The sequence below is a fragment of the Salmonella sp. JXY0409-18 genome, assembly GCF_020268625.1.
Classification (GTDB): Bacteria; Pseudomonadota; Gammaproteobacteria; order Enterobacterales; family Enterobacteriaceae; genus Salmonella; species Salmonella enterica.
Genome location: NZ_CP084216.1, coordinates 1,728,980 through 1,786,650, shown reverse-complemented (window position 1 = coordinate 1,786,650; position 57,671 = coordinate 1,728,980). Strand labels below are relative to the sequence as shown.

Here is a 57,671-nt window from a genome sequence, read left to right as displayed (position 1 = left end):
ACCGAAGTGGGCGAAGCGCGCCAGGGCACTCAGCAGGGCGAAGTCATTATCGCCGTCGGCCCGGCATTTGGCCTGGCGCAAACCGTCAATATCGTGGGCTTACCGCATAAGAGCATTCTGCGCGAAGTCATTGCCGGTATTGAAGAAGAAGGCATCAAGGCGCGCGTGATTCGCTGCTTTAAATCTTCCGACGTGGCGTTCGTCGCCGTGGAAGGTAACCGCCTGAGTGGCTCCGGCATCTCCATCGGCATCCAGTCGAAAGGTACTACGGTTATCCACCAGCAGGGGCTACCGCCGCTCTCTAACCTGGAGCTGTTCCCGCAGGCGCCGCTGCTGACGCTGGAAACCTACCGTCAGATTGGTAAAAACGCCGCCCGCTATGCGAAACGCGAATCACCGCAGCCGGTCCCTACGCTCAATGACCAGATGGCACGCCCGAAGTACCAGGCAAAGTCGGCCATATTGCACATTAAAGAGACCAAGTACGTCGTGACGGGCAAAAACCCGCAGGAACTGCGCGTGGCGCTTTGATAAAGGATAACTCCATGAATACCGACGCAATTGAATCGATGGTCCGGGACGTATTGAGCCGCATGAACAGCCTGCAGGGCGATGCGCCAGCAGCGGCTCCTGCGGCAGGCGGCACGTCCCGCAGCGCAAAGGTTAGCGACTACCCGCTGGCGAACAAACACCCGGAATGGGTGAAAACCGCCACCAATAAAACGCTGGACGACTTTACGCTGGAAAACGTGCTGAGCAATAAAGTCACCGCTCAGGATATGCGTATTACCCCGGAAACCCTGCGCTTACAGGCGTCTATCGCCAAAGATGCGGGCCGCGACCGGCTGGCGATGAACTTCGAACGCGCCGCCGAACTGACCGCGGTACCGGACGATCGCATTCTGGAAATCTACAACGCCCTTCGTCCGTATCGTTCAACGAAAGAAGAGCTGCTCGCTATCGCCGACGATCTCGAAAACCGTTATCAGGCAAAGATTTGCGCAGCTTTCGTTCGTGAAGCGGCAGGACTGTACGTTGAGCGTAAAAAACTCAAAGGCGACGATTAGCTTTCTCTAAGTAATTCGAGATGCATTGAGGCGGCAAGTGAGTGACAAATTCGTCTGGAACGAATTTGAACAGCCATAGGCTGGCTTTAGTGAGGGACAGGGATGTCCCTCATAACCCCGATGAGCTTACTGTAGTAAGTGATTCGGGTGAAAGAACGCAGCCAACAAAAAGGCAGTTTGAAGTACGACGAGAAAAAGGATATACGATGCGATATATAGCTGGCATTGACATCGGTAACTCATCAACGGAAGTCGCGCTGGCGCGGCAAGATGAGACTGGCGCGCTGACAATCACACACAGCGCGCTGGCGGAAACCACCGGGATCAAAGGCACGTTGCGTAACGTGTTCGGCATTCAGGAAGCGCTCGCCCTCGTCGCAAAGCGCGCGGGGATCAATGTCAGCGATATTTCGCTCATCCGCATTAACGAAGCCACGCCGGTGATTGGCGATGTGGCGATGGAAACCATTACCGAAACCATCATCACCGAATCGACAATGATCGGCCATAACCCAAAAACGCCGGGCGGAGCAGGCCTTGGTGTGGGTATCACGATTACGCCGGAGGAGCTGTTAACCCGCCCGGCGGACTCGTCCTATATTCTGGTGGTATCGTCAGCCTTTGATTTTGCTGATATCGCCAATGTTATCAACGCCTCAATGCGCGCCGGATACCAGATTACCGGCGTCATTTTGCAGCGCGACGATGGCGTACTGGTCAGCAACCGGCTGGAAAAATCGCTACCGATTGTCGATGAAGTTCTGTACATCGACCGCATTCCGCTGGGGATGCTGGCGGCGATTGAAGTCGCCGTGCCGGGAAAGGTTATCGAAACCCTCTCCAACCCTTACGGCATCGCCACCGTATTTAATCTCAACGCCGATGAGACGAAAAACATCGTCCCGATGGCGCGCGCGCTGATTGGCAACCGTTCCGCCGTGGTGGTTAAAACGCCATCCGGCGACGTCAAAGCGCGCGCAATACCCGCCGGTAACCTGGAGCTGCAGGCTCAGGGTCGTACCGTGCGCGTGGATGTTGCCGCCGGTGCCGAAGCTATCATGAAAGCGGTGGACGGCTGCGGCAAGCTCGACAACGTCACCGGCGAGGCCGGGACCAATATCGGCGGCATGCTGGAGCACGTACGCCAGACCATGGCCGAGCTAACCAATAAGCCCAGCAGCGAGATTTTCATTCAGGATCTTCTGGCCGTTGACACCTCGGTTCCGGTGAGCGTCACCGGCGGTCTGGCCGGGGAGTTCTCGCTGGAGCAGGCCGTCGGCATCGCCTCGATGGTGAAATCAGACCGTCTGCAAATGGCGATGATTGCCCGTGAAATTGAGCAGAAGCTTAATATCGACGTGCAGATCGGCGGCGCTGAGGCTGAAGCCGCCATTCTGGGCGCGCTGACCACGCCGGGTACCACCCGACCGCTGGCGATCCTCGACCTCGGCGCGGGCTCCACCGATGCCTCCATCATCAACCCTAAAGGCGAAATCATCGCCACCCATCTCGCCGGGGCAGGCGATATGGTCACGATGATTATTGCCCGCGAACTGGGGCTGGAAGACCGCTATCTGGCGGAAGAGATCAAAAAATACCCGCTGGCTAAGGTCGAAAGCCTGTTCCACTTACGCCACGAGGACGGCAGCGTCCAGTTCTTCCCGACGCCGCTGCCTCCCGCCGTGTTCGCCCGCGTCTGCGTGGTGAAACCGGACGAACTGGTGCCGCTTCCCGGCGACTTAGTGCTGGAAAAAGTGCGCGCCATTCGCCGCAGCGCCAAAGAGCGCGTCTTTGTCACCAACGCCCTGCGCGCGCTGCGTCAGGTCAGTCCAACCGGCAACATTCGCGATATTCCGTTCGTGGTGCTGGTCGGCGGCTCGTCGCTGGATTTCGAAGTTCCGCAGCTGGTCACCGATGCGCTGGCGCACTACCGCCTGGTCGCCGGGCGAGGAAATATTCGCGGCAGCGAAGGCCCAAGAAACGCGGTAGCCACCGGCCTGATTCTCTCCTGGCATAAGGAGTTTGCACATGGACAGTAATCACAGCGCCCCGGCCATCGTCATTACCGTTATCAGCGACTGCGCCAGCCTTTGGCACGAAGTGCTGCTGGGCATTGAAGAGGAAGGCATCCCTTTCCTGCTTCAGCATCATCCGGCAGGAGAGGTCGTTGACAGCGCCTGGCAGGCGGCGCGCAGCTCGCCGCTGCTGGTTGGCATTGCCTGCGATCGACACTCGCTGGTCGTGCATTACAAGAATTTACCCGCATCGGCGCCGCTTTTTACGCTGATGCATCATCAGGACAGTCAGGCCCAACGCAACACCGGTAATAACGCGGCACGGCTGGTCAAAGGGATCCCTTTCCGGGATCTGAATAGCTAAGCAACAGGAGAACTGCAGTATGAATAACGCACTGGGACTGGTTGAAACAAAAGGGCTGGTCGGCGCCATTGAAGCCGCCGATGCAATGGTTAAATCCGCCAACGTACAGCTGGTGGGCTACGAAAAAATTGGTTCTGGCCTGGTTACCGTCATGGTTCGCGGCGATGTCGGCGCGGTTAAAGCAGCCGTAGATGCAGGCAGCGCGGCGGCAAGCGTCGTGGGTGAAGTGAAATCCTGCCACGTTATCCCGCGTCCGCACAGCGATGTTGAGGCCATTTTACCGAAATCAGCCTAATCGATGGCAAATAAGGAGCACCGCGTGAAGCAATCACTGGGATTACTTGAAGTTTGTGGTCTGGCACTGGCTATCAGCTGCGCCGATATCATGGCGAAATCCGCTTCTATCACGCTGCTCGCCCTCGAAAAGACCAATGGTTCAGGCTGGATGGTGATTAAAATTACCGGTGATGTGGCCTCCGTTCAGGCGGCTATCACCACCGGTGCGCATTTCGCCGAACAGCGGAATGGCCTGGTGGCCCACAAGGTTATCGCCAGGCCCGGAGAAGGGATCCTGCTCGCAGAGCCCCCCCCACCCTCCGTCATTGAACCTGAGCCTGAAGCGTCAGAGATAGCTGATGTCGTTTCTGAAGCGACAGCAGAAGAGGCCCCGCAGGAATCAGAACTGGTCAGTTGCAACCTGTGTCTGGATCCAAAATGTCCTCGCCAGAAGGGCGAACCTCGTACGCTTTGCATTCATCCCGGTAAGCGAGGTGAAGCGTAATGGATAAAGAGCTTCTGCAATCAACGGTCAGTAAAGTTCTTGATGAGATGCGCCTGCGGCCTATCCCGCTGGGCGTCTCAAACCGTCATATCCACCTGTCCGCACAGGATTATGAGCGGCTGTTTCCCGGCCATCCCATCAGCGAGAAAAAAGCGCTGCTGCAGCCGGGACAATACGCCGCGGAGCAAACCGTCACCCTGGTGGGACCGAAAGGGCAGCTCAAAAATGTGCGCCTGCTCGGTCCGCTGCGCTCGGTAAGCCAGGTGGAAATTTCGCGTACCGATGCGAGAACGCTGGGGATTGCCGCGCCGCTGAGAATGTCCGGCAACCTGAAGGGGACGCCGGGCATCCGCCTGGTCAGCCCCTTTGCCGAACTGGAGCTACCTTCCGGGGTTATCGTCGCGCAGCGGCATATCCATATGTCGCCGCTTGATGCGCTGATCCTGCGGGTTTCCCACGGCGATAGGGTTTCAGTGGCGATTGAAGGCGACGAGCGCGGGCTGATTTTCAACAACGTGGCGATTCGCGTTTCACCGGACATGCGCCTCGAAATGCACATTGATACCGATGAAGCCAACGCCGCTGGTGCCGATAACCCGCAGGCCTTTGCCCGGCTGGTAGGCCCGCGATGAACGGCGAAACCCTGCAGCGCATTGTCGAGGAGATTGTCTCCCGGCTGCATCGCCGTGCCCAGAGCACGGCGACGCTGAGCGTTACGCAACTTCGCGATGCCGACTGTCCAGCACTGTTCTGTCAGCACGCGTCGCTGCGCATCCTGCTCGTCGACCTGCCGCTGCTGAGTCAGCTTGCGGATGCAGAAACCGACGATGCCGCCGCCCGGAAAATTCACGACGCGCTGGCGTTTGGCATCCGCGTACAGCTCAGCCTGCACAGCCAGCTGCTGCCGGTTATCCCGGTAAAAAAACTGGCTCGTCTGCCGCTGGTATTCACCGATGAGCACGGACTGCCGCTGGTTCTGCATGCGGGTTCGGTGCTGAGCTATCGCGATGTCGCGCTGCTAAGCCGGGGGCGTGTGGTTGTCCACCGCAAATGCATCGTGACCGCCATGGCGCGTGACGCGGCCAATGCGCGGAATATTCAATTAATTAAGCAGGAGTAAATCATGCATCTGGCACGAGTCACGGGCGCGGTTGTCTCCACGCAAAAATCACCTTCTTTGATTGGGAAAAAGCTGCTGCTGGTGCGTCGGGTCAGCGCCGATGGCGAACTCCCCGCCTCGCCCACCTCCGGCGATGAAGTGGCCGTGGACTCCGTCGGCGCAGGCGTCGGCGAACTGGTTTTGCTCAGCGGCGGCTCCAGCGCCAGGCACGTTTTTTCCGGGCCAAATGAGGCCATCGACCTCGCCGTTGTCGGCATTGTAGATACGCTTTCGCGTTAAGGGGCGGTTATGGCGATTTATACCCGAACAGGTGACGCTGGCACCACATCACTGTTTACCGGCCAGCGGGTGAGCAAAACCCACCCGCGGGTTGAAGCCTACGGCACGCTGGATGAGCTGAACGCCGCGCTGAGCCTGTGCGCCTGCGCCGCTGCGGATGAAAATCACCGCACCTTACTCGAGGCCATCCAGCAGCAACTTTTTTGGTTTAGCGCAGAGCTGGCCAGCGACAGCGAGCAGCCGTCACCCAAACAGCGCTACATCAGCAGCGAAGAGATTTCGGCTCTGGAAGCCGCTATCGATCGGGCAATGGCCCGCGTCGAACCGCTGCACAGCTTTATTTTACCCGGACGCTGCGAAGCCGCGAGCCGCTTACATTTTGCCCGCACGCTGGCGCGCCGCGCCGAACGCCGTCTGGTTGAACTGGCAACTGAAGTCAACGTACGCCAGGTGCTGATGCGCTACATCAACCGCTTATCGGACTGCCTGTACGCCCTGGCCCGCGCGGAAGATAGCGATGCGCACCAGGCCAACATCATCCGTGAAGTTAGCAAGCGCTATCTGGCTGCCAGCCAGCCGACCCGCAGCAAGGAGACAACGCCCGTGGCCCTCTCATTCCACGATCTGCACCAGCTCACCCGCGCCGCCGTTGAACGCGCGCAGCAACTGCAGGTTCCGGTAGTCATCAGCATCGTTGACGCGCACGGCACGGAAACTGTGACCTGGCGGATGCCGGACGCCCTGCTGGTCAGCAGCGAACTGGCGCCAAAAAAGGCATGGACCGCAGTGGCTATGAAAACGGCGACCCATGAGCTGAGCGATGCCGTTCAGCCGGGCGCCGCGCTTTACGGTCTGGAAAGTCATTTACAGGGAAAAGTAGTCACCTTTGGCGGCGGTTACGCCCTGTGGCGCGACGGCATATTAATTGGGGGTCTTGGCATCAGCGGCGGCAGCGTTGAGCAGGACATGGACATAGCACAGACCGCCATCGCGGCTATTAACGTGGGAACTCATCAATGAATACTTCTGAACTCGAAACCCTGATTCGCACCATTCTTAGCGAGCAATTAACCACGCCGGCGCAAACGCCGGCTCAGCCTCAGGGCAAAGGGATTTTCCAGTCCGTGAGCGAGGCCATCGATGCCGCGCACCAGGCGTTCTTACGTTATCAGCAGTGCCCGCTAAAAACCCGCAGCGCCATTATCAGCGCGATGCGTCAGGAGCTGACGCCGCTGCTGGCTGCTCTGGCAGAGGAGAGCGCCAATGAAACGGGAATGGGCAACAAAGAAGATAAATTCCTCAAAAACAAGGCTGCGCTGGACAACACGCCGGGCGTAGAAGATCTCACCACCACCGCGCTGACCGGCGACGGCGGCATGGTGCTGTTTGAATACTCACCGTTTGGCGTTATCGGTTCGGTCGCCCCAAGCACCAACCCGACGGAAACCATCATCAATAACAGCATCAGCATGTTGGCGGCGGGCAACAGTATCTACTTTAGCCCGCATCCGGGGGCGAAAAAGGTCTCTCTGAAGCTGATTAGCCTGATTGAAGAGATTGCCTTCCGCTGCTGCGGCATCCGCAATCTGGTGGTGACTGTAGCTGAACCCACCTTCGAAGCGACCCAGCAGATGATGGCCCACCCGCGAATCGCGGTACTGGCTATTACCGGCGGCCCCGGCATTGTGGCAATGGGCATGAAGAGCGGTAAGAAGGTGATTGGCGCTGGCGCGGGTAACCCGCCCTGCATCGTTGATGAAACGGCGGACCTGGTGAAAGCGGCGGAAGATATCATCAACGGCGCGTCATTCGATTACAACCTGCCCTGCATTGCCGAGAAGAGCCTGATCGTAGTGGAGAGCGTCGCCGAACGTCTGGTGCAGCAAATGCAAACCTTCGGCGCGCTGCTGCTAAGCCCGGCCGATACCGACAAACTCCGCGCCGTCTGCCTGCCTGAAGGTCAGGCCAATAAAAAACTGGTCGGCAAGAGCCCATCGGCCATGCTGGAAGCCGCCGGGATCGCTGTCCCTGCAAAAGCGCCGCGTCTGCTGATTGCCGTTGTCAACGCTGACGATCCGTGGGTCACCAGCGAACAGCTGATGCCGATGCTGCCGGTGGTAAAAGTCAGCGATTTCGATAGCGCGCTGGCGCTGGCCCTGAAGGTTGAAGAGGGGCTGCATCATACCGCCATTATGCACTCGCAGAACGTGTCGCGCCTGAACCTCGCGGCCCGCACCCTGCAAACCTCGATATTCGTCAAAAACGGCCCCTCTTATGCCGGGATCGGCGTCGGCGGCGAAGGCTTTACCACCTTTACTATTGCCACGCCAACCGGTGAAGGGACCACGTCAGCGCGTACTTTTGCCCGCTCCCGGCGCTGCGTACTGACCAACGGCTTTTCTATTCGCTAACCGAGGTCGCGATGAATACCTTCTCACTACAAACGCGGTTGTACAGCGGTCAGGGCAGCCTGGCGGTGCTCAAGCGCTTTACCAATAAGCACATCTGGATAATCTGCGATGGCTTTCTGGCTCGCTCTCCGCTGCTGGATACCCTGCGTAACGCGCTGCCCGCAGATAACCGCATCAGCGTCTTTAGCGAGATAACGCCGGACCCCACCATCCATACCGTGGTTCAGGGCATTGCGCAAATGCAGGCTCTGCAACCGCAGGTGGTGATCGGTTTTGGCGGCGGCTCGGCAATGGACGCGGCGAAAGCGATTGTCTGGTTTAGCCAGCAGAGCGGGATCAACATCGAAACCTGCGTGGCGATCCCGACCACCAGCGGCACCGGTTCGGAAGTGACCAGCGCCTGCGTAATTAGCGACCCGGATAAAGGCATCAAGTACCCGCTGTTCAACAATGCGCTGTATCCGGATATGGCGATCCTTGACCCGGAATTGGTGGTCAGCGTACCGCCGCAGATTACCGCCAACACCGGTATGGACGTGCTGACCCACGCCCTGGAGGCCTGGGTGTCACCGCACGCCAGCGACTTTACCGACGCGCTGGCGGAAAAAGCCGCCAAACTGGTGTTCCAGTATCTGCCCACGGCGGTGGAAAAAGGCGACTGCGTAGCGACGCGCGGGAAAATGCACAATGCCTCAACGCTCGCCGGGATGGCCTTCAGCCAGGCGGGACTGGGTCTTAACCACGCGATAGCTCACCAGCTCGGCGGACAGTTCCATCTGCCGCACGGGCTGGCCAATGCGCTGCTGCTCACGACGGTGATCCGCTTTAACGCGGGTGACCCGCGCGCCGCCAAACGCTACGCGCGGCTGGCCAAAGCCTGCGGCTTTTGCCCGGCAGAAGCCAATGACGTTGCGGCGATCAATGCGCTGATTCAGCAAATCGAACTGCTTAAGCAACGCTGTGCCCTTCCCTCACTGGCCGTTGCGCTTAAAGAAGGAAGATCCGACTTTTCCGCACGCATTCCGGCGATGGTGCAGGCTGCGCTGGCTGACGTTACGCTGCGCACTAACCCGCGCCCGGCCAATGCCGAAGCCATTCGGGAACTGCTGGAGGAACTGCTATGAGTACCACCGTCAACGTCGTTGAAATGTCTTATAGCGCTGATGAAATTCGCGAGCGCGTTCGCGCAGCGGGCGTTGTCGGCGCGGGCGGCGCAGGTTTTCCCGCTCACGTCAAACTACAGGCGCAGGTAGAGATTTTTCTGGTGAACGCCGCCGAGTGTGAACCGATGCTCAAAGTTGACCAGCAACTGATGTGGCAGCAGGCCGCACGTCTTGTTCGCGGCGTGCAGTACGCGATGACGGCAACCGGCGCGCGCGAAGGGGTGATAGCCCTGAAAGAAAAATACCGCCGGGCCATCGACGCGCTCACCCCACAGCTGCCAGCCGGTATCCGCCTGCATATCCTGCCGGATGTTTATCCTGCGGGCGATGAGGTGCTGACTATCTGGATGGCAACCGGCCGCCGGGTCGCCCCGGCTGCGCTACCGGCCAGCGTCGGCGTGGTCGTCAATAACGTGCAAACGTTGCTGAATATTGCCCGGGCGGTCGAGCAGCAGTTTCCGGTCACTCGTCGCACGTTGACCGTGAACGGCGCGGTCGCCAGACCGTTGACCGTTACCGTTCCTATCGGCATGTCACTGCATGAAGTGCTGGTGCTGGCGGGCGGCGCAACGGTCGACGACCCTGGTTTTATTAACGGCGGCCCGATGATGGGTGGCCTGATTACCTCTCTTGATAACCCGGTGACGAAAACTACCGGCGGCCTGCTGGTGCTCCCCAAAAACCATCCGCTTATCCAGCGGAGAATACAGGACGAGCGCACGGTGCTTTCCGTCGCGCGCACCGTCTGCGAACAGTGCCGACTGTGTACCGATCTCTGTCCGCGACACCTGATCGGCCACGAACTCTCCCCGCACCTGCTGGTGCGGGCGGTGAACTTTCACCAGGCCGCCACGCCGCAGTTGCTGCTGAGCGCCCTTACCTGCTCGGAATGCAACGTTTGCGAAAGCGTGGCCTGCCCGGTGGGGATCTCGCCGATGCGCATCAACCGCATGTTAAAACGCGAGCTGCGGGCGCAAAACCAGCGCTACGAAGGGCCGCTGAACCCGGCCGACGAGATGGCGAAATATCGCCTGGTGCCGGTGAAGCGGCTGATCGCCAAACTGGGACTAAGCCCCTGGTACCAGGAAGCTCCGCTGGTTGAAGAAGAGCCGTCAGTAAAAAAAGTCACTTTGCAGCTGCGCCAGCATATTGGTGCCAACGCAGTACCGACTGTTGCCGTCGGCGAGCGCGTGACGCGCGGACAGTGCGTTGCCGATGTCCCGCCTGGCGCGCTCGGCACCCCCATTCACGCCAGCATCGACGGCATTGTTTCGGCCATCAGCGAACAGGCCATCACGGTTGTAAGAGGTTAACCATGTCTCAGGCTATAGGAATTTTAGAACTCACCAGCATCGCCAAAGGCATGGAGCTTGGTGATGCCATGCTGAAAAGCGCCAACGTCGATCTGCTGGTCAGCAAGACCATCTGTCCGGGGAAGTTTTTACTGATGCTCGGCGGGGATATCGGCGCTGTCCAGCAGGCTATTGAAACCGGTACGTCGCAGGCCGGCGAGATGCTCGTCGACAGCCTGGTGCTGGCAAATATTCATCCCAGCGTACTTCCGGCCATCAGCGGCCTGAACAGCGTCGATAAGCGCCAGGCGGTAGGTATCGTCGAAACCTGGAGCGTGGCGGCCTGCATCAGCGCCGCAGACCGGGCGGTGAAAGGCTCAAACGTCACCCTGGTGCGGGTGCATATGGCCTTCGGCATCGGCGGTAAATGCTACATGGTGGTGGCAGGCGATGTTTCTGACGTCAACAACGCCGTGACGGTCGCCAGCGAAAGCGCGGGCGAGAAAGGGTTGCTGGTTTACCGCTCGGTGATCCCGCGCCCGCATGAAGCCATGTGGCGACAGATGGTGGAGGGATAATGGAAAGACAGCCAACAACGGATCGCATGATTCAGGAGTACGTTCCCGGGAAACAGGTCACCCTCGCGCACCTGATTGCCAATCCGGGGAAAGATCTCTTTAAGAAGCTGGGCCTGCCGGATGCAGTGTCCGCCATAGGCATCCTTACCATCACGCCGAGCGAAGCATCGATTATCGCCTGCGATATCGCCACTAAATCCGGCGCGGTGGAAATTGGTTTTCTCGATCGCTTTACCGGTGCCGTGGTGCTGACCGGCGATGTTTCCGCTGTGGAATATGCCCTCAAGCAGGTAACGCGCACGCTGGGCGAGATGATGCATTTCACCACCTGCTCGATCACCCGGACGTAACGTCATGAAGCGTTTGATGTTTATCGGCCCCAGCCAGTGCGGAAAAACCTCGCTGACCCAAAGCCTGCGCGGCGAAGCGCTCCATTATAAGAAAACCCAGGCCATTGAATGGTCGCCGATGGCCATCGATACGCCGGGCGAATATCTGGAGAACCGCTGCCTGTATAGCGCCCTGCTAACCAACGCCTGCGAGGCCGACGTTATCGCCCTGGTGTTAAATGCCGACGCCCAGTGGTCGCCCTTTTCTCCGGGGTTTACCGCCCCGATGAACCGCCCGACGATTGGCCTGGTCACCAAGGCCGATCTCGCCGAGCCGCAGCGTATTTCGCTTATCGCACAATGGCTTACGCAGGCTGGCGCACAGCAGATATTTATTACCAGCGCGTTGAATAATTCGGGTCTCGACGCCGTGCTGGATTTTCTGAATTCGAAGGAACCTTTATGTCTTACAAAATAATGGCCATTAACGCCGGCAGCTCATCGTTAAAATTCCAGCTGCTGGAGATGCCGCAGGGCGACATGCTCTGTCAGGGGCTGATTGAACGTATCGGTATGGCGGATGCGCAAGTGACAATTAAGACGCACAGCCAAAAATGGCAGGAAACCGTCCCCGTTGCCGATCATCGCGATGCGGTAACGCTGCTTCTGGAAAAGCTGCTGGGTTATCAAATCATTAACAGTCTGCGGGACATTGACGGGGTGGGCCATCGTGTGGCGCACGGCGGTGAGTTTTTTAAAGACTCGACGCTGGTCACGGATGAAACGTTAGCGCAAATCGAACGTCTTGCTGAACTGGCCCCGCTTCACAACCCGGTAAACGCGTTGGGTATTCACGTTTTTCGTCAACTGTTGCCTGATGCCCCTTCCGTAGCCGTGTTTGATACGGCATTTCACCAGACGCTGGATGAACCCGCCTATATTTACCCGCTTCCCTGGCATTATTATGCTGAACTGGGGATTCGCCGTTATGGCTTTCATGGCACCAGCCATAAGTATGTCAGCGGCGTTCTGGCGGAAAAGCTGGGCGTACCACTCAGCGCATTACGGGTGATTTGTTGTCATCTTGGAAACGGTAGCAGCATCTGCGCCATCAAGAACGGGCGTTCGGTCAATACGTCGATGGGCTTTACGCCGCAGTCAGGCGTGATGATGGGCACCCGTAGCGGAGATATTGATCCCTCTATTCTGCCGTGGATAGCCCAGCGCGAAAACAAAACGCCGCAACAGTTGAATCAGTTATTAAATAATGAGTCAGGCTTGCTGGGCGTTTCTGGCGTGTCGTCTGATTACCGCGATGTCGAACAGGCAGCCAATACCGGTAACCGGCAGGCTAAACTCGCTCTCACTCTGTTTGCCGAACGCATTCGCGCCACCATCGGCAGCTATATTATGCAAATGGGAGGACTGGATGCGCTGGTATTCACTGGGGGCATTGGCGAGAACTCAGCGCGCGCCAGATCGGCGGTGTGCCATAATTTGCAATTTTTGGGCTTAGCCGTTGATGAAGAGAAAAATCAGCGTAATGCGACATTTATCCAGACGGAGAACGCCTTGGTGAAAGTCGCCGTCATCAACACCAACGAAGAGTTAATGATCGCACAAGACGTTATGCGCGTTGCGCTACCTGCCACGGAAGGGCTTTGTGTACCAGCCTGAGAGGGTTATACGACGCATTGCGGCAAGTCATGGTAATAACGCTTTTACCATGACACTATGCGCGCACACTATTTGTACCTGAAAGGTGATAACGTGGCTGTTGCGCAATGCCCCGCCTCATGCGGGGAACTTATCCAGGGATGGATTCTGGGCAGTGAGAAACTGGTCTCCTGCCCTGTTGACTGGTACAGCACCGTAGCAGTCACGGCTGCGCCGCCGCTGGTAAACGAGCGTCCATTGTCGCGGGCGATGGTGGAGCGCGTTCTGGCGCACTGGCAGTATCCTGCGCACTGGAGTAACGAGATTCGCGTCGATGTGCGTTCGTCAATTCCCGTTGCCAAAGGCATGGCCAGCAGCACCGCAGATATCGCCGCTACGGCGGTGGCAACGGCGCATCATCTTGGCCATTCGCTGGATGAAACCACCCTTGCACAGCTTTGCGTCTCAATCGAACCCACTGATAGCACCGTTTTTCATCAGTTAACGCTGTTTGATCATAATAATGCGGCCACGCAAATCGCCTGCGAGCCACCGCCGCCAATCGATTTGCTGGTACTGGAAAGCCCGGTCACACTGCGCACGCAAGATTACCACCGTCTCCCTCGCCAGCAGAAATTAATAGCAAGTTCAGCAACCTTGCAGCAGGCCTGGAATCTGGTGCAGGAAGCCTGTATAACGCAAAATCCGCTCCGACTGGGTGAGGCGGCTACGCTTAGCGCTATCGCCAGCCAGACGCTGTTACCTAAGCCGGGCTTTACCGCCCTGCTGTCGCTAGTCGAAGAGTGTGATTTATACGGATTGAACGTGGCGCATAGCGGTAGCGTGGTGGGTCTGATGCTGGACCGGAAACGTCATGATATTGCGCGTCTGAAAGGTAAGCTGGCAGAGAAAAAACTTACCCGACACTGGCCAAAACAACATTTACTCAAGATGGTCACAGGCGGGGTCAAACTGCAGTGAGAGCCTGATATACGCTCCCACTGCCGTAGCGCATTATTCGGCTTTTACATCGGCGTGTTTCATTTCGCCCATCGCTTTCAGCTTTTTGGAAATGTCGCGACGCTCTTTGGAGATTTCGGCATTTTTAATGATGTAGTCATCAACACGATCTTCATAGTCGCTTTTCATACTGGCGATGATACCCTGAATCGCCTCAACGCTCATACCTGGCTTGATGTAGTCGCTCAGGTTGTCCAGCAGCAGCACACGCTTCTGGTTGTCACGGATCTTCTTCTCAATGTCCTGAATTTCACGTTGCAGTTTATTTTTGCGACGGAACAGACGAACAAACTCCAGCACGTCCTGGAAAGAAGGCTTGGTTGTTTCCATTTTTACACCCCTGATAATGTGAGATTCGGATTCGTTAAGCAACTGCTAGTGGATAAACATTACGTTTATCCCCGTCATACTTCAAGCCGCCAGAGGAAACACCGTTACGTCGCCGTCTGGGGAAACCTGAAGGTTCGGAGATAAAATCGTTGTCAGTAGCACTCATTTTATCCTTATATTAGTATCATACTCTTAATCTTTGCTGAATCGAAGCAGCAACAAATTCATTCACCCCATCTGCTTTTTATTTGCGCAAAGCCCGGCAGATCAAATGCGAAAGCAGTTCCAACTGTCGGGCCGTTTCCATACTTAGCCAAACATAGCCGTGGATGGGGGTTTCAGCCACCGCGTCGCCCTGCTGCTCGTTCATTAGCTGCCGCAACTCGGCAGCAATATCATTCAGTTTACCGGTGTTTGCCAGTACCGGCTGCGGGTTGCCTTCAAACAACGCGTGGGCGATCGTTAACAAGGTTTGCTGCGTCATCTGCTGGGTTTCACGCAATGTGTGCGCGTTAAGCATCACAAAATGGCTGGCGCGCGTCGCCCAGTGGGCGTTGATTTGTAATTCAAGCATACAAACCAGATTGCGGTTGATGGTCTGAATGGCCTCGAAAATAGATTTTTGTATCCGGGTTTCTTTACTGGCGGGCGTTATCAGCCCGCGCATTTTGACGACATCGTTCAGCAACCGTTGCAAATGTTTATCCAACCGGGGGCGCTCCAGCAAATTCGGCGACAGCGCTGCCTGATACACCCGATTATACGCCGTGACGCAATGCGCCAGTCGGATGCGCCAGTGCAAAAAGGCGCGCTGGGGCCAGATGCCGGTAAACAACATTGCCAGTAGCGACCCCAAAATCACATCCCCGCCACGCCATAATGCCGTATTCATATCACCAGCGGGAGCGCCGACAACAACGGCGAGCGTTATGCCTATCAGTAGCGCCTGATACGGTTTTTTCCCTAATGCCAGCCAGCCGCACAAAAACATCGCTATCGCACACCACACCAGCATCAGCGGTAAGGAAAAGAGCTCCAGGCGTAGCGCCACCAGCCCTAACGCCGCGCCCAGGATCGTACCGCCTATGCGCTCAAAAGCACGAGGCACTACATTTCCCCAGAATGAGATGGGCCCCATAATCACCACTAACGTGATTAGCGGCCATGTGCCCTCGGGAATAGAAAACAGACGAACCAGCAGAAAGGTAAGAATGAACGCCAGGGCGATACGTATGCCATGCACGATGCGATAATGACGGTACAACCGTATTTCAAAAGGGCTTAATGACTTATCGGCACGCACGCTTGCGCTCCTTACGGGAATGGCAAAAAATGCATTGTACCTGCTTTATAGCAAAAATAGCGCACTGGCGGACGGAACACATTATCCGTCCGCTCTTTTCAGCCAGGAAACCAGTCGATCACTTCCGCTGTACCGGAATATACATTTCAATATCCCAGTATCCATCTTCCATACCGTTATTCAGATAGGTTTCAAAACAGGGCGCAGAGGCTATCTGATAAGCGCTATCCTGCTCCAGAACGTCAAAAAACCGTTCCCACGGCTTCGCAAAGTCACGGTCTTCCACTCGCGCGACAGCAGTGGCATATTCGCCGCCTTCAATGGCGGTCACGATTACGCCTTCACTATTGTCCGGCAGGATGAAATTCTCTGCCACGGACACCACGGTATCGCAGCGGAGTTTTTCTGCAGGTACGACATCTGGATTGTCGTAATAGACGGCAATCCATTCAACTGGCACGATCCGCTGTCGATCCACCCACGTCATCAGTTGTTCAAAACCCTGCTTCACGGTGTGTTCCCATGGACCGACCATGTGGAAACCGGCTATCTTGCGTTTTTGTTCCTGCCTGATTTCGTAATCCATGCTGCCTCCGTCACTTTATTATACTGTATGAATGTACAGTATAATTACAGCCTTTTACGGTCACAAGGACTGCGTGATCATTTTGTGAGCAACCTCGCAATCCCGCCCTTTTGACACCTCAGATGACGGTGAACGGTATGTGACAACGGCTTACGCTTTATGCTGAAAATAGTCGCTCAGACGAGAGAACATACCGCCTTTACCCACCGATTCCAGAGTGACCAGCGGCCACTGAGCGATCAGTTTATCCCGATCGTAGAGCTCTATTTCACCTACCTGTTGATGAGCGGCGATTGGCGCCTCCAGCTCTTTTCTATCCAGCACATATTTTGCTTTGATATGCGGAATTTCCGCTTTAGGCAGCGCCATCCAGAAATCCTGTTCCGTACCCAGCGCAATCTTTTCTTTGTCTCCATACCAGATTCGCTCGCTGCCCACTTTTTTACCGCTGTGCAAAATCTGCACCGTCGCAAAGTTTTGCAGGCCCCACTGCAACAGTTTTCGCGCCTGTTCTTCACGGCCTTTCGAACTTTTCGCTCCCATCACAACAGCGATAAGTCGACGCTGCCCGTCCACCGCCGATGCGATAAGATTAAATCCCGCCCCCGATGTGTGTCCGGTTTTAAGCCCATCAATATGCATGGTCTTATCCCATAACAAGCCGTTGCGGTTCTGCTGCGTGATGCCGTTCCAGGTCAGGCTTTTCTCGCTGTACATGTGATAAAATTCAGGTTCGCCGTGAATAATCGCCCGGGAGAGTACAGCCAGGTCATACGCGGAGCTATGTTGTCCCGGCGCATCCAGACCGTGGACGGTTTCAAAATGGGTATCCTGTAAATTGAGTTTTTTCACATAGCTGTTCATCATCGCCACAAACTGCGGCTGCCCGCCCGCGATATAATCCGCCAGCGCCACACAGGCATCGTTACCGGAATCCACAATTAAGCCACGGCTTAAATCGCGTACCGACACGCGATCCCCTTCTTTTAAAAACATCAACGAGGAGCCGACAAACACCGGATTATCCTTCGCCCAGGCGTCGCGCCCAACGGTGACGATATCGTCAGGGCTGATACGATGACTATCGATGGCGCGATCGACGACGTAGCCCGTCATTAGCTTGGTAAGGCTGGCGGGATTACGTTGCTGGTGTTCATTACCGGCGGTAAGAACCTGTCCCGTAGTGTAATCCATCAACACCCAGGCGCCTGCATCAATGGCTGGCGGTTGGGGAGCAAAACTTACGGCATCGGCCGCAAGCGCAGGAGAAAGGTGCATTGCGAATAAAGAAGCGGCAATAAACAAACGGCGTTTCAACAGCATGTCCTCAGGATGGTCTCTATTTGCCGTTCTTTTTACGGAAGTTCAGTTAAACAAACATGGATAAATTGCAAGAAAATGTGACACAAGGCACATTTTCTTGCTGACTTTATTTTATGGATACGCTCAGACGGCGGACTTATCCCCGCGCGGCGCGGTACGATGACGATGATAGCCGTCAACCATGCTACGGAAAATTTGTCCCGGCGTGTCGCCAAGAGTACACAGATAGAGATGCGCGCAAATAAACAGTAAGCCGATGATAGCAAGCGCCATATGCAGCACCAGCATCACAGGGCCCAGACCCGCAACCTGCGGATAGAGACACAGCAAACCGGTGATGATTAACAGCGGTACCAGCGCGTACATAATTGCCAGATATGCCAGTTGTTGCAGTGGATTGAACTTACTCTGCTCTGTTGCCGCGAACGGATGCGCTTCCCCTTTCATGATGCCAAAAAGGTAAAAACGCGTCTGGCGTATGCAGCGCGTCACCAGTCCGGAAAAATTTACCCGATAGTGACGCCCGTTACCTGTGGTGAGGTTGATCAGCACAAACCCGACCCAGAAAGCCAGTAAGGCAAAACCACACCAGGTATGCACTTGTACCATTAGCGCTACAGGGCCGAGAGAAAAATGACCAAATAAACCGCTTAACAGTAATAAAACAAACAGTAACGCATTTCCCCAATGCCAACGGCGAATCGCCAGCGAGTAGAGATAGTCACGATGCTCTTCGCCGCCCGCCGTTTTTGGCGCCAGCATCCGGCGCAATAACGCATGGATAACCAGCCCAACAAGCATGAGCAGCACCACGACGCCTGCGTAAATTAACCACAGCGGCCAATAATCTGGCGCATAATGTAGTTCCGCTCCCCAGATAGTATTCATGCTTTACCCTCCTGATGGACTTCTTTACGACGGTACAGACTGACCGCGCCGCTACGCGCCTCCTGCTGGCGATAGACCTCTTTCTGACCGACCCAGCGCTGGATCTCGCTCTCATCCAGTCTGCCGAATTTCAGCGCGTCCGTTGGGCAAACGGATACGCACGCCGGAGACTGGCCAGCCGCCAACCGCGTGTCGGCACAGAAGTTACACTTGTCGGCGACGCCGGTTTGCGGATTCAAATAGCGCACATGGAAAGGACACGCGGCAACACAATAATCGCAGCCAATACAGCGCGATTTATCCACCTGCACGATCCCGTTTTCATCACGATATGACGCTCCGGTAGGACAAACGCTGACACATGGCGCATTTTCACAGTGCTGACAGGAGACGCGGACAAATTGAAAATGGGTTAGTGCGTTGGATGCCTGTTCAGGGGCGCGAATTTGTACCTGTACGCGGCTAAATCCCTCCGGTACGTCATTAAGCACTTTGCAGGCAACGGTACACGCCTGGCAGCCGATACAACGTTTTTCATCATGCAGCATGACGTACTGATTCGTTAAATGATTCATGGTTCCCTCCTCCCTCATGCCCGGCTCAGCGTCACGCCTGCGGTATGCACTACCGTACCGGATACCGGACTCGTCACGTGCGGCAGTAAATTTCCGCAGTGGATACCGTGTGTCGTCGCCGCCGTTTTGGCCCCAGCTTTAGCGCCAAATCCCATATAGACAAAAAGCGTGTCCGGGCGGATTCCGGGCGTCACCAGCGCCTTACCTTTCTCTTTACCCGTAGCATTTTCCAGCCAGATCTCATCGCCGGTCTTAATGCCTTTTTCTTGCGCCGTTTGCGGATGGACCCAGACCGCGTTATCCCACATTAGCTCGCTGAGTAAAGGTACGTACTGCGTCGCGCCATTGGTATGCACGGCCACTTTGCCCTGAATGAAGTAAAGCTCATTCTCTTTTTTAAGCGCAAAGTCACGAACGCGCGGAACGCCGTAGCCTGGGAGCAATTCCTCCAGGGTTGCGGAATAAAGTTCGATTTTGCCGGAGGGCGATTTGAAGCGAAGCTGTTCGCCATAGGTGTTGTCGCTGTCCGTCGCGATAGCGCCGGGGTAACGCGCCGTAAACTGGCGAACGGATTCTGGTTCGCGTAATAGCAGCGGAACGCCCCATTCGAGATACCCTTTCTGTCGCAGTTCCTTCGCTAAGGCATGGTCGCCGTTCAACTGATAGAGTTGGCGCGTCTGCATATCCTGCCACGGATAGTACTGCCCTAATCCCAACTGCTCGCCAAGTTCTTTCCAGATTTGCCAACTCGGACGCGCCTCGCCAATCGGCTCTACGACCTGTTGGCGCAGAGCGTAAGCCGGGTGCAGTCCCGACATATCCGATACCTCTTCGTCCCGTTCGAGATAAGTGCATTCCGGCAGCAGATAGTCGGCATACGCCGCGCTCTCGCTCAAATAGACATCGCAGCTAACCACCAGATCCAGTTGCTCAACGGTTTTTACCAGGTCCGAACGACAGGTGACGGTCTGGAAAGGATTATGCCGCGACATAATCCACGCCTTTACCGGGTAAGGCTTCTGGGTTAACACCGCGTCAATAATGCTTTGCACCACGCCGCCGCCAGCGGCGATATATTTAAACTGCGGTGCGACCAAATCGATTCGTTGCGCCGTCGGTTTCGGCATATTTTTAATGTTGAGTTTCGCCAGCGTTGGCGCGACCTTTTCTCCGGCCAGTTTGTTGTAAACCGACGCGTTTTTTTTCTGATATAGCCCGCCTTCACGCTCAATATTACCGAGCAGTACATTAAGCGTAAAAATCATACGCCGCATATCGATCTCTTCCTGCGAGAACGTCGCGCGATGACCAGGACTGACAATAGCGTGAGGCGCGCAGGCGGCCAGTTCGCGTGTCACCCGGACAATAACGTCGGCCGGGACATCGGCCTGCGCGGCGGCCCATTCCGGCGTCGTCTCTTTTACCGCCTGTGCTAACTGTTCAAATCCGCTGGTATAACGCTCAACAAAAGACGCATCGTAGAGTTGTTCATCAATCATGACGTGGCACATCGCCAGCAGAACCGCTAAATCCCCCCCGGGACGAATAGCGTGCCACTCATCCGCCTTGCTGGAAAATATCGACAAACGCGGATCGAAGCTCACCATTTTGGCCCCCTTCTCCTGCGCGGTCATTAACTCATGGGTATCGGCAACTTCAATCCCTTCATACAAATTGTGGCCAAACGAAACCAGATAGCGCGTGTTAGCGATATCCATCGCCAGATCGCCGCCCATCATCACTTTTGCCGCAATGGCTTTCCCGGCAGGGCATGTTGAGGCGTGAGTAAAGGTATTAGGCGAACCAAAGGCCGTAGCCAGATGGAAAAGATGGCTGGAGAGCGAGCCCGATTTGGAAGAGAAAGCCACGGTCTCGGGGCCATGCTGCGCTTTGATGGCATTCATTTTCGCCGCGATTTCCTGGTAAGCCTGTTGCCAGCTAATCACCTGCCATTCACCGTCGCCGCGTGGCCCGGTGCGTTTCATAGGTTTTACAATCCGTTGCGGGTCATTGACCAGGCTGACGCCGCTCCCGCCCCTGGCGCATATGCGCGTCCCCTGCTGCGGCGCAGAAGGATTGCCCTGGATAAAAACGGTCTTGTTATTGACTACCTGCGCCTGAATAGGGCAACGAAAGGAACACATTTCGCACAAGCTTGGCGTTAGCGTGGTTTTACCGTTAATGCCGGCAATCGGGTTGCGCGCCAGCGCCCCGGGCGGAAAAGCGCCCAGCGCGCAGGCAGAGCAGCCGATGCCTACCCCCTGCAAAAAAGAACGACGACTAATGCTCATATAACCTCCTGTTATTAGATATAGCTGAAGATTATATTTAATTTGTATTATGAAATGTCGGCTTCAATCACAATTTGAAATAGTTGTTAAAATGAACACGCCGACACGATAAAACCTTTTGTTTTGTAAAAATTTTATATTTTCTGAACACGCACATGGACTGTCATTGAATAATCAGCAGAATTATCAAACAACCCACTGTTAATTATAAAAATGATACAACTCCAATAACACGTAATAATATTTTAAAAAAAACGATTAGTTCCTGAAAAGCGATTTCGCGCGGCTTTTCGCAGTTCTTTCTCATACGCGCCGGACCGTCCGCCGACGATATCCCGAATGCCGGCGAAAAAACGCTGATTGAGCATCAAAGCGGGTTTACTTTTGCGCACTTATAGGCTTCGTTACCCGACCCGCTCTCTTATGCATGGATTTTTCCGCAGATACGTCAGCATCCCACAATACGGTGACATGATGGCAGGATGGACACTTTCTGAAAGAAACCTGCCAGATAACATGGTGAATTGTGATCTCCATCGCCATACCGACATATGAAACTTACTTCTAAGGCGTTAAAAATCCAGACCGTTTTTCCATAATGATGTTGATAAGGAATTCTAATGAAAATATCATCAGGCACAATTAATTTTTCTACTATTCCTAACCAGGTTAAAAAATTAATTACCTCTATTCGTGAACATACGAAAAACGGGCTCGCCTCAAAAATAACCAGTGTTAAAAACACGCATACATCTTTAAATGAAAAATTTAAAACAGGAAAGGACTCACCGATTGAGTTCACGTTACCACAAAAAATAAAAGACTTCTTTCAGCCGAAAGATAAAAACACCTTAAACAAAACATTGATTACTGTTAAAAATATTAAAGATACAAATAATACAGGTAAGAAAAATATTTCAGAAGAAGATGCCTCAAAAATGACTGCAGCATTCATGCGTAAGCATATAGCAAATCAATCACGTGATTATAATTACAGAGTGACAGGTGCGGCCCCGCTCCCCGGTGGAGTCTCTGTATCAGCCAATAACAGGCCAACGGTTTCTGAAGGTAGAACACCACCAGTATCCCCCTCCCTCTCACTTCAGGCTACGTCTTCCCCGTCATCACCTGCCGACTGGGCTAAGAAACTCACGGATGCAGTTTTACGACAGCAAGCCGGAGAACCCCTTACGACCGCAGATCGCGATTTTTCAAACGCAGATTTCCGTAATATTAAATTCAGCAAAATATTGCCCCCCAACTTCATGAAGCGAGACGGCGATATTATCAAGGGGTTCAACTTTTCAAATTCAAAATTTACTTATTCTGATATATCTCATTTACATTTTGACGAATGCCGATTCACTTATTCGACACTGAATGATGTAGTCTGCAGTAATACGAAATTTAGTAATTCAGACATGAATGAAGTGTCTTTACTGTATTCAATTACTACACAACAACAGCCCTCTTTTATTAATACAACCTTAAAAAATACGCTTATACCTCACAAAGCCAACCTCTCCGACGTTATTTTAAATGAACCGGATAATTCATCACCTCCGTCAGTGTCAGGGGGCGGAAATTTTATTCGTCTAGGTGATATCTGGCTGCAAATGCCACTCCTTTGGACTGAGAACGCTGTGGATGGATTTTTAAATCATGAACATAATAATGGTAAAAGTATTCTGATGACCATTAACAACCTGCCCGATAAATACAGACAGGAAAAAGTCCGGGCAATGGAAGATCTGGTAAAGTCATTTCGGAGTGGCCGCTTAACAGAGGCACGTATCCGGCCAGTTGAAAGCTCGCTGGTGAGCGTACTGGCCCACCCCCCCTATACGCAAAGTGCGCTTATCAGCGAGTGGATCAGGCCTGTTCAGGAACGTTTTTTTGCCCACCAGTGCCAGACCTATAATGACGTTCCCCTGCCGGCTCCTGACACATATTATCAGCAGCGCATACTGCCTGTGTTGCTGGATTCGTTTGACAGGAACAGCGCCGCCATGACCACTCACAGCGGACTCTTTAATCAGGTGATTTTACACTGTATGACAGGCGTGGACTGCACTGATGGCATCCGCCAGAAAGCTGCAGCGCTTTATGAACAGTATCTTGCTCACCCGGCGGTGTCTCCCCACATCCATAATGGGCTCTTCGGCAATTATGACGGCAGCCCGGACTGGACAACCCGCGCTGCAGATAATTTCCTGCTGCTTTCCTCCCAGGATTCAGACACGGCGATGATGCTCTCCACTGACACGCTGTTAACAATGCTAAACCCTACTCCTGACACTGCATGGGACAACTTTTACCTGCTGCGAGCCGGAGAGAACGTTTCCACCGCGCAAATCTCTCCGGTAGAGTTATTCCGTCATGACTTTCCGGTGTTTCTCGCCGCATTTAATCAGCAGGCCGTGCAGCGACGCTTTGGGGAACTGATTGATATCATCCTCAGCACTGAAGAGCACGGGGAGCTGAACCAGCAGTTTATTGCCGCCACGAACCAGAAACATTCCACCGTGAAGTTGATTGATGATGCCTCAGTGTCGCGTCTGAACACCATTTTTGACCCCCTGCTTCCTGAAGGCAAACTCAGCCCGGCACACTACCAGCACATCCTCAGTGCTTATCACCTGACTGACGCCACCCCACAGAAGCAGGCGGAAACCCTGTTCTGTCTCAGTACCGCATTCGCACGCTATTCCTCCAGCGCCATTTTCGGCACTGAGCATGACTCTCCGCCGGCCCTGAGAGGCTATGCGGAGGCGCTGATGCAGAAAGCCTGGGAGCTGTCTCCGGCGATCTTCCCGTCCAGCGAACAGTTTACCGACTGGTCCGACCGTTTTCACGGCCTCCATGGCGCCTTTACCTGTACCAGCGTTGTGGCGGATAGTATGCAACGTCATGCCAGAAAATATTTCCCGAGTGTTCTGTCATCCATCCTGCCACTGGCCTGGGCGTAGTCCAGCCTTAACCCGTATGGAATTAAGGGACACAGCGTTGTGTCCCTCTGTAAATAGACCCGTTTTAGTCCATGCATTTTTTGAGATCCCGGCCAGATTGACCCTGGCCTAAATTCCATACAGTACTAAATCGGAATCAGTAATTTCAGATGAACCGGAATATGGTTTACCATAGAGGGAGCGTAGCTTAGTGTCGCTGATGGTCATTTTAGTATTTTGTACTCACCATCGCATGTACGAACATTAGCAACAATATCAATTGGTGTACAAATACAATCAATCAACGACAAAATAAAAGAATAAAATATTTCATATACATATAACATCAGGCGTGTACATCAAGTGACAGTTAAAAACGACAGCATACAGAGCACATTCCTCTTCCACGATTACGAAACCTTCGGTACGCATCCGGCCCTCGACAGACCTGCGCAATTCGCCGCGCTCCGTACGGATAACGACTTCAACGTTATTGGCGAGCCGGAGGTGTTTTATTGCAAACCCGCCGATGATTATCTACCGCAGCCCGGCGCAGTGCTGATTACCGGCATCACGCCGCAGGAAGCGCGTGAGAAAGGAGAAAACGAAGCCGCTTTCGCCAGACGCATTCATGCGCTGTTTACCGTTCCTAAAACCTGCGTTGTGGGTTACAACAATGTGCGTTTTGATGATGAAGTCACGCGCAATATTTTTTATCGCAACTTTTACGATCCCTATGCCTGGAGCTGGCAGCATGATAATTCACGTTGGGATCTATTGGATGTCATGCGCGCCTGTTATGCGCTGCGCCCGGAGGGAATTAACTGGCCGGAAAACGACGACGGCCTGCCCAGCTTTCGTCTGGAACATTTAACCCAGGCGAACGGGATCGAACACAGCAACGCGCATGATGCGATGGCGGATGTCTACGCCACTATTGCGATGGCGCAACTGGTGAAAACACGCCAGCCGCGGCTGTTTGATTATCTTTATAGCCACCGCAGTAAACATAAACTGGCGGCGCTGATTGACGTTCCGCAAATGAAGCCGCTGGTGCATGTCTCCGGCATGTTTGGCGCGTGGCGCGGTAATACAAGCTGGGTCGCGCCGCTGGCGTGGCATCCTGAAAACCGTAACGCGGTGATCATGGTCGATTTAGCAGGCGATATTTCTCCTCTTCTTGAGCTGGACAGCGACACCCTTCGCGAGCGGCTTTATACGGCCAAAGCCGATCTTGGCGATCACGTCGCAGTGCCGGTAAAGCTGGTGCATATCAATAAATGTCCGGTACTGGCGCAGGCGAATACCTTGCGCCCGGAGGATGCCGACCGGCTGGGAATTAACCGCCAGCACTGCCTGGATAACCTGAAAGTGTTGCGTGAAAACCCGCAGGTCCGCGACAAAGTGGTGGCGATTTTTGCCGAAGCCGAACCTTTTGCCGCCTCGGATAACGTTGATGCCCAGCTCTATGATGGTTTTTTCAGCGATGCCGATCGCGCAGCCATGAAAATCGTACTCGAAACCGAGCCGCGTAACCTGCCCGCGCTGGATATTACCTTTGTCGATAAGCGCATTGAGAAGCTGCTGTTTAATTACCGCGCACGCAATTTTCCCGGTACGCTGGATGACGCAGAGCAGCAGCGCTGGCTGGAGCATCGCCGTCAGGTGCTGACGCCGGAGTTTTTACAACAGTATGCCAACGAATTGCAGATGCTTTCTCAGCAGTATGCGGAAGATAAAACGAAGCTGGGGTTGCTGAAATCACTGTGGCAGTACGCAACTGAGATTGTGTAATTGACCAATGCCTGACGGGCATTGTTAATTCAGAGCGGATAAAGAGTGACGCCGCCATCCGGTAAACATGCTGGATGACAAACAAAAAACCGGAGGCACTGCCTCCGGTTTTACTATTACCAATAATACGCGCGATTACGCGACGTCTTCGTACTGTGGAACCGGGTTGCGGAAGCTTTTAGTTACGCACGCCAGATAAATCAGCCCGATACCCGCCCAGATCAGGCCCAGTACCATTGAGCTCTCTTCCAGGTTAACCCACAACGCACCAACCGTGAGCGCACCGCACATAGGCAGGAACAGATACTGGAAGTGATCTTTCAACGTTTTATTACGCTTCTCACGGATCCAGAACTGCGAAATCACCGACAGGTTAACGAAGGTAAACGCGACCAGCGCACCAAAGTTAATCAGCGCCGTCGCCATCACCAGGTCAAAATTAATCGCCAGCAGCGCGATCGCCCCGACCAGGATGATGTTCATCGCTGGCGTACGCCATTTCGGATGAACGTAACCGAAGAAGCTTTTCGGGAATACGCCGTCACGCCCCATTACGTACATCAGGCGCGCTACGCCTGCATGCGCCGCCATACCGGAAGCCAGCACGGTGATAGTAGAGAAGATCAGCGCACCAACCTGGAAGGTTTTACCCGCCACGTACAGCATGATTTCCGGCTGAGACGCATCCGGATCTTTAAAGCGAGAGATATCCGGGAAGTACAATTGCAGGAAATAGGTTGCAAAGATGAAGATCAGGCCGCCAATCAGCGCGGTCAGGAAAATCGCACGCGGGATCACGCGTTCAGCATCTTTGGTCTCTTCCGACAGGTTACTGATGCCGTCAAAGCCGGTAAAGGAGAAGCACAGGATCGTCGCTCCCGTAATCATCGGGATAACGTGCGCATCGCCGGACCAGAACGGACGGGTGCTCGCCAGCGTACCGGCGCCTTCGCCTTCAAATACGCCATAAACCACCATGCCCAGAATGACCGCAATCAGCACTACCTGTAGCACCACAATCACGGTGTTGAAGTTAGCGACTGATTTGAGGCTGCGCAGGTTAAAGGCCGTCATAAAGGCCACCAGCGCCACGACAAACACCCATGATGGAATGGAGGGCACCAGCGCTTCAAAATAAATTTTCGCCAACAGAATGTTGATCATCGGCGCGAACAGATAATCGAGCAGAGAAGACCAACCCACCATAAAGCCAACGGTCGGGCTGATGGATTTCTGGGCATAGGTGTACGCCGAACCCGCGGAAGGATAGCGACGCACCAGTTTCCCGTAGCTCAACGCCGTAAACAGAATCGCGATTAACGCGAATGCATACGCCGTCGGTACGTGACCGTCAGTGAGGCCTGAAACGATACCAAATGTATCGAACAGCGTCATCGGCTGCATATAGGCAAGACCCATCATTACAACCGGAACTAACGTAAGCGTTTTACGTAATTCCACGCGAGAGGTGTTTGGAGTAACGTTATGCGACATGGTCATTCTCCTTTACGGCGAATGCCGTCGCGTAAGCAAAAAATTGCCCCATTTTCTGGATTCCTCAGCGACAACAACTGTCGATTTTTAAGTAAGTATCTATCCGGTACGAAGCCCGGCCTCTTGGTATTGAATGATGTGTTTGAAGCAAAAAAATAACCGACGCGTATTAAAACGTCGGTTAGTGTCATTTTTTGCAAGCGGCGTATTCTGCCCTAAATTGAAGTGAAATGACAAGAGAATGCGAGCGCGTTCAAAAAATTATTTTTCATAAACGATTGATTTTTAAACCGGCGATTTTGCATACACCCCAGCAATAGCATTATTTGCTAAAATTTCATCCCGCCACCAGCCGCTGGCCAGCCCGGCGGTCTGTTCATTCCAGCCAACCCACACCGGTTCATAGACGGTTTGCGCCACCACTTTCTTCTCTATAAGCGCGCCGCTTTCCAAAAATCGCTGCGCCAGATAACGCGGTAAATAGCCGCATCCCAGGCCGCTAATTTGCAGCTCCAGCTTGGTTTTAAAATCAAACACGGTAATCGCTTCCTGAGCGTCGAGCAGTTCAGACCCTATTGATCGCGAGGAATGGACGCTATCGCCAACCACAATCGCGCGAAAACGTTTGATCGTCTGGCGGCTAAGCGGTTCCTCTTCATGAACCAGCGGATGATGCGGAGCGACAGCAAACACCAGTTCAAGATCGCCCAGTCTTGCAAAGCCAAAGCCGGTGTCAGGCGGCGGCGCGCGCATGGCGCCAACGATGATATCCGCCCTTCCCTGCGTCAGCGTCTCCCATGAACCGCCGAGAACGCCATTAACAAATTTAAGGCGCGTCACGCTGTGGCGTTGATAAAAAGCGTCGATAAGCGGGGCCAGAAGAGAAAAGGGAAAGGTATCATCCACACCGATGACCAGTTCGTTCTCCCAGCCTTCATGCAGTTTAATCGCCTGCTTTTCCAGCTCGCGAACGGTGTGCAGCACTTCACGGCCTTTTTCCAGTAGCATCTTACCGGTTCGCGTAAATCGCGCGCGATGCCCGCTACGGTCGAGCAGTTGGATATTAAGATCGTTTTCCAGCTTATGAACGGTATAACTGAGGGCGGACGGCGTTTTAAATAATTTTGCCGACGCCGCCGCGAAGCTGCCTTCTTTTTCTAACGCATCAAGAATAACCAGAACGTCCAGCAGTGGTTTCATACTCGTCCCCTTGCGCTATATGGCGACCACCTGCTGGACAGCGACTCACTCCATCGGCATCACCAGCGGATCGGGATATTGATATTCAAATCCCAGCTCATTACAAATCCGGCTACCGTCGATAATCTTCCCTTTGCCGTTGTCCGGTGCGTCACGAAAATGCGGCGGCGCCATTCCCAGCAAGCGCGTCATTTGCGGATAAAACACGTTGCGGGCTGGATGCGCCGGCGCACATATATTATAGATGTGCCCTCCTTTTGGCGCCTGTAGCAAGAGGGTAATTGCGCCAACCACGTCTTCAAGATGCACCAGATTGACCCCGTGTTGACCATCCGGCGCGGTTTTTCCAGCAAAGAAACGTCCGGGGTGGCGTCCAGGCCCGACCAACCCCGCCAGCCGCAGAATATCCACTGACGTGCCCGGCAGATTATGCAGCCAATCTTCCAGTTCCTTCAGGGTACGCCCGCTGGCCGTGACCGGATTACGCGGCGTATTCTCTTTCACCACGCCTTGCGCATCGCCGTAAACAGACGTCGAACTGGTAAAAATAATACGCGGGATACGATAAGCCAGCGCGCTGTCGACCAGTTCCTGCATCGCCTGCAGATAAAAATCCTCTCCCGGACCGCTACGGCGCGCGGGCAGTGTTATCACCAGCGCATCGACATCCAGCAGAGCGTCAAGATCGTCCGCCTCACAGACCAGCTCCGGCTCCAGACGCAGCGGATAGCTTTCAATTCCACTCATACGGGCCGCTTCCACCCCGTCAAGGGTGGTTTTGCTGCCGGTAACCTGCCAGCCTCTCGCTGCCAGCGACATTGCCAGCGGCATGCCTAACCAACCTAAACCGACAATTGCGACCTTTTTCATCCATTTTCTCCTGACTTTAACGCCTTATACATAAGGCTACGCCAGCCCGCCGTGACTGACAATTCATACTATAAATGCGAAATGAAAAAAGCGCTTGCTTTAAGGCGTAAAAGTGGTTTAGGTTAAAAGGTATCAAATGAATAAGCATTCATCGGAATTTTTATGACACGCGTTCAATTTAAACACCACCATCATCACCATCATCCTGACTAGTCTTTCAGGCGATGTGTGCTGGAAGACATTCAGATCTTCCAGTGGTGCATGAACGCATGAGAAAGCCCCCGGAAGATCATCTTCCGGGGGCTTTTTTTTGGCGCGCGATACAGACCGGTTCAGACAGGATAAAGAGGAACGCAGAATGTTAGACAACACCCGCTTACGCATAGCTATTCAGAAATCAGGCCGTTTAAGCGATGATTCACGAGAATTGCTGGCCCGCTGCGGCATAAAAATTAATTTACACACTCAGCGCCTGATTGCGATGGCGGAAAACATGCCGATTGATATCCTGCGCGTGCGTGATGATGACATTCCGGGTCTGGTGATGGATGGCGTGGTCGATCTCGGCATTATCGGCGAGAACGTGCTGGAAGAAGAGCTACTCAACCGCCGCGCGCAGGGCGAAGATCCGCGCTATTTTACCCTGCGCCGTCTTGACTTCGGCGGCTGCCGTTTATCGCTGGCAACGCCGGTTGACGAAGCCTGGGACGGCCCGGCCGCGCTGGACGGTAAACGTATCGCTACCTCTTATCCGCACCTCCTCAAACGCTACCTCGACCAGAAAGGCGTCTCTTTTAAATCGTGTCTGTTAAATGGTTCTGTCGAAGTCGCGCCGCGCGCGGGGCTGGCCGACGCTATCTGCGATTTGGTCTCTACTGGCGCGACGCTTGAAGCTAACGGCCTGCGTGAAGTCGAAGTTATCTACCGCTCTAAAGCCTGTCTGATTCAGCGCGACGGTGAGATGGCACAGGGCAAGCAAGAGCTGATCGATAAATTGCTGACCCGTATTCAGGGCGTGATTCAGGCGCGCGAATCGAAATACATCATGATGCACGCGCCAAGTGAACGCCTGGAAGAGGTTATCGCCCTGCTGCCAGGCGCTGAAAGGCCGACAATTCTGCCGCTGGCGGGCGAGCAACAGCGCGTGGCGATGCACATGGTCAGCAGCGAAACGTTGTTCTGGGAAACCATGGAGAAACTGAAAGCGCTTGGCGCCAGCTCGATTCTGGTACTGCCGATCGAGAAGATGATGGAGTGATCTGACGCCTGATAGCGCTGCGCTTATCAGGCCTACGTAATGCGTTGATATTTTGGGTTCAGTAGGCCGGATAAGGCGGAACCCTGTGATGGAGTAAAGACCATGAGCTTCAATACCCTGATTGACTGGAACAGCTGTAGCCCTGAACAGCAGCGTGCGCTGCTGACGCGTCCGGCGATTTCCGCCTCTGACAGTATTACCCGGACGGTCAGCGATATTCTGGATAATGTAAAAACGCGCGGTGACGATGCCCTGCGTGAATACAGCGCTAAATTTGATAAAACAGAAGTGACAGCGCTACGCGTCACCCCTGAAGAGATCGCCGCCGCCGGCGCGCGTCTGAGCGACGAATTAAAACAGGCGATGGCCGCGGCCGTCAAAAATATTGAAACGTTCCATTCCGCGCAGACGCTACCGCCTGTAGATGTGGAAACCCAGCCAGGCGTGCGTTGCCAGCAGGTTACGCGTCCCGTCGCGTCTGTCGGTCTGTATATTCCCGGCGGCTCGGCTCCGCTCTTCTCAACGGTGCTGATGCTGGCGACGCCGGCGCGCATTGCGGGATGCCAGAACGTGGTTCTGTGCTCGCCGCCGCCCATCGCTGATGAAATCCTCTATGCGGCACAACTGTGTGGCGTGCAGGAAATCTTTAACGTCGGCGGCGCGCAGGCGATTGCCGCTCTGGCCTTCGGCAGCGAGTCCGTACCGAAAGTGGATAAAATTTTTGGCCCCGGCAACGCCTTTGTAACCGAAGCCAAGCGTCAGGTCAGCCAACGCCTCGACGGCGCGGCTATCGATATGCCAGCCGGGCCGTCTGAAGTACTGGTGATCGCCGACAGCGGCGCAACACCGGATTTCGTCGCTTCTGACCTGCTCTCCCAGGCTGAGCACGGTCCGGATTCGCAGGTGATCCTGCTGACGCCTGATGCTGACATTGCCCGCAAGGTGGCGGAGGCGGTAGAACGTCAACTTGCAGAACTGCCGCGCGCGGACACCGCCCGGCAGGCCCTGAGCGCCAGTCGTCTGATTGTGACCAAAGATTTAGCGCAGTGCGTCGCCATCTCTAATCAGTATGGGCCGGAACACTTAATCATCCAGACGCGCAATGCGCGCGATTTGGTGGATGTGATTACCAGCGCAGGCTCGGTATTTCTCGGCGACTGGTCGCCGGAATCCGCCGGTGATTACGCTTCCGGAACCAACCATGTCTTACCGACCTATGGCTATACTGCTACCTGTTCCAGCCTTGGGTTAGCGGATTTCCAGAAACGGATGACCGTTCAGGAACTGTCGAAAGCGGGCTTTTCCGCTCTGGCATCAACCATTGAAACATTGGCGGCGGCAGAACGTCTGACCGCCCATAAAAATGCCGTGACCCTGCGCGTAAACGCCCTCAAGGAGCAAGCATGAGCACTGAAAACACTCTCAGCGTCGCTGACTTAGCCCGTGAAAATGTCCGCAACCTGGTACCGTATCAGTCCGCCCGCCGTCTGGGCGGTAACGGCGATGTCTGGCTGAACGCGAATGAATTCCCGACAGCGGTGGAGTTTCAGCTCACCCAACAAACGCTTAACCGCTACCCGGAATGCCAGCCAAAGGCCGTGATTGAAAACTACGCGCAATATGCTGGCGTAAAGCCGGAGCAGGTGCTGGTCAGCCGCGGCGCGGATGAAGGGATCGAGCTGGTGATCCGCGCCTTCTGTGAACCGGGGAAAGACGCCATTCTCTACTGTCCGCCCACTTACGGTATGTACAGCGTCAGCGCCGAAACCATTGGTGTAGAGCGCCGGACGGTTCCCGCGCTTGAAAACTGGCAGCTGGATCTACAGGGGATTTCCGACAACCTTGACGGCGCAAAAGTGGTGTTCGTTTGTAGCCCCAATAATCCTACCGGGCAACTTATCAACCCGCAGGATCTGCGCACGCTGCTGGAGTTGACACGCGGTAAAGCGATAGTCGTCGCCGACGAAGCTTATATTGAGTTTTGCCCACAGGCCACGCTGACAGGCTGGCTGGTTGAATATCCTCATCTGGTTATCCTGCGCACATTGTCGAAAGCTTTTGCGCTGGCGGGTCTGCGCTGCGGCTTTACTCTGGCTAATGAAGAGGTGATCAACCTGCTGTTAAAAGTGATCGCCCCTTATCCGCTTTCTACGCCAGTGGCGGATATCGCCGCCCAGGCGCTGAGTCCGCAGGGAATAAACGCAATGCGCGATCGCGTGGCGCAGACAGTGCAGGAACGTCAGTATCTGGTGAATGCCCTGCAACAGACCGCCTGCGTAGAACACGTCTTTGACTCTGAAACCAACTATATTCTGGCGCGATTTACTGCCTCCAGCAGCGTGTTTAAATCCTTATGGGATCAGGGCATTATCTTACGCGATCAGAACAAACAACCTTCTTTAAGCGGCTGCCTGCGGATTACGGTCGGCACCCGCCAGGAAAACCAGCGCGTCATTGACGCCTTACGTGCGGAGCCAGTATGAGTCAGAAGTATCTTTTCATCGACCGGGACGGAACCTTGATTTCCGAACCGCCGAGCGATTTTCAGGTAGACCGCTTTGATAAACTGGCCTTTGAGCCAGAGGTGATTCCCGTATTGCTGAAACTGCAAAAAGCCGGTTTTAAGCTGGTGATGATCACTAACCAGGATGGACTTGGCACGCAAAGCTTCCCGCAGGCGGACTTCGACGGACCGCACAACCTGATGATGCAGATTTTCACCTCTCAGGGCGTACGCTTTGATGAGGTGCTGATCTGCCCTCATCTGCCCGTAGACGATTGCGACTGCCGCAAGCCCAAAGTGAAGCTGGTGGAGCGTTATCTTGCGGAACAAGCGATGGATAGCGCCAACAGCTATGTGATTGGCGATCGTGCGACCGATATCCAGCTCGCTGATAACATGGGCATTACTGGTTTACGCTATCACCGTGAAACGCTGAACTGGACGATGATTGGCGAACAGCTAACGAAACGCGATCGCTATGCGCATGTGGTCCGCAACACCAAAGAGACACAGATTGATGTCAGCGTCTGGCTGGATCGCGAAGGCAACAGCAAGATTAATACCGGCGTCGGCTTCTTTGACCATATGCTCGATCAAATCGCCACCCACGGCGGCTTTCGCATGGAGATTACCGTTAAGGGCGATCTCTATATCGACGATCACCACACGGTAGAAGATACCGGACTGGCGCTCGGTGAGGCATTAAAACTGGCACTCGGCGACAAGCGCGGTATCTGCCGTTTTGGCTTTGTACTGCCGATGGATGAATGTCTGGCGCGCTGCGCGCTGGATATTTCCGGTCGTCCGCATCTGGAATATAAAGCTGAATTTACCTACCAGCGTGTGGGCGATTTGAGCACAGAGATGATTGAACACTTTTTCCGCTCACTCTCTTACACGATGGGCGTCACTCTGCATCTCAAGACTAAGGGTAAGAACGATCACCACCGTGTCGAAAGTTTGTTTAAAGCCTTTGGTCGGACGCTACGCCAGGCTATTCGCGTGGAGGGCGATACATTACCGTCCTCGAAAGGAGTGCTGTGATGAACGTCGTCATCCTTGACACCGGCTGCGCCAATTTAAGCTCGGTAAAATCCGCCGTGGCGCGCCACGGTTACACCCCGGTGGTTAGCCGCGAAGCGGAAATCGTATTACGCGCTGACAAACTCTTTCTACCCGGCGTCGGCACGGCGCAGGCCGCTATGGATCAACTGCGCGAACGTGAACTGATCGACTTAATTAAAGCGTGTACTCAGCCGGTACTGGGTATCTGCTTAGGGATGCAACTGCTGGGTCGTCGCAGCGAAGAGACGCGCGGCGTGGATCTGCTGAACATTATCGAACAAGACGTGCCGAAAATGACCGACTTTGGTCTGCCGCTGCCGCACATGGGCTGGAATCGTGTGTATCCGCAGGCGGGCAATCGGCTGTTTCAGGGCATTGAAGATGGCGCCTATTTTTACTTTGTTCACAGCTACGCGATGCCGGTCAACCCGTGGACTATCGCCCAGTGCAATTACGGCGAGCCGTTTACCGCGGCGGTACAGAAAGATAATTTCTTCGGCGTACAGTTCCATCCGGAACGTTCGGGCGCGGCGGGCGCACAGTTGCTGAAAAACTTCCTGGAGATGTAATGATTATTCCGGCATTAGATTTAATTGACGGCACCGTGGTGCGTCTCCATCAGGGCGACTACGCCCGCCAGCGGGATTACGGTAACGATCCCCTACCCCGTTTGCAGGATTACGCCGCCCAGGGCGCCGGGGTGCTGCATCTGGTAGATCTGACCGGCGCTAAAGATCCGGCGAAGCGACAGATACCGCTGATTAAAACCCTGGTCGCGGGCGTGAACGTGCCTGTTCAGGTCGGCGGCGGCGTGCGTACCGAAGAAGACGTTGCGGCATTACTGAAAGCTGGCGTTGCCCGTGTGGTCATCGGTTCAACGGCGGTGAAATCCCCTGACGTGGTGAAAGGCTGGTTTGAACGTTTTGGCGCGCAGGCGCTGGTGCTGGCGCTGGACGTTCGCATAGACGAACACGGCAATAAGCAGGTGGCGGTTAGCGGCTGGCAGGAAAATTCCGGCGTCTCGCTGGAACAACTGGTGGAGACCTATCTCCCCGTCGGCCTGAAACATGTACTGTGTACCGATATTTCCCGCGACGGCACGCTGGCGGGCTCTAACGTTTCTCTGTACGAAGAGGTATGCACCAGATATCCGCAAATCGCCTTTCAGTCCTCCGGCGGTATTGGCGATATCGATGATATTGCCGCCCTGCGCGGCACCGGCGTGCGCGGCGTGATTGTCGGGCGCGCGCTGTTAGAAGGGAAATTTACCGTTAAGGAGGCCATCCAATGCTGGCAAAACGTATAATTCCGTGTCTGGACGTTCGTGATGGTCAGGTGGTGAAAGGCGTACAGTTTCGCAACCATGAGATCATTGGCGATATCGTTCCGCTGGCCAAACGCTATGCCGACGAAGGCGCGGACGAACTGGTGTTCTATGACATTACCGCCTCCAGCGATGGTCGCGTAGTCGATAAAAGCTGGGTGGCGCGCGTTGCCGAGGTGATCGACATTCCGTTTTGCGTAGCGGGCGGTATCCGGTCAATTGACGACGCCGCCAAAATTCTTTCTTTCGGGGCGGATAAGATCTCTATCAACTCCCCGGCGCTGGCTGACCCAACGCTGATTACCCGTCTGGCTGACCGTTTTGGCGTACAGTGCATTGTCGTCGGGATTGATACCTGGTTTGACGACGCCACGGGGAAATATCATGTTAACCAGTATACCGGCGATGAAAACCGTACCCGCGTGACGCAGTGGGAGACGCTGGATTGGGTGCAAGTGGTACAACAGCGCGGCGCGGGGGAAATCGTCCTGAATATGATGAACCAGGACGGCGTGCGTAACGGTTATGATCTGACGCAGTTGAAAAAAGTCCGTGACGTTTGCCGCGTGCCGCTGATCGCCTCCGGCGGCGCGGGCACGATGGAACACTTTCTTGAGGCATTCCGTGATGCCGATGTCGACGGCGCGCTTGCCGCCTCCGTTTTTCACAAGCAAATCATCAATATTGGCGAATTAAAAGCGTACCTGGCAGGCCAGGGCGTGGAGATCAGGATATGTTAACAGAGCAACAACGCCGCGAGCTGGACTGGGAAAAAACCGATGGCCTGATGCCAGCCATCGTGCAACATGCAGTATCCGGCGAAGTATTGATGCTGGGCTATATGAACCCACAAGCGCTGGACAAAACCATTGAATCCGGCCATGTTACGTTCTTCTCACGCACGAAACAGCGTTTATGGACCAAAGGCGAAACCTCAGGCCATGTGCTGAATGTCGTCAGCATTGCGCCAGATTGCGACAACGATACACTGCTGGTGCTGGCAAACCCTGTCGGGCCGACCTGCCACAAAGGTACCAGTAGCTGCTTTGGCGACGCCGGCCATCAGTGGTTATTCCTGTATCAACTGGAGCAGCTACTGGCAGAGCGCAAAACCGCCGATCCGGCCAGCTCTTACACGGCGAAACTGTACGCCAGCGGTACCAAACGTATTGCGCAAAAAGTTGGCGAAGAAGGTGTGGAAACCGCGCTGGCGGCCACCGTTAACGATCGTGTTGAGCTGACCAATGAAGCGTCTGATTTGATGTACCACCTGCTGGTGCTGTTGCAGGATCAGGATCTCAACCTCACCACCGTGATCGACAATCTTCGTAAGCGTCATCAATAAGCGTAAAAAAACCGGGCAACGCCCGGTTTTTTAGTGAGAAATTTTACCTGTCGTAGCCGAATAAGGCACTTGTACCACCATCCGGCAAAGAAGCTTACAAGGCTTTTGGCTTATAGCTACGTAGCGCATTGCGTCCCAGCACAATCCCGGCGCCGATCATCCCGCCCAGCAACACTGCCAGCACGAGAGTAATGGCTGTTTTCGGGCTATCGCGACGGACCGGCAACGTCGGCTTCATCACATAACGATAGACGTGCACCGTATCGGCAGTCACTTTCAGATTTTTAATGTCCAGCAGTGTCTGCTTCGTCTGGTAATAGGCCGGAGAAAAGACCAGTGGACGCGTCGCTTCGTTCTGTATCATCGATTTCAGCGCATCGCTGCCCAGCAGGAACATCGTGTCCTGGGTAACATCCTGGGTTTGCTGAATCTGCGGCTGCGTGATTTTGGCCTCATCCGCATAACGCAACGCTTCTTCGATTTGCTTAATACGCAGATCTTTTTGTTCCTGCGCCACAACTTCCTGCGTCTCAAGAGACTCCTGCAACGTTTTGGTTTGCAGCGTGATGTTATCTTTCAGGTCAACTTCCAGTTCCTTAGCGACCTCTTCATCCACCTGTTGGATATATTCCGCCAGCCGACGCTGCGCCCCTTCAGCGGTAGTACTCACATAAGAAACCGAGAGTGGCAGCGCCTGCCCCTTTACCGACTGTTCAATGGTGAGCTTTTCCCGCTCTTTCTGATTATCCAGCGCTTCCGATAATGCGGAAAACGCAGAGCTAAAGCGGCTTATAAAATTCGCCTGCACTTCAGAGATTTTGGGAGCATTCCCGCCATACAAGACGTTGAGCGCGTTGGTATAGGTGGCAACCTGCGCGGCATCAGGTTGGGTAATAATCGCCGTGGATGTCCATTTTTCTTTGGCTATCATCAGGTAGCCTACGGCCAGCAAAATGGCGATAACAACGGCTACAATAATGGTCATCTTCCCACGCCATAACTGTAGCAATAACTCAATCAAATCAATCTGTTCCGGATCGTTCCCACGCCCGGAAGACGTATTACTATCCACTGTCATAGATACCCTAACTAAAAAAAGGATGAAGCTGGAGACAGTGTAGTCATAAAGCAAATATATGCCATAGGATTAATGATAAAAATCAGACATTATTTCCATTTGGTCAATAAATCATCGGGACTCATCAGCCCCGATTGCCTTATTAATCACTACCGAAAAGATCGCGGGTATACACTTTTTCAGCGACATCCAAAAGCTCTGCCGCCATCCTGTTGGAAATAATGACATCCGCCTGCTGTTTAAAGCAGTGCAAATCACGCTCAAGGCGAGAGTTGAAGAAAGTATCTTCTTCCATTACCGGCTCATAGATAATGACCTCTACGCCTTTCGCTTTAATGCGCTTCATAATCCCCTGAATCGATGAGGCGCGGAAGTTATCGGAGCCACTCTTCATAATCAGGCGATAAATGCCCACCACTTTAGGCTTTCTGGCGAGGATAGCGTCGGCAATAAAATCTTTACGCGTACGGTTTGCTTCAACGATAGCGGAGATAATATTATTAGGCACCGACTGATAATTAGCCAGCAACTGTTTGGTATCTTTTGGCAAACAATATCCGCCATAACCAAAAGAGGGATTATTATAATGATTGCCAATACGCGGATCGAGGCACACCCCTTCAATAATTTGTCGGGTATTTAATCCTAACGTTTCAGCATAGCTGTCTAATTCATTAAAATAAGCGACTCGCATAGCGAGATAAGTATTGGCGAAAAGTTTAATGGCTTCCGCTTCAGTGGAGTCCGTAAACAGCGTCGGAATCTCCTGTTTAATAGCGCCTTCCTGGAGTAATGCGGCAAATTCTCTGGCGCGCTCAGACTGTTCCCCAATCACGATACGGGAAGGATAAAGGTTATCGTAAAGGGCCTTACCTTCACGTAAAAACTCCGGAGAGAAAATGATATTTTCTGTCGCAAACTTCTGGCGCATTGCTGCCGTGAAGCCAACCGGCACCGTAGACTTAATAATCATCACGGCTGCGGGGTTGAAGCTGATCACATCCTGAATGACCGATTCCACACTGGACGTATCAAAATAGTTGGTTTTTGGATCGTAATCTGTAGGCGTAGCAATGATGACGTAATCTGCATTCTGGTACGCATCAAACTTATCCAGCGTTGCCCTGAATCTGATGTTATCTTCCTTTAAAAATTGCTGAATTTCTTTATCAACAATCGGAGATATCCGATCATTTAACAGTTCAACACGGGAAGGAACAATGTCTAACGCCACCACATCATGATGTTGTGCAATAAGCAAACCATTAGACAAGCCAACATAACCCGTCCCGGATATCGTGATTTTCATTATTCGCTCTCAGAATTAACTTAATTATGAATCATGATGTATTTCGCATCCTGATAAGATATTAAAGTTTTAACGCCTGAGTATATAAAGTGCAACGCAGACGAAAACAATTCAGATTATCTTCATTACGATAAACACAGATTATTAAGTTAATATTAAGCAAAAGCGATAAATCAATAAGAATAGAGATAAAAAAAAGCCCGGTATTAAACCGGGCTTAAACATTTTTGCAGAAATTACTCCAACCATTCGGTATGGAAAATGCCTTCTTTATCAGTACGTTTATAGGTGTGCGCACCAAAGTAGTCACGCTGCGCCTGAATTAAGTTAGCTGGCAGTACTGCGGCGCGATAGCTGTCATAGTAGGCCACTGCCGCAGAGAATGTCGGCACCGGAATGCCGTTCTGCACCGCGTAAGCCACAACATCACGCAGCGCCTGCTGGTACTCATCAGCAATTTTCTTGAAGTAAGGCGCTAACAGCAAATTGGCAATACCAGCGTTTTCTGCGTAAGCATCGGTGATTTTCTGCAGGAACTGAGCGCGAATGATACAACCCGCACGGAAAATCTTAGCAATCTCGCCGTAGTTGAGATCCCAGTGATATTCATCAGACGCGGCGCGTAGCTGCGAGAAGCCCTGCGCATAGGAGACGATCTTGCCAAGATACAGCGCGCGACGCACTTTCTCGATAAATTCCGCTTTGTCGCCTGCCGGCTGCGCTTTCGGCCCGGAGAGCACTTTAGATGCGGCAACACGTTGCGCTTTCAACGAAGAGATGTAACGCGCAAAGACAGATTCGGTAATCAGCGACAGCGGTTCGCCCAGATCCAGCGCGCTCTGGCTGGTCCATTTACCGGTCCCTTTGTTGGCGGCTTCATCAAGAATGACATCCACCAGGTAGTTTCCGTCTTCATCTTTTTTAGTGAAGATGTCTTTAGTGATGTCGATCAGATAACTGCTCAGCTCGCCGTTATTCCACTCGGTAAAAGTGTTCGCCAGCTCTTCATTGCTGAGGTTCAGGCCGCCTTTCAGCAAGGAGTAAGCTTCAGCGATAAGCTGCATATCGCCATATTCAATACCATTGTGGACCATCTTGACATAGTGACCAGCACCATCGGCGCCGATATAGGTCACGCACGGTTCGCCATCTTCCGCCACAGCAGCAATCTTCGTCAGGATCGGCGCCACCAGTTCATAGGCATCTTTCTGACCGCCAGGCATGATAGATGGCCCTTTCAGCGCGCCCTCTTCACCACCGGAAACACCGGTACCGATAAAGTTAAAACCTTCCGCAGACAGCTCGCGATTGCGACGGATTGTGTCCTGGAAGAAGGTGTTACCGCCATCAATAATGATATCGCCTTTTTCCAGATACGGTTTCAGCGAATCGATAGCTGCATCAGTACCTGCGCCCGCTTTCACCATTAACAGGATACGACGAGGCGTTTCGAGGGATTCAACAAACTCTTTCACCGTGTAATAAGGCACCAGCTTTTTGCCGGGATTCTCGGCAATCACTTCTTCGGTCTTTTCACGGGAGCGGTTGAAAACGGAGACGGTATAACCACGGCTTTCGATGTTGAGCGCGAGGTTGCGCCCCATCACTGCCATACCGACGACGCCGATCTGTTGCTTGGACATTACATACTCCTGTCAGGTGTGGAAACCCTGCCACAAACGGTCATGGCAGGTTAAAGGTGAATAGTATGTTAACTCAAAGATATGATATTAAGGTAGCGATTGATGCGTTCAGATTTTACGCAGGCTATTTTATACAATTATTATTCAGTACTTCTCGTTAAGCTTAATACGCACCATCTCGCCGCAAAACAACTTTCGCTGTTTTAAACAGAATGGCAATATCATTCCAAAGCGTCCAGTTTTTAACATACCAGGAATCAAAATAAACACGGGTGTCATAATCAACATCATTACGCCCACTCACTTGCCATAGACCTGTCATGCCCGGCTTTGCCATCAAATAATAATCAACATCATCACAATAACGCTCCAGTTCATCCGAAACGATAGGTCGTGGTCCAACCAGGCTCATATCACCTTTTAGTACATTAAAAAGTTGTGGCAACTCATCAAGGCTAGTTTTACGTATAAATCGACCTACAGCTGTGATTCGAGGATCATTTTTCAGTTTAAAATCTTTTTCCCATTCAGCCCTGGCAATAGGATCGTTAGCCAAAAGTTCTTTTAGTACCTCTTGAGAATTCATAACCATAGAACGAAATTTGTAGCATGGAAAAAGTTTTCCATGCCGACCTACTCGCTGATGACCATAAATAGCCGGACCACCATCTCGAGTAACTTTATACCACAGATAAATCATAAGTGGTGATGCAATTATAAGAATCATTATTGAACAAACAATATCAAATGTCCTTTTGAGAAAACGGGACGACCTTTTAGCCAAGTTATTTTGTATCCTTAATAACATAACTTCATGGCTAAAGATAAAAGACATATCAGTATTATATAATGGCAATCCTCTAAACGAGGGGACTACAGTAACAGAACGACAATGATGTTTTGAAAGTTCACGTAGCCAAAAATGTGTTTTCTCCAACTCGGTGTATTCATAAGCAAGGATATAATGGACATCACCTGTACGATTTAAATCCCAAATAATCTCAGTATCCTTTATCACCGGCAACATATTTATTTCAGCATCTGACGCATCCGTATCAAAAAAAGCGATAACATCAAACCCCATCATCTCCTCACTTTGCAGCGCAGAATATGCACCACGAGCATTCTGTCCGCTCCCCAGGATGATAGTTTTTTTCTTCCAGATACCTAGCTTGTTCAATAAATGCTTTGTAAGTGCGCGAAAAAAAGGCACCAGGATTATAGCAAAAGTCCAACAAAACACCCAGACATAGCGTGAAAACTGCCATTTTGTAAACGCTATCAGAGCCAAATCAAATATAGCAAAAATAACGATCGTACGAAAAATTTCTTTTAACTCATACCAAAATGGCTTGCGGTATGTATAATGTCGCAAACGAATCCAAAACCAACCGACACATACTACTGACAAAATAAAATGTGTAATAACTCTTGTATCTAATTGGTCTTGAGGAATAAATCGCTGTACTTGATCAAAAATAAAATAGACACATCCTAATGAAAACCATAAGGCTAAATTAAAAAAAATCAAATCCGATATAGCCAAAAAAATTTTACATAGCTGTGGATTATACTTATTATCAATATTATCCATTTAATCCTCACCCTCTGACCGTGCATAATGTAAATAAAATAGGCATATTAAGTAAATAACATTCAATTCTTTTACGGCAAGCATCGTTTTTTAATATTAGCAAGCGTTGTATTTACAAGTTCCTGAGCTCTATTTAATAAATTAGCTTCTGCATAGCAGCGTAACTCAGGTGCATTACCAGAAGCGCGCAAATGCACAATACATCCATCACGTAAGGTAATTCGCATACCATCTGTCATATCTGTAGAAATTGCACCTTCATTCTCCAAGCCAATATAGCTTAAGAGGTTGCTCAGATTTTCTCTGCCCATACTAATTAAGGATTGACTTTTATCAGTCGTAATCCCCTGCAATCTGTCAGAATGGGTGTAACGAGTTGGGAGTTCATTGACTAAAGCGCTAATGCTGGTATTCCTACTTTTGTAAAGCAGCATTATTGCTGGTAATACAGCATCACGAGTTGGTAAGGCATGAAGATTCTGCTCGTTAATACAGATGTCGCTTCCTAATAAAAAACCGCCATTGGCTTCAAAGCCGACAATACGACTATAACTCCGCGATAATTCATTAAAAGCTTCGATAACATAAGGCGATCCAATTTTCGTAAGCTTAACATGTTTAAAAAAGCGGCCAGAAGAAATTATGCTATTACAACTAACAGGAATAGCGGCGGCTTCTGCATCCAATGCAAGTGAACATAATAGACCTAATACATCGCCTCTCAACCACTCGCCTGCCTCATCAGCAATAAGAGGGCGATCACCATCCCCATCTGTTGAGAATATGGCATCTAAATCGAACTCTTTAGCCCATGAGCGTGCTTTTTCCCGATCCTCTTTGCTTACAGCCTCTGTATCTATAGGTACAAAGTTATCGCTTCTACCCAAGCTAATAACTTCAGCCCCCAATGCAATAAATAAAGGCTTATAAAGATCACGCCCAGCGCTTGAATGTTCGTAAATACCAATACGCTTATTTTTCAGGAATGGAGTAGAAAATAAAGATGTATAACGAGATATATAATTAACAGCAGCCATTTCTGAAACTATGAGTTCTTTAAGCTCTAAATGGCTACACGTATCTTCAACACTAAGGATCGCAGCCTCATCATGTTTCGTGATTTCACCATCGGGACGATAGAACTTGAGGCCGTTCCGCTCGAATGGAATATGACTTCCCGTAACCATTATCGCAGGCATATTGTCAGACATAGACTGAAAGGCCAAAGCTGGGGTTGGTACCACTCCATAAAAAATACAGTTAACGCCTTTATCCGCCAATGCAGCAGCACACGCCTGAGCCATCCCATAACTACTTGGACGATTATCTATTGCCAATGCTACGGTATCAAAGGAAAAATGTTCCTGCATAACGGCAACAAATGAAACCGTAAAAGCAGCACATACCTGAGGTGTAAAATCTTTTACAAGACCGCGAGCCCCACTCGTTCCAAACACAATACCTGATGAATGAATAACATCACGGCTATTATTAACTACGTTCATTAGTCCACTCCTTCGAAAATCCAGAACGTTGTTCTAAACGAATAATATCATCCTCACCAAGATAGGTACCTGATTGAATCTCAATTAACTTCAGGGGGATCATTCCGGGATTTTCCAGCGCGTGAATAGTATCCGGAGGAATAAATGTTGATTCATTTTCAGAAACCATATAAATCTGCTCACCCTTTGTAACACGAGCAGTCCCGGATAATACTATCCAATGCTCAGCCCGGTGGTGATGCATCTGCGCCACAAATTTCTCACCCGGCTTAACAGTGATACATCTAACGAGGTAATTTTTGCCGCTATCAATCACATTATATTTTCCCCAGGGGCGGAAAACTTCTTGATGTTGTTTATATTCGTTCCTATCATTCCGTTTTAAATAATCGACAATTTTTTTAACATCTTGTACTGTATCTTTATTAGCCACCAGTAAAGCGTCTGTTGTTTGAACAATGACAAGATTGCTTACACCAATCGCACTTATAAACATATCTTCGGAATAAATGTAATTATCATTACAAGCATGTGCGAAGATATCTCCTTTTAAAACATTTCTCTGATGATCTTTATTCGATATATCCCAAAGTGAGGACCAGGATCCCACATCCGACCAGCCAGCGCTCATTGGTATCACCACGGCATGCTGTGTGTGCTCCATAACTGCATAATCGATAGAATCACTCGGGCATGACATAAACTCTTCTTTATCAATACGAATAAAATCAAGATCGGGATTTATATGACCTACCGCCTTTTCACAAGCTTTATAAATTTCAGGTGATAAATACTTTAATTCGTTTAAATAAGAGCTTGCACGAAATAAAAACATACCGCTATTCCAGTAATATTTCCCTGATTTGAAATAGTCACCGGCGGTATCGATATCCGGTTTCTCCACAAATTCAGCCACTGCATAAGCGTCATTTCCTATCAACTCACCCCGACGAATATATCCATAACCTGTTTCAGCATGCGTTGGAACAATACCAAAAGTTACAAGCTTACCATTTGCGGCGTATTCTTCAGCACGTCTGACAGCTTTCGTAAAAGCTATATCATCCTGGATCACATGATCTGCAGCAAGAACCAACAAAAGAGGATCAACATTATCAGCATTCTGGAGCGCACAAAACGCGGCAAGAGCGATCGCTGGTGCAGTATTACGGCCTACCGGCTCGAGAATAATATTATTTGCTAACTTGTCAATTTCACGGAGTTGTTCAGCGACTAAGAAACGGTGTCTGTCATTGCAAATGACAACGGGTTCTTCTGTAGAAAGTGAAGCTAATCGCTTTATAGTATTTTGCAGCATTGATAGTTTACCTTCAACGCTTAGAAACTGCTTCGGATGATATTCGCGTGAAAGCGGCCATAAACGGCTACCTGTGCCGCCAGCCATAATTACGGGAAGAACAGACATTTATTTTATCTCTTTTGACGAAGAATACTGGATATTATTCCAATAACTCTTGTACATGCTAAAATAGCGACATGTAGACAACGGTAAAGATTGCCAATGCTTGCCTAATTTGTAACCCAGGAATTTAGCAAAAGTTGTTAATAACGCTCTTGGAATCCAGAACGGTGCATTTTTAAGCAGGAATTGAATCTCTGATTTTACGAAGCGGAAACCCTCACCACCGGCTCCGCCAAAGTCACGCTGAATCCACGGAGAACAAGCATGAAATACACCAGTATCAAAATATCGTTGAAACTCTTCTCGCGGGGTATAATTATGGGAGTGTCTTACCACCGCTTCAGCGCAGTAGGCGACCTTATAACCCGCCTGAATCATCTTAGCCGCCATAAACATATCCTCGGCAAGAATTGTATGTTCAGGAAACCCACTTAACTCTTCAAAAACGGAACGGCGATAGGCAGCAAAAGAATTGGACATAAATACAGTTTTAATACCCAATTTTTCTATATCTGCCTTACTTTTAACAATAGATTTTGAACTATAATTAAATTTTCTGGCATGCACTGCAAGAGGATTAGCATCTTTATGAGGAAGTTGTCTACCACAAACCGCTGCTATCAATGGATCTGAAAAATAATAAACTAAATTTTTAATTGCATCCGAATCCGCAAGAATTGCATCTTGCGTTAGAAAAATTATAACATCAGCGTCCAGAGTTTTTGCAACTGCTAAATTCCTGGTTCCTCCATGATTAAAATCTTTAGAGTCAATATTAAATATTGATATATTTTTCAGGTCTGAGGCTAACGGAACCGTTTCATCTTTAGAACCTGAGTCTATAACAATCAATTTATCCGGATATATAGTTTGCTGCTTAATCGCATCCAGAACATTAGGCCAAAGCGACCCTGCATTATATGTGGGAATAATTAATGTTATCTTCATTTATTTTGATTCCGCCAACCAATTGCCAACCATCTGCTTCATATTATCAAAGTCATACCGTGCGACATAGTTGTTAAATCGGGAAATTGCATCAGGCAACTGCTCTATATTTTCAATTGCACTCTGCCAGCTTTTTTCATCATCCGGATTCACATATAATGCACCATTGGTTAACACTTCATGAAATACTGGTATATCGGACACTATAACTGGAGTATTTGATGCCATCGCTTCAATAGGAGGTATGCCAAAACCCTCATCAATAGATGGATAAACAAGCGCATAGGCTTTAGAATATAGAACTTTTAATTCATTAAATGAGACTTCATGTAAAAAAATCACTTTATCTGTTAGTTCCAGATCAACGACCATTTGTTGGAGAGACATTGCATAGTCAGTACGACCACATACAATAATTAAATTATAAGAGTCAGACCAAACTTTTTTATTTTTTATGAATGAATGAATATTTTTATGTGCCCAACTTGCTCCAACAGCTAAAAAGTAATTCTCTTTTTCTTTTTTTTGTATAAAATCAGATTTATTAACGCTGTTATAAATTACTGATATTTTCTCACTATCTACATTATAAGTTTTAGCAATGCTATCTTTAACGGTATAAGATACCGTTAAAACATGCTTACATCGCTTAACGGACATTTTTAATAAAAAGCGAAAATACACTTTCTGAATAAAACTATCTGGATAATAAAAAGGTCTTATATCATGTACGGTTATCGTTTGGTTTCTCAGTAAGGGAATAGTGTGATGCGTAGTACACACCAATTTTTTATTACCAAACTTAATTAAAACCCTCAGCGCAAGCCAGTAACTATATGCATACCATACTAATGGTCTAAGTCGCGATGTTTTTGATGTGTTGCTAACAATATTCGGAACAGTAACTACTGCATAACCGAGCTTTTCAAAATAATCAGCGTGTACCTTGCTACAGATTATTGCGTCAACATCAGCTATTTCTCGCAGTGCCGTTAAAAATTTAATCGAGTATTGCCACATTCCCGTACCACTTTTACCTAAACGTGATAGGTTAACGATCATTGAATAGCTCTCCGTTTTTCCATACGCATCTTTAAAGCAATAATCATAAGAACAAACAATATAAACACTATATTATTCACAAACATCTTAATGGCAATAAACCAAGGATCACGATTAAATCTAAATAAAGAATCACATACAAAATAAATATAAATGACTCTCGATAATATTACAAAGTTTACACTCGATGTAAATCTTAATAATAGGCTTGATGTAATACCGAGAATAAAATACCACAGAAAATAATAATACGAAAAATATATTACTGCACTAGCATAACCGGAAAGGCCACCTAAAGGGCTAAGTTCTCCAAATTTATTTATATACATTAAAGATGATTTTTCATCAAAAAGAAAAGTCGGTAACGTAAATATAGCTGAATCAGAAAAAAGCATTTGTGGTGCAAATGGAACTGCCCCTTGATGTAGCCAATCCAGCATCCGCATAAAAGATATTTGATTAAATAAAGATTCATATACTATTGGGCTTAGAATTAGGTCTATATTTATATTATCAATTGAGACATTAGAACGGATAATAAATATTATTAAAAATGATATCACAATTGCACTAAAAAAAATACTCAAAATGATAAATAATTTCAGTTTTGATATTCTTTTATTAATAAAAATTATATAAAATATAATCATTAGAAGTAATATTAATGTAAATATTCTAGTCCCATGTAGTAGATTTAATGAGACTATAAGAAAGGTAACAACTGCAAACTTTATATTCTTTGTTACTAAACAAAATGTAAAAATTATTATACCTAGTTCTGATAATCCCATAGAGATATTCCAGACACGACTCGCCATAGCGCCAGAATCAAAGGCATAAGACGAGTAAACTCCTTCAGGATAAAGCAATACTTTTGATAGTACTATAGAAAATAAAACTAAACTGAATAGAATCTTTACAATAACTGGAAGATCAAATGCTATAATCCATTGTATGTTTTTATTTTTTATACCAAACCCTAACAATGCCGAACCCGCAAGGTAAAAGAACAAGACAGCGACGTAAAAGACCATCATATCTGCAAGCATACTGGGATCACCGTTGAAAATCTCCTCAACCCCTCCAAGGGAGAACCCAAAAAAATGTACATAGGCTACTGGTAACATATATACTATATTAAAAATCAGGAACATAAATGTATGCGGTAACATAGTACACTCACAAATATTATATAATTAAATTTTTGTTAATTAAAAATAAAGCTAACACTCTATCTATAAATTTCAGATTCTTAATGGAAAGGTTAAGTCCACATTAAATCTCAATATACAACATTTTTTGAAATCATTATATGAATAGACCCGTTTTAGTTCTATGCTTTTTTTGAGATCCCGGTTGAATTTGACCCTGGCCCAAATTCAGTAAGTGCTAAATCAGAGATCTTCGTCTTTCCGGAGACTCCGGATAAATTCAGCCGGAGTCATGTCATTTAATGATGAATGCGTTCTCTCATGATTGTATTCCCTGCGCCAGTTGTCGAGTTTTTCCTGCGCATCTTCCAGTGACAGGAACCAGTGAATGTTCAGTCATTCATCCCGCAGACTGCCGTTAAATGATTCAATAAACGGGTTATCTGTCGGCTTTCCGGGGTGCGAGAAGTCCATTGTGACGCCGTGTTCATACGCCCATTTATCCAGACTTTTTGAGATAAGCTCGCTGCCGTTATCCGTCTGGATTCGTACCGGCAGCCGCTTATCCAGCACCCGCAGTGCCTCCATTATTCTGACCACATCCTCGCCTTTTTATGATTTTCCGGCATGGATCGCCAGGCATTCCCGACTAAAATTATCCACTACAGTCAGCGCCCGAAAACGCCGCCCGTTAAACAGATTATCTGACACAAAATCCATACTCCAGCACTGATCGACATGCGTCAGGACCGGGCGCTGCTGACGGCGTGCTGCACTGACATGTCTGCGGGGGCGTTTTCTGCGCAGGTTCAGGCCTTCCGGACAATAAATCCGGTGGGTTTCTTGTGGTTAACAGGCCATCCCTCCCGGCGCAACTGAATATGAATACGCGGGCAACCGTAGCGTATCCGGGTTTCCGCTATTTCCCGGATACGCAGAGTTATCGCCCGATCGTCACGCCGGCTCTGCCAGTGGTAAACGGTTCTGCTCTGCATCAGCAACCCGCATCGTCGCCGGACGCTGATACGGTAAGCCTCCCGCAAAAATGTCACCGCCTGGCGCTTCTGAGCCGGCCTCAGAACTTTTGCTTCAGTATCTCCTGCAGCATCTCCTTGTCCAGACTCAGCTCAGCGGCCAGCTTCTTCAGCCGCTGATTCTCATCCTCCAGTTGCCGCAGGCGCCGCAGTTCCGTCACGCCCAGCCCGGCAAATTTTTTCTTCTAGTTGTAAAATGTGGCCTCAGAAATTCCCATCTTTCTGCAGACTTCCCCGACGCGAGTGCCGGTTTCAGCCTGTTTCAGGGCAAATGCAATCTGTTCTTCGGTATAACGGGTCTTTTTCATGGCAATGCGCCTCTCTGTGAGATGGAAGAAAGGCCGGAAACTTCAGTTTAGACTGGCACTGTTTACAGGGGGAAGGTCAATAGCTTACGGCTACTTAATTATCCGTTTAGTAAAATTCTTAAGCACGGTAATATTTTTCACTGCATATGCTAGTTTCCCAAATCGAAGTACAGTGTTGATCATATTTTTATTACAACCTAGCTTTGCATAAAATTCAGATAAATCTCTTTTTTCATCACTATTGCCATAACATGCCATAGCCAAAGTTGTATATAACCATGGTCTCTCTTTTAGCAAAACATTTTCAAATGCTCGTTTTAAAGATATATTTTTACTGTAAAAATCATTAGCTAATTTTAAATATGCAATAAAATCAATTAATATTCGTCTGGCCTTTCCTTTCTTCTCGAAACTATCATTATCTCCTCGACATATTACGAGTGGTTTTGATATATAATGCAAAAGGCACCCAGGCGTATTAAATACGCTCATCATGATAAATACATGAGGATAGGAAGTGCCAATATAGGACGCATCAAAATCAATGGCATCCCATCGTTCTTTTTTTACTATTAAAGAACTTAGATAGCTAAATACGCCACCAATAGATAAGCATCTACTGAGATAGATTTCCCTATCTAAATTATTATTAAACACATAAAGCTCATCATCTGTTCTGAGCCAGGAACGATGAGGATTTCTAATCTCAGCTAAATCACACCCGGTCTCTTTTCTGTCACATAAATATATATCTGCTTGAGAATCGAGATAAGTTTGTAATATCGCTAACGAGTCTTTCGCAAGAGCATCATCACTGCCAAATATCCAACAATAATCCCCATTCGCAAGGGATACTGAAGCAAGAAAATTCCTATCCGGCCCAAGGTTAACGCTATTACGCCGATATATTATTGGGAAATTATAATTATTCCTCCAAACATCAATCATTTCCTCTGTACCATCAGTAGAGGCATTATCTGATATGCATATCTCAATATCTAAATTAAATTTTTCCTGATTATTTATACTATTTAACAACTCTTCAAGGTATTCTTTTCTATTATAAGTTGGAATACAAAATGATACAAGCATATGATTATTCCTTATTTGCCTTAATTAAGTAAGTTAGTGGAAGCCCCCAAAAAACAGTTAAAGCAAAAGATATAATCAAGCCAAGTAGCACTCCGCTGATTCCAAGCTTACTAGAAAAATACCATTGTGCTATTCCACCAATTATTGCTTGTAGTGGTACTAATATCCAAAGTATTTTTAAATAATTCATACTTTGCAATAACATTGCATAAGTATCACACCAAACACGAATACAGAAATATATGCCAATTAACATAAAAGATAACATAGAAACTTGATAATTAATATCTTTGGCTATTACTGAAAATATCTGTTCTTTAAATAAATAAATAAATATTGTACATCCAACAACATATAGTGAGCCAAGCAAAATATTGACACCTATCATTTTGTTAAGTTTTTTCCATTGCTGTTTGACTCTCAATTCAGCACATATAGGCCATAATGCTTGCAAAATAGCAGTATAAATAAAAAAGACTAAACCAAAAATTTTCATCGTTACTGTATATTGGACAATATCAGCAGGAGTTAGCCTTTGAGAAATGACCATATAATCTGTTTGAAGTACCACTATCGATAATAAAGTAAAAAGAAAAAACCCTGAAGATCTACGTAAAATCGCTATATAATAAGATTTTGTTGTTTTAACGTGATAAAGCTTTATGTATCTATATACAATATAGCACAATGAAATCATACCCACTGGAAGATACAGGACTATTAGTGATAATTTTATGTCAACTGAAATCCCCCTATAGTATATATATAGCAAGCCAAGCATACCTATCATATAAGATAATGCGTTTAATAGATTAGCTTTCCACCCGACCAATTCGGCAAAAAGTATTTTATAAGCAATGGCTCCGATTCCAATAGAACTGAAAACTAGACATGAGGTAAAAAAGAGCATTCTGGTTTTATCCTGTAATATCTCATGAAAAGAAGAAAGATATTTAGAGGAAATTACTCCAGAAAAAATATAAAATAAAGCAATAAAAAAAACAATAGCTATAAAGCTTAGATGTAATGCTGATTTAATATATGCATCATAACTTTTGTTTTTGGCTCTGCATTCTGATATATAATTTTGCAGTCCTGTACCTATGCCAAAATCAACAGCGCTACACCATACTAATAAACCAGTTAACAAACTAAAGATTGCATATTTCTCTTCACCTAGTATAGAAATAAGATATGAAATACTTGCTAACTGCACCCCAGCAATTATTATTTTGGATAACCATGATGAACCTGCAACAATTAAATGACTCGGAATTTTTAACAATTGAACTTTCACTATGCAATTAAACGACTTAGTTTTTACAACATAACGCGACTAATTTGTTAACGATTTATTTATTAAAAGATCATGAAAATCTCATAACCGTTTCAGTAGTTCTTCAATTCCTTTTTTATAATCGAAATTTGGTTTCCAGCCCATTGCTTTTAAATTTTTATTATTTGCAACAGAGAACATTATTTCATTATCTCTTTGCTCTATCGCACCGAATTCAAATATACTCGATGAACCTGGCATCATAGTATTTTGCAAATAAACCAGAAAATCCTTCAAACTTACCCCAGCACCAGTTCCAACTTGATACTCAGTATATGAAGGTACTTTTTTTCTATTTTCTAATATAGTTAAATAAGCATTTACCACATCATCTACAAAAATAAAGTCTCTTATCTGTTCGCCTGTTGTACATTTCACACAACTCTGTTTTTTATTTAAGCAGTCGATAATGTATGGAATAAATTTATTTTCACCATCCCCAGGCCCATATACATGCTCTAATCGCATGTTTACAAATGAAATGTCATGCATATTAGCATAATAATGCCCAATTTCATCAAAGTGTCTTTTAGTAATTATATAAGGCCGCATATGTTGATAATTAAAATCTTTCTTGGCAAAAAAACTATCTGTATTTAAAAAGATATTCGCCCGATATTTTATTGCCAAATCAAGAAGCTTTAATGGTTTTATAACATTTGCATCTTCAATATTTATGAGAGATGATGTTTTATGCCCATATTCTGTTGCCAAATGAATGATACCAATTAATGCAGAATCAATTGATAACTCCTCCACTAATAATTCGATATTATCCCAACAGCACCATCTAACATTAGCTAATGCATTACTATTATTTTTTATTACATCTCGAGTGATTGCGACAACTGAAATCCCCGATTTTTTTAGAGCTTCGAGTAAATGCTTACCAATAAAGCCGGAAGCCCCACTGACAATTACATATTCTTTCAAAAAGGTCATCGCAATCACCAGATAGAATAGATTAAATTAGAAATTTAAACCAAAGAACTCTTCAAACTTGCTAACTACATAATCTAAATGCTCTGTAGTCAAGCCTGGATAAATACCAATCCAGAACGTTTGATTCATTATACGGTCGGTATTTGTCAACTCACCCACTACACGATATTTCACATTAGCAAAATACGGTTGGCGAATCAGATTTCCAGCAAACAGTAAACGTGTACCGATTTTTGCTTCATCAAGGAATTTCACCAGTTCGACACGGTTAACACCGCTAGTTTCTTTCAGGGTGATAGGGAAGCCAAACCAGGATGGGTCTGATTTCTCTGTTGCTTCTGGTAATTCGAGGAATTCAGTGCAAGATTGCAAGCCCTGTTTCAGATAGGAAAAGTTAGCTTTACGCTGCTCTACAAACTCTTCTACGCGCTCCAACTGAGCCAGACCACATGCTGCCTGCATGTCCGTGATTTTGAGATTATATCCGAGGTGGGAATAAGTATATTTGTGATCATAGCCTTGAGGAAGAGATCCCAATTGCTGACCAAAACGTTTACCGCAGGTGTTATCGCATCCTGGCGCACAATAACAATCCCGGCCCCAGTCACGGAACGACTCAATAATTTTCTTCAGTTCACCTGACTTGGTGAATACAGCACCGCCTTCACCCATTGTGATATGGTGAGCCGGATAAAAACTAACGGTTCCGATGTCACCAAAGGTACCTACCATCTGGCCTTCATAAGTCGTCCCAAGGGCATCACAGCAGTCTTCAATCAACCATAAGTTATATTTATCGGCAATCCGACGAACTTCACTCAGGTTAAATGCATTACCGAGTGTATGAGCGATCATTATCGCTTTTGATTTCTCAGTAACTGCAGCTTCAATGAGAGAGGCATCGATATTATATGTCGGGATATCAACATCCACGAATACCGGTATTAAACCATTCTGGATCGCCGGGTTAACTGTAGTCGGGAAGCCAGCAGCGACAGTAATAACCTCATCACCAGGTTTGAGAGCACGCTCGCCTAATTTTGGGGAAGTCAGCGCAGTCAGTGCCAGCAAGTTTGCCGAAGAGCCAGATGTAGTCGTTAAAACATGAGGAACCCCAATAAATTCCCCAAGTTTTTTCTCAAAGGCATCATTGAAACGACCAGTAGTTAGCCATCCATCAAGAGACGCCTCAACCATCAATTGTAACTCTTTGGCACCAATAACCTTCCCGGAAGGAGGCACAACGCTTGTACCTGCAACAAAAGGTTTCGGGCTCAATGCCTCATTCGCATACTGAGCGACAAGCTGAGAGATTTGCTCACGCAGGTTATTTGCTGTCATTACTTTGATTCCTTAAACTTATTTTCTTAACGAGTAGTTGCAGACATATAGTCGCTGATTTCACGCTTTGAACAAATCAACATATCTTCGCCGCGAATCCATGCTTTATGCCATTTTACGATGCGACCAAGTGTTTCAGTCAATCCCCAACGCGGATGCCATCCTAATTGCATATTTGCTTTAGAGCAATCCAGTTTCAGGTAATGTGCCTCATGAGGATGATTCTCACCATCCAGTAACCAGCTTGCATCATCACCCCAAAGCGTGACCATCTTGTCAACAATAAATTCGACCGTCTTCGCATCTTCATCACGTGGGCCGAAATTCCATCCTTCAGAAAACTTAGCACCTTCTGTATACAAGCGTTGCGCCACTACTATGTAACCAGAAAGAGGCTCCAGTACATGCTGCCAGGGACGGATAGAATATGGGTTTCGAATAATAACCTGCTGGTTATTTTCAAATGAGCGCAGAATATCGGGAATTAAACGGTCTTTAGCCCAATCGCCTCCACCTATGACATTACCAGCTCTCACAGACGCCAAACCAACGCCATGTTGCTCATAATTTGCAGGATTGAAGAATGAGTTCCGGAATGCAGACGCGACTAATTCTGCACAACCTTTACTATTAGAGTATGGATCGTACCCTCCCATGGGTTCGTTCTCACGATAGCCCCACACCCACTCACGATTGTCGTAGCACTTATCACTGGTGATATTTACGACTGCCTTTATGTTACTTACCTGCTTAACTGCTTCAAGCAGATGGACAGTACCCATAACATTTGTTGAGTATGTTTCGATTGGCTGTTCATAAGATAGGCGCACTAAAGGCTGGGCTGCCATATGGAAAACAATTTCTGGCTTAAATTCTGCAATAGAATTGCGCAGCTTTTCAAAATCACGAATATCGCCAATATGAGATTCCATAAGATCATTAAGACGCACTATCTCAAATAAACTTGGAACAGTTGGCGCATCAAGTGCATAGCCTTTTACAATTGCACCCATTTCAGTCAGCCATAGCGAAAGCCAGCTTCCTTTAAAGCCAGTATGGCCGGTAACGAATACACGTTTACCTTGCCAAAAATTTTTATCAATCATCTAGTTACTCCCAGGTTTTCCACGGAGCTTTACCTTTTTCCCACAGCCCTTCGAGGTAAACTTTATCACGTAGGGTATCCATCGGCTGCCAGAAACCTGGGTGTTCAAAAGCCATTAACTCCCCCTGTTGTGCCAATGTCATTAATGGCTCTTGTTCCCAGGTTGTTGCATCGTTATCGATGAGATCGATAACCGATGGATTCAACACAAAGAAACCACCATTGATCATTGCCCCATCGCCTTTCGGTTTTTCCTGGAATGACCGGACCTGACCAGCTTGGATATCTAATGCGCCAAAGCGTCCTGGTGGAAAAGTAGCTGTTAAAGTCGCTTTCTTACCGTGAGCCTTATGGAAATCGATAGTCGCTTTGATATCAAGGTCGGCAACGCCATCACCATAAGTAAACAGGAAAGCCTCGTCATCTTTTACGTATTCAGCAACACGTTTCAGACGACCACCAGTCATTGAAGAATCACCCGTATCAACCAATGTGACATTCCATGGTTCAACACGTTTATGGTGAACTTCCATACGGTTTTCAGCCATATGGAATGTTACATCTGACATGTGAAGGAAGTAGTTCGCAAAATATTCTTTAATCACATATCCTTTATAACCACAGCAGATAATAAAATCCTTGATACCATGCACAGAATACATTTTCATAATGTGCCAAAGAATAGGCTTGCCACCAATTTCTACCATCGGTTTTGGTTTTACAATTGTTTCTTCACTTAGTCTGGTACCAAGTCCACCAGCCAGGATGACCGCTTTCATAAATTATCCTCAATATTATTTAGATGCGGTAAATGCATCAGAATAGAAATGTTCTACAGAGAGATTTTTCATCATAAAGTCCTTTTTACTAGCATCGATCATCACAGGTGAACCACATGCATATATATCGAAGAACTCTAGAGAATCAAAATCATCCATCACGGCATGATGGACAAATCCCTTTCTTCCCCCCCATTCGGCGTCATCACCAGAAACAACAGGGATATAATGAACGTTGTCGTGCTGTTCACTCCACTGCTGCGGTAATTCAGAGTAAAAATCTTTACTATCTTGCATTCCCCAGTAAATGTAGATCTCACGACGACATTTTCCCTGAATGAGATGCTCAACCATTGATTTAACTGGAGCGAATCCAGTACCGCCTGCAAGGAAGATTATAGGTCTGTCACTTTCACGAATAAAAAATGTTCCGCAAGGCCCTTCAATGCGCATAAGAGTATTTTCTTGTAACTCCCCAAAAATGAGCGAGCTCATCTGACCATTGGGAACATTCCTTACATGCAACTCAATACCATTCGACTCATCACTATTAGCGATAGAATAACTGCGAGTTACACCTTTATAATGTAAATTGATATACTGCCCTGGAAGGAAGCCAATTTTTGCTGTTGGTGGTGTACGTAACTTCAAAGTCATAACATCGCCTGAAACCAGTACAGCACTATTTACCTTGCATGGGACAATTTTTTTTGTCTGTCCAGCTAGTTCAGGAAAAAAATGTGCATTTAGCTCAAGGGCGGTTTTAGGTTTACAGCAGCAGGTTAGTATTTTATCACCCTGTCCAAAAATATTACCTTTGGAGTCAACAACTTCTCCCGCTAACAAATC

The 57,671-nt window shown here is 49.5% G+C and carries 55 protein-coding genes, 4 pseudogenes and 1 other annotated feature (2 of these 60 running past the window's edge); of the genes and pseudogenes, 29 read left to right on the top strand and 30 right to left on the bottom strand.

What is annotated here, in order from left to right; all coding sequences use genetic code 11:
• The 18 genes from pduD to pduX all read left to right on the top strand — a co-directional run.
• Positions 1–531: the 3' portion of a propanediol dehydratase medium subunit PduD gene (gene pduD, locus LDB27_RS08370; RefSeq protein ID WP_023231080.1), read on the top strand. Its footprint begins 144 nt before the window's first position; 531 of the gene's 675 nt are visible here — the last part of the coding sequence; its start codon lies beyond the left edge, outside the window; the stop codon is at positions 529–531.
• Positions 532–545: 14 nt separating this feature from the next.
• The gene (gene pduE, locus LDB27_RS08365; RefSeq protein WP_001090597.1) at positions 546–1,067 is read left to right on the top strand and encodes a propanediol dehydratase small subunit PduE; all 522 of its coding nucleotides are present in this window, start codon (positions 546–548) and stop codon (positions 1,065–1,067) included.
• A gap of 206 nt (positions 1,068–1,273) precedes the next feature.
• A complete protein-coding gene (pduG, locus tag LDB27_RS08360; RefSeq protein WP_023231081.1) occupies positions 1,274–3,106 on the top strand; it encodes a propanediol dehydratase reactivase alpha subunit PduG in 1,833 nt (610 codons plus the stop codon).
• Complete coding sequence (pduH, locus tag LDB27_RS08355; RefSeq protein ID WP_000377981.1) at positions 3,096–3,446, top strand: propanediol dehydratase reactivase beta subunit PduH; 351 nt, start codon at positions 3,096–3,098, stop codon at positions 3,444–3,446. Before pduG ends, pduH begins: the two co-directional genes overlap by 11 nt.
• Positions 3,447–3,465: 19 nt before the next feature.
• Positions 3,466–3,741: a propanediol utilization microcompartment protein PduJ gene (gene pduJ, locus LDB27_RS08350; RefSeq protein WP_001057755.1), complete on the top strand. Its 276-nt coding sequence runs from the start codon at positions 3,466–3,468 to the stop codon at positions 3,739–3,741.
• Positions 3,742–3,744: 3 nt separating this feature from the next.
• A complete protein-coding gene (gene pduK, locus LDB27_RS08345; protein ID WP_001284380.1) occupies positions 3,745–4,227 on the top strand; it encodes a propanediol utilization microcompartment protein PduK in 483 nt (160 codons plus the stop codon).
• Positions 4,227–4,859, top strand: a complete 633-nt coding sequence (locus LDB27_RS08340) for a phosphate propanoyltransferase (protein ID WP_000356727.1) — start codon at positions 4,227–4,229, stop codon at positions 4,857–4,859. Before pduK ends, LDB27_RS08340 begins: the two co-directional genes overlap by 1 nt.
• Positions 4,856–5,347, top strand: a complete 492-nt coding sequence (gene pduM / locus LDB27_RS08335; RefSeq protein ID WP_001012960.1) for a propanediol utilization microcompartment protein PduM — start codon at positions 4,856–4,858, stop codon at positions 5,345–5,347. Before LDB27_RS08340 ends, pduM begins: the two co-directional genes overlap by 4 nt.
• Before the next feature lie 3 nt (positions 5,348–5,350).
• Positions 5,351–5,626: a propanediol utilization microcompartment protein PduN gene (pduN, locus tag LDB27_RS08330; protein WP_000549825.1), complete on the top strand. Its 276-nt coding sequence runs from the start codon at positions 5,351–5,353 to the stop codon at positions 5,624–5,626.
• A 9-nt stretch (positions 5,627–5,635) separates the two neighbouring features.
• The gene (pduO, locus tag LDB27_RS08325) at positions 5,636–6,646 is read left to right on the top strand and encodes a two-domain cob(I)yrinic acid a,c-diamide adenosyltransferase PduO (RefSeq protein WP_023207888.1); all 1,011 of its coding nucleotides are present in this window, start codon (positions 5,636–5,638) and stop codon (positions 6,644–6,646) included.
• Positions 6,643–8,037: a CoA-acylating propionaldehyde dehydrogenase PduP gene (pduP, locus tag LDB27_RS08320; protein ID WP_001634441.1), complete on the top strand. Its 1,395-nt coding sequence runs from the start codon at positions 6,643–6,645 to the stop codon at positions 8,035–8,037. The genes pduO and pduP overlap by 4 nt, the downstream gene beginning before the upstream one ends.
• Positions 8,038–8,048: 11 nt before the next feature.
• Positions 8,049–9,161 carry a 1-propanol dehydrogenase PduQ gene (gene pduQ / locus LDB27_RS08315; RefSeq protein WP_001091454.1) on the top strand — a complete coding sequence of 371 codons (1,113 nt, stop codon included), beginning with the start codon at positions 8,049–8,051 and terminating at the stop codon, positions 9,159–9,161.
• Positions 9,158–10,513, top strand: a complete 1,356-nt coding sequence (gene pduS / locus LDB27_RS08310) for a cobalamin reductase PduS (RefSeq protein WP_023217288.1) — start codon at positions 9,158–9,160, stop codon at positions 10,511–10,513. The genes pduQ and pduS overlap by 4 nt, the downstream gene beginning before the upstream one ends.
• Positions 10,514–10,515: 2 nt before the next feature.
• Positions 10,516–11,070 carry a propanediol utilization microcompartment protein PduT gene (pduT, locus tag LDB27_RS08305; RefSeq protein WP_000075774.1) on the top strand — a complete coding sequence of 185 codons (555 nt, stop codon included), beginning with the start codon at positions 10,516–10,518 and terminating at the stop codon, positions 11,068–11,070.
• A complete protein-coding gene (gene pduU, locus LDB27_RS08300; RefSeq protein ID WP_023137030.1) occupies positions 11,070–11,420 on the top strand; it encodes a propanediol utilization microcompartment protein PduU in 351 nt (116 codons plus the stop codon). Before pduT ends, pduU begins: the two co-directional genes overlap by 1 nt.
• 4 nt (positions 11,421–11,424) lie before the next feature.
• Positions 11,425–11,877 carry a propanediol utilization protein PduV gene (gene pduV / locus LDB27_RS08295; RefSeq protein WP_023231082.1) on the top strand — a complete coding sequence of 151 codons (453 nt, stop codon included), beginning with the start codon at positions 11,425–11,427 and terminating at the stop codon, positions 11,875–11,877.
• A complete protein-coding gene (gene pduW, locus LDB27_RS08290; protein WP_000120646.1) occupies positions 11,862–13,076 on the top strand; it encodes a propanediol utilization propionate kinase PduW in 1,215 nt (404 codons plus the stop codon). Before pduV ends, pduW begins: the two co-directional genes overlap by 16 nt.
• Positions 13,077–13,169: 93 nt before the next feature.
• Entirely contained in the window at positions 13,170–14,036 is an 867-nt protein-coding gene (gene pduX, locus LDB27_RS08285) for an L-threonine kinase PduX (RefSeq protein WP_001518728.1), read from the top strand.
• Positions 14,037–14,069: 33 nt separating this feature from the next.
• Here the strand turns inward: pduX and LDB27_RS08280 are convergent, their stop codons facing one another.
• From LDB27_RS08280 to LDB27_RS08245, 8 genes and pseudogenes are all read right to left on the bottom strand, one after another.
• Positions 14,070–14,405, bottom strand: coding sequence for a DUF496 family protein (locus LDB27_RS08280; protein WP_000450405.1), 336 nt, complete (start codon positions 14,403–14,405; stop codon positions 14,070–14,072).
• 244 nt (positions 14,406–14,649) lie between these two features.
• Positions 14,650–15,708, bottom strand: a complete 1,059-nt coding sequence (locus LDB27_RS08275) for an FUSC family protein (RefSeq protein ID WP_023217287.1) — start codon at positions 15,706–15,708, stop codon at positions 14,650–14,652.
• 118 nt (positions 15,709–15,826) lie between these two features.
• Complete coding sequence (gene sbmC, locus LDB27_RS08270) at positions 15,827–16,294, bottom strand: DNA gyrase inhibitor SbmC (protein WP_000384326.1); 468 nt, start codon at positions 16,292–16,294, stop codon at positions 15,827–15,829.
• Positions 16,295–16,444: 150 nt separating this feature from the next.
• Positions 16,445–17,617, bottom strand: coding sequence for a serine-type D-Ala-D-Ala carboxypeptidase DacD (gene dacD, locus LDB27_RS08265; RefSeq protein WP_000925038.1), 1,173 nt, complete (start codon positions 17,615–17,617; stop codon positions 16,445–16,447).
• A gap of 123 nt (positions 17,618–17,740) precedes the next feature.
• Positions 17,741–18,505 (bottom strand): thiosulfate reductase cytochrome B subunit, encoded by a 765-nt coding sequence (phsC, locus tag LDB27_RS08260; protein ID WP_001092558.1) that lies wholly within the window; start codon positions 18,503–18,505, stop codon positions 17,741–17,743.
• Positions 18,502–19,080: a thiosulfate reductase electron transport protein PhsB gene (gene phsB / locus LDB27_RS08255; RefSeq protein WP_001016236.1), complete on the bottom strand. Its 579-nt coding sequence runs from the start codon at positions 19,078–19,080 to the stop codon at positions 18,502–18,504. The genes phsC and phsB overlap by 4 nt, the downstream gene beginning before the upstream one ends.
• A 14-nt stretch (positions 19,081–19,094) precedes the next feature.
• Positions 19,095–21,371, bottom strand: a complete 2,277-nt coding sequence (gene phsA / locus LDB27_RS08250; protein ID WP_023231083.1) for a thiosulfate reductase PhsA — start codon at positions 21,369–21,371, stop codon at positions 19,095–19,097.
• Between the two features lie 259 nt (positions 21,372–21,630).
• Positions 21,631–21,724, bottom strand: a pseudogene (locus LDB27_RS08245) (heavy metal-binding domain-containing protein); the annotation flags it as partial.
• Between the two features lie 267 nt (positions 21,725–21,991).
• Between LDB27_RS08245 and sopA the strand changes: the two are divergent.
• Complete coding sequence (gene sopA, locus LDB27_RS08240) at positions 21,992–24,340, top strand: SPI-1 type III secretion system effector HECT-type E3 ubiquitin transferase SopA (protein ID WP_000704007.1); 2,349 nt, start codon at positions 21,992–21,994, stop codon at positions 24,338–24,340.
• A 129-nt stretch (positions 24,341–24,469) separates the two neighbouring features.
• On the opposite strand, the pseudogene LDB27_RS08235 reads toward sopA, so the two are convergent.
• A pseudogene (locus LDB27_RS08235) lies at positions 24,470–24,547 on the bottom strand (hypothetical protein); the annotation flags it as partial.
• Positions 24,548–24,682: 135 nt separating this feature from the next.
• Here LDB27_RS08235 and sbcB point away from each other — a divergent pair.
• Positions 24,683–26,113, top strand: a complete 1,431-nt coding sequence (sbcB, locus tag LDB27_RS08230) for an exodeoxyribonuclease I (protein WP_000216702.1) — start codon at positions 24,683–24,685, stop codon at positions 26,111–26,113.
• A 135-nt stretch (positions 26,114–26,248) separates the two neighbouring features.
• On the opposite strand, the gene plaP is transcribed toward sbcB, so the two are convergent.
• The 4 genes from plaP to LDB27_RS08210 all read right to left on the bottom strand — a co-directional run bounded on the left by plaP (position 26,249) and on the right by LDB27_RS08210 (position 29,677).
• Positions 26,249–27,607 carry a putrescine/proton symporter PlaP gene (gene plaP, locus LDB27_RS08225; RefSeq protein WP_001519005.1) on the bottom strand — a complete coding sequence of 453 codons (1,359 nt, stop codon included), beginning with the start codon at positions 27,605–27,607 and terminating at the stop codon, positions 26,249–26,251.
• The gene (gene yoeI / locus LDB27_RS08220) at positions 27,597–27,659 is read right to left on the bottom strand and encodes a membrane protein YoeI (RefSeq protein WP_096335044.1); all 63 of its coding nucleotides are present in this window, start codon (positions 27,657–27,659) and stop codon (positions 27,597–27,599) included. Before yoeI ends, plaP begins: the two co-directional genes overlap by 11 nt.
• Before the next feature lie 233 nt (positions 27,660–27,892).
• The gene (locus LDB27_RS08215) at positions 27,893–28,807 is read right to left on the bottom strand and encodes a LysR family transcriptional regulator (protein ID WP_023257657.1); all 915 of its coding nucleotides are present in this window, start codon (positions 28,805–28,807) and stop codon (positions 27,893–27,895) included.
• A gap of 45 nt (positions 28,808–28,852) precedes the next feature.
• On the bottom strand, positions 28,853–29,677 hold the full coding sequence (locus LDB27_RS08210) for an SDR family oxidoreductase (RefSeq protein ID WP_000754712.1): 825 nt from the start codon (positions 29,675–29,677) through the stop codon (positions 28,853–28,855).
• Positions 29,678–29,839: 162 nt separating this feature from the next.
• Here LDB27_RS08210 and hisL point away from each other — a divergent pair, with 162 nt between their 5' ends.
• The 9 genes from hisL to hisIE all read left to right on the top strand — a co-directional run bounded on the left by hisL (position 29,840) and on the right by hisIE (position 37,172).
• Positions 29,840–29,890, top strand: a complete 51-nt coding sequence (gene hisL / locus LDB27_RS08205) for a his operon leader peptide (protein WP_001364200.1) — start codon at positions 29,840–29,842, stop codon at positions 29,888–29,890.
• Positions 29,866–29,989: a sequence feature (His leader region), on the top strand. (Overlaps the previous gene by 25 nt.)
• Positions 29,990–30,035: 46 nt before the next feature.
• A complete protein-coding gene (gene hisG, locus LDB27_RS08200; protein ID WP_023257656.1) occupies positions 30,036–30,935 on the top strand; it encodes an ATP phosphoribosyltransferase in 900 nt (299 codons plus the stop codon).
• Between the two features lie 102 nt (positions 30,936–31,037).
• The gene (hisD, locus tag LDB27_RS08195; RefSeq protein ID WP_023257655.1) at positions 31,038–32,342 is read left to right on the top strand and encodes a histidinol dehydrogenase; all 1,305 of its coding nucleotides are present in this window, start codon (positions 31,038–31,040) and stop codon (positions 32,340–32,342) included.
• A complete protein-coding gene (hisC, locus tag LDB27_RS08190) occupies positions 32,339–33,418 on the top strand; it encodes a histidinol-phosphate transaminase (protein WP_000102710.1) in 1,080 nt (359 codons plus the stop codon). The genes hisD and hisC overlap by 4 nt, the downstream gene beginning before the upstream one ends.
• The gene (gene hisB, locus LDB27_RS08185; RefSeq protein WP_023257654.1) at positions 33,415–34,482 is read left to right on the top strand and encodes a bifunctional histidinol-phosphatase/imidazoleglycerol-phosphate dehydratase HisB; all 1,068 of its coding nucleotides are present in this window, start codon (positions 33,415–33,417) and stop codon (positions 34,480–34,482) included. Before hisC ends, hisB begins: the two co-directional genes overlap by 4 nt.
• Entirely contained in the window at positions 34,482–35,072 is a 591-nt protein-coding gene (hisH, locus tag LDB27_RS08180; RefSeq protein ID WP_001103591.1) for an imidazole glycerol phosphate synthase subunit HisH, read from the top strand. The genes hisB and hisH overlap by 1 nt, the downstream gene beginning before the upstream one ends.
• Entirely contained in the window at positions 35,072–35,809 is a 738-nt protein-coding gene (hisA, locus tag LDB27_RS08175) for a 1-(5-phosphoribosyl)-5-[(5-phosphoribosylamino)methylideneamino]imidazole-4-carboxamide isomerase (protein WP_000586408.1), read from the top strand. Before hisH ends, hisA begins: the two co-directional genes overlap by 1 nt.
• Positions 35,791–36,567 (top strand): imidazole glycerol phosphate synthase subunit HisF, encoded by a 777-nt coding sequence (gene hisF / locus LDB27_RS08170; protein WP_000880126.1) that lies wholly within the window; start codon positions 35,791–35,793, stop codon positions 36,565–36,567. The genes hisA and hisF overlap by 19 nt, the downstream gene beginning before the upstream one ends.
• On the top strand, positions 36,561–37,172 hold the full coding sequence (gene hisIE, locus LDB27_RS08165) for a bifunctional phosphoribosyl-AMP cyclohydrolase/phosphoribosyl-ATP diphosphatase HisIE (protein ID WP_000954844.1): 612 nt from the start codon (positions 36,561–36,563) through the stop codon (positions 37,170–37,172). The genes hisF and hisIE overlap by 7 nt, the downstream gene beginning before the upstream one ends.
• Positions 37,173–37,266: 94 nt before the next feature.
• Here hisIE and wzzB read toward each other — a convergent pair whose 3' ends face one another.
• From wzzB to LDB27_RS08080, 17 genes and pseudogenes are all read right to left on the bottom strand, one after another.
• Entirely contained in the window at positions 37,267–38,250 is a 984-nt protein-coding gene (gene wzzB / locus LDB27_RS08160) for an LPS O-antigen chain length determinant protein WzzB (RefSeq protein WP_000215266.1), read from the bottom strand.
• A 142-nt stretch (positions 38,251–38,392) separates the two neighbouring features.
• Complete coding sequence (gene ugd / locus LDB27_RS08155; RefSeq protein ID WP_000704821.1) at positions 38,393–39,559, bottom strand: UDP-glucose 6-dehydrogenase; 1,167 nt, start codon at positions 39,557–39,559, stop codon at positions 38,393–38,395.
• 236 nt (positions 39,560–39,795) lie between these two features.
• The gene (gndA, locus tag LDB27_RS08150) at positions 39,796–41,202 is read right to left on the bottom strand and encodes an NADP-dependent phosphogluconate dehydrogenase (protein ID WP_000043532.1); all 1,407 of its coding nucleotides are present in this window, start codon (positions 41,200–41,202) and stop codon (positions 39,796–39,798) included.
• 163 nt (positions 41,203–41,365) lie between these two features.
• Positions 41,366–42,796: an undecaprenyl-phosphate galactose phosphotransferase gene (locus tag LDB27_RS08145; protein ID WP_000368703.1), complete on the bottom strand. Its 1,431-nt coding sequence runs from the start codon at positions 42,794–42,796 to the stop codon at positions 41,366–41,368.
• A gap of 71 nt (positions 42,797–42,867) precedes the next feature.
• Positions 42,868–44,301, bottom strand: coding sequence for an O-antigen biosynthesis phosphomannomutase RfbK (gene rfbK / locus LDB27_RS08140; RefSeq protein ID WP_001103637.1), 1,434 nt, complete (start codon positions 44,299–44,301; stop codon positions 42,868–42,870).
• Complete coding sequence (locus LDB27_RS08135) at positions 44,288–45,727, bottom strand: mannose-1-phosphate guanylyltransferase/mannose-6-phosphate isomerase (RefSeq protein ID WP_001528486.1); 1,440 nt, start codon at positions 45,725–45,727, stop codon at positions 44,288–44,290. Before LDB27_RS08135 ends, rfbK begins: the two co-directional genes overlap by 14 nt.
• Positions 45,728–46,672, bottom strand: coding sequence for an O antigen biosynthesis rhamnosyltransferase RfbN (gene rfbN / locus LDB27_RS08130; protein WP_000705150.1), 945 nt, complete (start codon positions 46,670–46,672; stop codon positions 45,728–45,730). It lies immediately after the preceding gene.
• On the bottom strand, positions 46,673–47,734 hold the full coding sequence (locus LDB27_RS08125; protein ID WP_001530303.1) for a glycosyltransferase family 4 protein: 1,062 nt from the start codon (positions 47,732–47,734) through the stop codon (positions 46,673–46,675).
• Complete coding sequence (locus tag LDB27_RS08120) at positions 47,731–48,888, bottom strand: O-antigen polymerase (RefSeq protein WP_000478553.1); 1,158 nt, start codon at positions 48,886–48,888, stop codon at positions 47,731–47,733. Before LDB27_RS08120 ends, LDB27_RS08125 begins: the two co-directional genes overlap by 4 nt.
• 240 nt (positions 48,889–49,128) lie before the next feature.
• Positions 49,129–50,227: pseudogene (locus LDB27_RS08115) on the bottom strand (IS3 family transposase).
• A 90-nt stretch (positions 50,228–50,317) separates the two neighbouring features.
• On the bottom strand, positions 50,318–51,319 hold the full coding sequence (gene rfbV / locus LDB27_RS08110; protein ID WP_000961305.1) for an abequosyltransferase RfbV: 1,002 nt from the start codon (positions 51,317–51,319) through the stop codon (positions 50,318–50,320).
• 4 nt (positions 51,320–51,323) lie between these two features.
• A complete protein-coding gene (locus LDB27_RS08105; RefSeq protein ID WP_024132298.1) occupies positions 51,324–52,616 on the bottom strand; it encodes an MATE family efflux transporter in 1,293 nt (430 codons plus the stop codon).
• Positions 52,617–52,697: 81 nt separating this feature from the next.
• Positions 52,698–53,597 carry a CDP-abequose synthase gene (gene rfbJ, locus LDB27_RS08100; RefSeq protein WP_000143397.1) on the bottom strand — a complete coding sequence of 300 codons (900 nt, stop codon included), beginning with the start codon at positions 53,595–53,597 and terminating at the stop codon, positions 52,698–52,700.
• Between the two features lie 27 nt (positions 53,598–53,624).
• Complete coding sequence (gene rfbH, locus LDB27_RS08095; RefSeq protein WP_000126349.1) at positions 53,625–54,938, bottom strand: lipopolysaccharide biosynthesis protein RfbH; 1,314 nt, start codon at positions 54,936–54,938, stop codon at positions 53,625–53,627.
• A 26-nt stretch (positions 54,939–54,964) separates the two neighbouring features.
• On the bottom strand, positions 54,965–56,044 hold the full coding sequence (gene rfbG, locus LDB27_RS08090; protein WP_000565904.1) for a CDP-glucose 4,6-dehydratase: 1,080 nt from the start codon (positions 56,042–56,044) through the stop codon (positions 54,965–54,967).
• Positions 56,045–56,048: 4 nt separating this feature from the next.
• Complete coding sequence (gene rfbF / locus LDB27_RS08085; RefSeq protein WP_000648783.1) at positions 56,049–56,822, bottom strand: glucose-1-phosphate cytidylyltransferase; 774 nt, start codon at positions 56,820–56,822, stop codon at positions 56,049–56,051.
• Positions 56,819–57,671: pseudogene (locus LDB27_RS08080) on the bottom strand (CDP-6-deoxy-delta-3,4-glucoseen reductase) (it continues 141 nt past the right edge of the window). Before LDB27_RS08080 ends, rfbF begins: the two are co-directional and overlap by 4 nt.

What these genes read in the sequence shown, in the direction of transcription:
- pduE (WP_001090597.1), top strand. Translation starts at nt 546, where the DNA reads ATGAATACCGACGCAATTGAATCGATGGTCCGGGACGTATTGAGCCGC.
- pduG (WP_023231081.1), top strand. Translation starts at nt 1,274, where the DNA reads ATGCGATATATAGCTGGCATTGACATCGGTAACTCATCAACGGAAGTC.
- pduH (WP_000377981.1), top strand. Translation starts at nt 3,096, where the DNA reads ATGGACAGTAATCACAGCGCCCCGGCCATCGTCATTACCGTTATCAGC.
- pduJ (WP_001057755.1), top strand. Translation starts at nt 3,466, where the DNA reads ATGAATAACGCACTGGGACTGGTTGAAACAAAAGGGCTGGTCGGCGCC.
- pduK (WP_001284380.1), top strand. Translation starts at nt 3,745, where the DNA reads ATGGCAAATAAGGAGCACCGCGTGAAGCAATCACTGGGATTACTTGAA.
- LDB27_RS08340 (WP_000356727.1), top strand. Translation starts at nt 4,227, where the DNA reads ATGGATAAAGAGCTTCTGCAATCAACGGTCAGTAAAGTTCTTGATGAG.
- pduM (WP_001012960.1), top strand. Translation starts at nt 4,856, where the DNA reads ATGAACGGCGAAACCCTGCAGCGCATTGTCGAGGAGATTGTCTCCCGG.
- pduN (WP_000549825.1), top strand. Translation starts at nt 5,351, where the DNA reads ATGCATCTGGCACGAGTCACGGGCGCGGTTGTCTCCACGCAAAAATCA.
- pduO (WP_023207888.1), top strand. Translation starts at nt 5,636, where the DNA reads ATGGCGATTTATACCCGAACAGGTGACGCTGGCACCACATCACTGTTT.
- pduP (WP_001634441.1), top strand. Translation starts at nt 6,643, where the DNA reads ATGAATACTTCTGAACTCGAAACCCTGATTCGCACCATTCTTAGCGAG.
- pduQ (WP_001091454.1), top strand. Translation starts at nt 8,049, where the DNA reads ATGAATACCTTCTCACTACAAACGCGGTTGTACAGCGGTCAGGGCAGC.
- pduS (WP_023217288.1), top strand. Translation starts at nt 9,158, where the DNA reads ATGAGTACCACCGTCAACGTCGTTGAAATGTCTTATAGCGCTGATGAA.
- pduT (WP_000075774.1), top strand. Translation starts at nt 10,516, where the DNA reads ATGTCTCAGGCTATAGGAATTTTAGAACTCACCAGCATCGCCAAAGGC.
- pduU (WP_023137030.1), top strand. Translation starts at nt 11,070, where the DNA reads ATGGAAAGACAGCCAACAACGGATCGCATGATTCAGGAGTACGTTCCC.
- pduV (WP_023231082.1), top strand. Translation starts at nt 11,425, where the DNA reads ATGAAGCGTTTGATGTTTATCGGCCCCAGCCAGTGCGGAAAAACCTCG.
- pduW (WP_000120646.1), top strand. Translation starts at nt 11,862, where the DNA reads ATGTCTTACAAAATAATGGCCATTAACGCCGGCAGCTCATCGTTAAAA.
- LDB27_RS08280 (WP_000450405.1), bottom strand. Translation starts at nt 14,405, where the DNA reads ATGGAAACAACCAAGCCTTCTTTCCAGGACGTGCTGGAGTTTGTTCGT.
- sbmC (WP_000384326.1), bottom strand. Translation starts at nt 16,294, where the DNA reads ATGGATTACGAAATCAGGCAGGAACAAAAACGCAAGATAGCCGGTTTC.
- dacD (WP_000925038.1), bottom strand. Translation starts at nt 17,617, where the DNA reads ATGCTGTTGAAACGCCGTTTGTTTATTGCCGCTTCTTTATTCGCAATG.
- phsC (WP_001092558.1), bottom strand. Translation starts at nt 18,505, where the DNA reads ATGAATACTATCTGGGGAGCGGAACTACATTATGCGCCAGATTATTGG.
- phsB (WP_001016236.1), bottom strand. Translation starts at nt 19,080, where the DNA reads ATGAATCATTTAACGAATCAGTACGTCATGCTGCATGATGAAAAACGT.
- phsA (WP_023231083.1), bottom strand. Translation starts at nt 21,371, where the DNA reads ATGAGCATTAGTCGTCGTTCTTTTTTGCAGGGGGTAGGCATCGGCTGC.
- sopA (WP_000704007.1), top strand. Translation starts at nt 21,992, where the DNA reads ATGAAAATATCATCAGGCACAATTAATTTTTCTACTATTCCTAACCAG.
- plaP (WP_001519005.1), bottom strand. Translation starts at nt 27,607, where the DNA reads ATGTCGCATAACGTTACTCCAAACACCTCTCGCGTGGAATTACGTAAA.
- LDB27_RS08215 (WP_023257657.1), bottom strand. Translation starts at nt 28,807, where the DNA reads ATGAAACCACTGCTGGACGTTCTGGTTATTCTTGATGCGTTAGAAAAA.
- LDB27_RS08210 (WP_000754712.1), bottom strand. Translation starts at nt 29,677, where the DNA reads ATGAAAAAGGTCGCAATTGTCGGTTTAGGTTGGTTAGGCATGCCGCTG.
- hisG (WP_023257656.1), top strand. Translation starts at nt 30,036, where the DNA reads ATGTTAGACAACACCCGCTTACGCATAGCTATTCAGAAATCAGGCCGT.
- hisD (WP_023257655.1), top strand. Translation starts at nt 31,038, where the DNA reads ATGAGCTTCAATACCCTGATTGACTGGAACAGCTGTAGCCCTGAACAG.
- hisC (WP_000102710.1), top strand. Translation starts at nt 32,339, where the DNA reads ATGAGCACTGAAAACACTCTCAGCGTCGCTGACTTAGCCCGTGAAAAT.
- hisB (WP_023257654.1), top strand. Translation starts at nt 33,415, where the DNA reads ATGAGTCAGAAGTATCTTTTCATCGACCGGGACGGAACCTTGATTTCC.
- hisH (WP_001103591.1), top strand. Translation starts at nt 34,482, where the DNA reads ATGAACGTCGTCATCCTTGACACCGGCTGCGCCAATTTAAGCTCGGTA.
- hisA (WP_000586408.1), top strand. Translation starts at nt 35,072, where the DNA reads ATGATTATTCCGGCATTAGATTTAATTGACGGCACCGTGGTGCGTCTC.
- hisF (WP_000880126.1), top strand. Translation starts at nt 35,791, where the DNA reads ATGCTGGCAAAACGTATAATTCCGTGTCTGGACGTTCGTGATGGTCAG.
- hisIE (WP_000954844.1), top strand. Translation starts at nt 36,561, where the DNA reads ATGTTAACAGAGCAACAACGCCGCGAGCTGGACTGGGAAAAAACCGAT.
- wzzB (WP_000215266.1), bottom strand. Translation starts at nt 38,250, where the DNA reads ATGACAGTGGATAGTAATACGTCTTCCGGGCGTGGGAACGATCCGGAA.
- ugd (WP_000704821.1), bottom strand. Translation starts at nt 39,559, where the DNA reads ATGAAAATCACGATATCCGGGACGGGTTATGTTGGCTTGTCTAATGGT.
- gndA (WP_000043532.1), bottom strand. Translation starts at nt 41,202, where the DNA reads ATGTCCAAGCAACAGATCGGCGTCGTCGGTATGGCAGTGATGGGGCGC.
- LDB27_RS08145 (WP_000368703.1), bottom strand. Translation starts at nt 42,796, where the DNA reads ATGGATAATATTGATAATAAGTATAATCCACAGCTATGTAAAATTTTT.
- rfbK (WP_001103637.1), bottom strand. Translation starts at nt 44,301, where the DNA reads ATGAACGTAGTTAATAATAGCCGTGATGTTATTCATTCATCAGGTATT.
- LDB27_RS08135 (WP_001528486.1), bottom strand. Translation starts at nt 45,727, where the DNA reads ATGTCTGTTCTTCCCGTAATTATGGCTGGCGGCACAGGTAGCCGTTTA.
- rfbN (WP_000705150.1), bottom strand. Translation starts at nt 46,672, where the DNA reads ATGAAGATAACATTAATTATTCCCACATATAATGCAGGGTCGCTTTGG.
- LDB27_RS08125 (WP_001530303.1), bottom strand. Translation starts at nt 47,734, where the DNA reads ATGATCGTTAACCTATCACGTTTAGGTAAAAGTGGTACGGGAATGTGG.
- LDB27_RS08120 (WP_000478553.1), bottom strand. Translation starts at nt 48,888, where the DNA reads ATGTTCCTGATTTTTAATATAGTATATATGTTACCAGTAGCCTATGTA.
- rfbV (WP_000961305.1), bottom strand. Translation starts at nt 51,319, where the DNA reads ATGCTTGTATCATTTTGTATTCCAACTTATAATAGAAAAGAATACCTT.
- rfbJ (WP_000143397.1), bottom strand. Translation starts at nt 53,597, where the DNA reads ATGACCTTTTTGAAAGAATATGTAATTGTCAGTGGGGCTTCCGGCTTT.
- rfbH (WP_000126349.1), bottom strand. Translation starts at nt 54,938, where the DNA reads ATGACAGCAAATAACCTGCGTGAGCAAATCTCTCAGCTTGTCGCTCAG.
- rfbG (WP_000565904.1), bottom strand. Translation starts at nt 56,044, where the DNA reads ATGATTGATAAAAATTTTTGGCAAGGTAAACGTGTATTCGTTACCGGC.
- rfbF (WP_000648783.1), bottom strand. Translation starts at nt 56,822, where the DNA reads ATGAAAGCGGTCATCCTGGCTGGTGGACTTGGTACCAGACTAAGTGAA.